The following is a 56,777-nucleotide window of genomic DNA, read 5'->3' as shown; positions in this document are numbered from 1 at the left end:
ATCCGGGTCTGGGGCCTGCCACTGGTGATCGTCGCCAGCGCGGTCGTGCTATATACGGTCGTCACCGCTCTGGTCTGGGTCTTTGGCCTGAGCGAAAACAATTTCCTGCTGACCAAACTGGGCGCGGATGGCGGCGATGCCCTCGCGGCCGCCGTGCAAAAGGCCACGAATGTCTTCATCACGCCCGATGGGTTCATGGGCCGCTTCATGGACATCATCATCAATCAGGTCTTTCCCTATGTGGTGCTCGGCGCGCTGTTCGGCGCATCCGCAGGCGGCACGTCCCTGATCAAGCTCGCCGTGCGGGTCACGCGCAACCTGCGGGGCGGCCCGGCGCATGCGGCCATCGTCTCATCCGCGATGTTTGGCACCATTACCGGGGGACCTGTCACAAACGTGCTCTCGACCGGTCGGCTTACCATTCCGATGATGAGGCGCAACGGGTTCTCCCCTCAATTTGCGGGCGGGGTTGAGGCCGCCGCGTCCTCAGGCGGGCAGATCATGCCGCCGGTCATGGGCATCGCGGCCTTCGTTCTGGTGGCGCTGACGGCTGTCCCCTACACCAAAGTGATCACAGCGGCTTTCATCCCGGCAATCGCATTCTTTGTTTCGATCTTCCTCGCGGTGATGTTCCAGGCCCGTCGGGAAAACGTTGCGCCCATGCGGGACATTCCAGACGACTTGATCATGGGGCGACAGGATTGGCGCAACCTTTGGATAATCTTCCTGCCGATCCTGACGATCCTGTTCCTGCTCTTGGGCAACAAAGACACCATCAGCCAAGGATGGATCGCCGCTTTGCTGCCGCAAGTGGTGGTGCAAACAATCGTCAATGCTGCTGGCGACGCTGTCTCTGCGGGATGGTGGGCTGTCGCGCTCTTGCTGCCGATGATGTTCATAGACCCAGAGACCCGGGCGAAACCAAGCAAGGTTCTAACAGCCCTCGGGGAGGGCGGAATTTTGATCTCGCGCCTCTTCCTGCTTCTCTTCGCCGTGTCCATCATTGCGGCCTTTCTGAACGAAAGCGGCCTGACAGGAGAGCTGACTCGCGCCGTGACATCCTGGCTGGCGCAAGTGACGTCGGTGAACCTGCTGGGGTTCCAGATTCCTATCACCGGCGGTGTTTATCTCATGCTGGCGCTGTTTTGCGCCATGCTTTGCGCGATCCTGCTTGGCATGGGGATGCCGACGGTCCCTGCCTATGTAAATGTTGCTTTGTTACTTGGTCCGCTGCTTGCGCAGCTAGGGGTAAGTTTCTTCACCGCAAACATGTTTGTCTTCTATTTTGCCGTCGCCTCCGCCATCACACCCCCGGTCGCTGTGGCCGCTTTTGCCGCTGCATCCATCACCCGGACAGAGCCGATGCGGACAGCCTTGTCGGCCGTTCGGGTCGGCATCGTGATGTTTACGATACCCTTTGTGTTTGCGTGGTATCCGGAACTGTTGCTCATCCCAGAGGCCGTCACGATCACGGACGAGAATGGGCGGCGCGCCCTGATGGACGGATATTCGGAAAACACCGATATCGGCGCACTCTCGTTATTGCTTTGCCGCCTGCTGGCCGCGCTTTATCTAATCGCTTCTGCACTGGCGCGGTTTGACCGAGCAGTTCTCAGGTCATGGGAAGTGATCCTACGCATTTTTGCGGCCATCCTCATTCTCTGGAAAGCACCTCTTGTGATTGCGGCTGGTGTGGCGCTATCCGTTCTGTTGATCTCAGCACATATTATTGGGACCTCAAAAGCTGTTAAGGGCGCGCGTAACAGCGCCTAGCTGACGTTCGTACAGATTGCAGCTTCCAGTTTTGCTCCGAAGCACCGATGCCTGTTCCTTAGTCTGGCCAGATGCCATGACATCGACTACTTTCAACCGCACCAAATCACACCCTCGAAGTTTGCTGTCGTTTGCCATGTTGAACAATGCGAGGAAGCGATGGTTTTCGACCAATTCAAGTCTAACTCGTATCGCCCAGATATGTTTCGGTCTCAAAGGGCGTTTCGGGCCGAAAATACGGCTCTTGTTCTAAGCTGGGCGAAGCGCGCAAATGGCTGGTAAGATTGGCGTTTCCCTGACTAATTCTCCTACCCGCCATGCCCTACCACAACGACAACCCAACGTTGACCATAGCAACATATCATATGATGCTGCACCTCACTTTGGGTCCGGATTCAGCCCTAACCGTCTAAGCTGCAACCCGATCAAATGGCGGAAGTCCAGTTTGTCGCAGATATTCCTATACCCCTGAACCATATTCCCGCTGCCCATGCTCCAAAGACGCGTATAAGCTGTCCCTATGAGCCAAGATCCAATCCTCAAACCGCTCGTGCGGCTGCAAACACCGAAGCCGCAGGTTTCCGCTGAACCTCAACCTAGCGAGCGCAAAGGCGTGCAGTCGGTTGAACGGGCGTTCGACATTTTGCGGATCGTCGAAGCCTCTGCCGGTCCGGTCGGCGTGGCCGAGATCGCGCAGGCCTTGGACAGCTCTCCCTCCAAGGTGCACCATTATCTGGTCTCGCTCGTGCGGTGTGGCGCGCTGCGTCAGACGGGGCGTGGGGCCTATGACCTTGGGGCGACGTCTTTGGGACTGGGCCTGTCAGCGCTGAGCCGTTTGGACACGGTGGACCGGACCTGTGAGGCGGCTGAGAAGCTGCGAGATGAGATCGGCGAGGCCGTTTTTGTCGCGGTTTGGGGCAATCGCGGGCCGACGATCATTCGCTATTTCGAAGGGTTTCGCCCCTTGACGGTTGAGGCGCGGGCCGGGCTGGTTTTGCCGATTGCCACCTCCGCCACCGGTCGCGTTTTTCTTGCCTGGGGGAAGGACACGCAAGTTTTGCCTCTTGTAGAAGACCATGATTTGGATCTGGACCTATTGCGTGATCGCACACGGACTAGCGGTGTCGGTCATGTGGACGGGGATTTGCTTCCGCGTATCGCTTCACTCTCTGCGCCGGTGTTTTCCCATGGAACGGATTTGTCGCTGGCAATGACCGTTCTTGGCTGGTCCGGCGATTTTGACAGTGCGCCGGGGGGCAAGATTGCGCTGGCTCTAAAGGCTGCTTGCGGGTCGTTGAGCCAAGAATTTGGCGCGCAAGTCTAGCGGACAGCGCCCGGCAAAAGCAGCGTCAGGATCGGGAAGGCGATCAGTAGGGCAAGGCGGATCACATCTGCGGCGATGAAGGGCACGACACCCTTCCAGATGGTTCGGATGTTCAACTCCGGCGCAATCCCTTTGATGACGAAAAGGTTCATGCCGACGGGCGGGGTGATGAGGCCAATCTCGGTCGCGGTGACGACAAGGATGCCAAAGAGAACTGGATCGATTCCCAATGACTGAACCAACGGGAAGACAATGGGGATGGTCACAAAGATCACCGACAGCCCGTCCATGATGAAGCCCAGCACCAGATAGATGCCCATGAGCATGATCAGCACCATAGTCGGGCTGAGGCCGGTGTCCGCCACAAAGCCGATGATCGTGTTGGGCAGATGCGTGCGTTCGATAAAGGCGTTGAAGGCGGCGGTGCCAACGATGATGATAAAGATCATGCCCGTGGTGCGCGCGGCCTCGTCCAGTGCCTTGGGCAGGAACCGGAGCGACCTTTGCCGCACGATGGCGGCGATCAGCCCGCCAAAAGCGCCCACGGCTGCCGCTTCGATGGTGGAAAACCAGCCACCATAGATGCCGCCCAAAACCAACCCGAACAGCAGGAAGACATCCCAAATTCGCAGCAATGCCAGTGTGCGTTCGCGCCAGCTTTTGCGCGCCTCGGGCGGGCCTGCCTGTGGGTCGCGCCAGACGGCATAGCGTGCGGCAAGCATATAAAGGGCGGTCCCCAGAAGGCCGGGGATCAGACCCGCCAAGAAAAGCTTACCGATGGAGGTGCCCGTCAACACGCCATAGATCATCAGGATGATCGACGGAGGGATCAGAATGCCCAGTGTTCCACCCGCCGCAATCGCGCCAGTGGCAAGGCTGTCTGCATAGCCCCGCGCGCGCATTTGCGGAAGGGCCACGCGGGTCATCGTCGCGGCGGTGGCAAGTGACGATCCACAGATCGCGCCGAACATCGCGCAGGCCCCGATTGTTGCTTGCGCTAAACCGCCGGGTTTGTGGCAGAGCAGGGCGTGGATGCCGTCATAGAGCTTGCGCGACAGGTCCGCATGGGTGACGAACACGCCCATCAGGATGAACAGAGGCACCACCGACAGCGTGTAGGGAAAGACGCTTTCCAATGCCGCCGCCGAGAAGATCAGCCCGGTCTTTTTGACACTGCCCAGCAGGATGCCGCCCACAATGCCAACGCTCGCCATGGCGATGGCCACGGGCACGCGGGCGAGGATCAGCATGATCAGGGCGACAAAGCCGCCAGCGCCCCAAAGTTCAATGGGCATCTGCGCGCTTTCCTGACACCATGGTTGCTCCGCATTGCCACAGGCGCAGCAGGCAGATCAGCCCCGACATGGCCAAGCCGCTGAGGATCAGCGCCCAGAACCCGACCATCGGAATGCCGATGTTCTGTGAAATATCCCGATAGCGCAGCGTGCGGTCCGCTTGCACCCAGCCATAGCGCAACAACAGCGCGAAAATGCCGATGGCGAGGATCAAGGCAAAGGCCCGCAAGGCCGCGTCCGCGCGGGGCGAGAGGCGTTCGTCATAAAGCTCAATGGCGACATTCGCATCCGTCCAGAACACGCGCGGCAGGGCGAGATAGGCGAAGCCCACGACGGCAAATTGCGTCACATCGACCAGGCCGATGAAACCCTTGGCAAAGACCCACCGCGAAATGATGTCCCCAATCGTCAAGAGCATGACGCCCAAGACCAGAAGGCCACCGACCCAGACGAGCGCCATTGTGACGGTATCGACGATTTTGTTGAGGCTCATGATGAAATGGTAGCGCTGGCAACTCAGGGCTGCCAGCGCTTTGGTTCAGGATTAATCAGCGGCGAGCGCGCGCGCGGCGGCGATCAGCTCGCGCCCGCACTCGGCGGCCAAGTCGGCTTCAAGTCGTGTCACGGTGCCTGCGGTCGCGTCAATCCACTCCTGACGCAGCGCCGCATCGGGGGAGATCACTTCGCCCCCCGCATCGGTGATCTGCGCAGGCCCGGCAGCGCCCCAAGCGGTCCACCAATCCGGGAATTTCGCGACCAAAGCATCGCCCGAGATGTCATCCACAACAGATTGCACATCGGCGGGCATGTCGTTGTAGCTGTCCTCGTTCATCACGAAATAGAAGGGCGTAGTATAAGCCCCGATCTCAATCGCATTGGTGGTCACTTCTGTGATGCGGAACTCTTTCAGGCCCGCCCAAGGCAGCACAACACCGTCAATCGCACCGGTTTGCATGTTCTCGTAGACCTGCCCCGGCGGCATACCGACCGGGATTGCGCCGAGGTCTTCCAACATTGCGGCGATGAACGGCGACGGCACGCGAATGCGCAGCCCGGCGAGGTCTTCGGGCTTTTCGACACGCTTGCCGTTGGTCGCGAGGACACCCGGATCATGGGCCATCAGGCCGAGCACCTTTACGCCCTCATGTTCCTTGGCCAGATGATCGGGGAACAGGCCCCAAAGCACCTTATTTGCCTCCTCGACACTGTCTGTGAGGAAAGGAAGCTCGACCACCTGCGTGCATGTAAAGCGACCGCGCGGAATGCCATGCAACCCGAAGGAAATATCCGACAGACCGTCCTGCGTTTGATCCCATTGCTTGGTGATCACGCCAAGCGAACTTCCCGCCGTTTGAATATCCACGGCCACCTGACCGCCGGACTTCTCTTCAAGCTCGCGGGCGAATGGCTCCAGAAAATCCACATGCAGGCCCAGAACGGGCGGCAGATAGTGCGACATGGTTAGGTTGATGTCCTGCGCTTGCGCCGGAACCGTCAAAGCGACGGATGCGCAAAGGCCCGCGATTGCAGTACGATACATCATGCATTCCTCCCTTATGCAATATTGTTGACCAACGTTAGCATAGTTGTATTTTGAGGCAATGAATTATTCCGCGCCTGCTTCGAGCTGCCCAACTGACGAGATCGATCTCTATTCCGATGGGGTCATTCGCGATCCATGGCCGCATTATGCGCGCTTGCGCGAGAAAGGCCCGGTGGTCTGGATGGCGGCGCATGGCAACTTTGCCTTCACGCAATACGACATCGTCCGGTCGGCATTGCGCAGGCCGGATATCTATGTGTCTAGCAAAGGCGTGGCGGCGGATGATTTTGGCTGTGCGCATTTGCAAGGGAACACTGTCGCCTCGGATGGCGCGCGCCACGACGCGTTGCGCGGAGCCATGCAACCGCCATTGACCCCAAATGCCGTGCAGACCTACCGCGCCCGGATCGAAGATGTAGCGGCAGACTTAGTCGATGCTGCTGTGGCCAAGGGGTCCATCGATGCTGTTGAAGACTTGGCCCAAGGGCTGCCTTTGGCCGTTGTTCGGGATCTTGTCGGGCTCCCCGATTTCGGGCGCGAAAACATGCTGAAATGGGCGGCGGCGGCGTTTGATGTGCTTGGTGTCCAGAACGCGCGCGGACAGGCGGCGTGCACAGCGATACAGGAGATGCGGGAGTTTATCGGTCGCGAGGCAACACCTGACAAACTCAAACCCGGCAGTTGGACACATCGGATCAGTGAAATGGCTCGCACCGGAGACATTGACCCAGACCTCGCACCCTTTGCCATACGGGACTATATGAACCCGAGCCTGGATACGACGATCTCAGCTATCGGTCATTTGATTTATTATCTGGCCTGTGATCCGACGGCATTTGCGAAGATCAAGGCAGACCCGGACCTCATCCCCAATGCGGTTCAAGAAGCGATACGCCTCGGGACGCCCATTCGATCTTTTACGCGGCACGTTGCAAGCGAGGTAACTGAGGCGGGTATCGTGCTCCCCCAAGGCGTGCGGGTCATGATGCTCTTTGCGTCAGCCAACCGCGACGAAACCGTGTTCGCGGACCCCGATACCTTCGACATCTCACGCAAAAACACACGTCGCCACTTGGGCTTCGGTGCCGGTGTCCACATGTGCGTCGGCATGCACCTCGCATTATTGGAAATCGAATGCCTCATCGCGCGATTGGCCAGCAAGGTGTCGCGACTTGAACTTCTTGATCATGAGGTTGTCTTGAATAACTCCATCTGCGCCCACGCAAGATTGCACGTTAGGCTGAGTTGAACTTACCCGCGTGAGAGGGGTCTGCCTTCTGCTTTGAGCCTCTTGTTCAGGATCTGGCGAACCTTGATACCCTCATAGAACTGTTCGATTGCCGCATTAGAGGTAATTCCTACTGACATGTCATCATTTGATACGTTGAACACTTCGTAGCCCAGCCCATCAGTTTTCAAGCAGCAATCGACCATGTGCCCCAAATCGCGAGCGTCGATATGGGCAAAGATTTTGCGGCGGCGGAGCGCAAGGTTTTCCATGAAATGCGGAAACATCTCCGCATATTCGTTCGGTTCAATTACGTTGTAGATCCGAAGTCCCAAATACCGAAACCTGTCCGAGCCAGAAAGGACCGGGTGGTCATCTCATTGTAAGTCGTCAAGACGTTTTTCCGAAAACACTCACCATAGGTACAAATCATAACGCGTGGGATAGCAGCAAAGTGCACGACTGCGTCATATGTCGGAATGCCAGTGCCCGTTTCCAATTGATGACTTTCGATGAACTGGGACATAGCCCCTATGACTTGGCCTGCATCGCAAAGGTCGACCAACAGTTCGGGACAATTTTAAACCCTAGAGCGTTCGGTCCACATTGACAGCGTGATGGCCTTGCTGTCGCAAATGCGAGATCGCCATTTGCCCGCCTTGCCACTGCCGCCTGCAAAGAATACTCGCATATCGCTTTCCAATGTCCACCACGTTGCTGCCAACTAGACTTGAGCCAAAGTCTGCCCGTTCAACAAGCCGATGCCATTCCATACTTTAGTTGGGCTAGTTGTTAGGTGACCACATCACTCGTGGGCGCTTCTTTGGCACCAGTCATAAATGCAACGGCGTCCGACATCGTGTAGTCTTTGGGATTTATCACGCACAGCCGTTTGCCAAGGCGGTGAATATGAATGCGATCCGCCACTTCAAAAACGTGCGGCATGTTGTGGCTGATCAGAATGATTGGAATGCCGCGTGATTTGACGTCTTGGATCAGTTCTAGGACTTTACGGGATTCCTTGACGCCTAGAGCCGCAGTAGGTTCGTCAAGGATAATCACTTTGGATCCAAAAGCCGCCGCTCGCGCAACGGCGACGCCTTGGCGCTGACCACCAGAGAGCGTTTCAACTGCTTGATTGATGTTTTGGATCGTCATCAGGCCAAGTTCTGTAAGTTTGTCGCGCGCCAAACGCTCCATCCTAGCGCGGTCAAGCTGGCGAAATACGGTGCCCATGAAGCCTGATTTGCGGATTTCGCGCCCCATGAACATATTGTCTGCGATTGATAGTGCGGGCGACATGGCAAGGGTTTGATAGACAGTTTCGATCCCTGCTTCCCGTGCTTGGATGGGGGATTTGAAGCTGATCTGCTGCCCTTCTAGATAGACCTGGCCTTCGTCCGGGGCGACGGCGCCGGAGATAGCTTTGATCAAGGATGATTTCCCGGCGCCATTGTCGCCTATGACCGCAAGAATTTCACCGGGCATCAGATCAAAATCGCAATGATCCAACGCAGTGACTTTGCCGTAACGTTTAACTAGCCCGCGGCCTTTAAGAATAGGTTCCATTAAGCGGCAACCTTTCTGATCCATTGATCCACTGCAACAGCTGCAATGATGAGGACACCGATCAGCAAATATGTCCATTGCGCGTCGGCCCCCATTAGGCGCAAGCCCAACGTGAAAACGCCGACGATCAACGCGCCGAAGAAGGTGCCAAGGATCGATCCCCTGCCGCCAAACAAGGATATTCCCCCGATTACGACCGCCGTGATGCTTTCGATGTTCAAAAGCTGGCCGGAGGTAGGGGAGACCGATCCTATGCGCCCGATTAGCGCCCATCCAGCAAGGCCGCAGATACAACCGGCGACGGCGTAAACAGAGATCAGCGTGGCTTTGACATTTACACCGGACAGCTCGGCCGCTTCCGGGTCATCTCCTACGGCGTAGACATGACGGCCCCACGCGGTATGGCGCAGCACGTAAGCGAGTATGATGACCAGCAGGACCATCAACAGAACGCCGACGGTGAAAACAGCCCCGCCGACTTTGAATTTCGCGCCCAAAAGCTGCAACAGAGGCGCGTTGTTGGCGATATCCTGACTGCGGATCGTCTCATTCGCGGAATAGAGGAAATTTGCGGCAAGAACGATTTGCCACATGCCAAGCGTGACAATGAAAGGCGGTAGCTTCATTGCGGCGACAAGCCAGCCGTTCAGATAGCCAATGGCAGTGCCCGCGATCAGCCCGCAGGCGACTGCGACTTCGACCGGCATACCGTAGCGAAATGTGAATTGGCCCATCACGACAGAGGAAATGACCGCGATCGCGCCAACGCTGAGATCAATACCGGCTGTCAGAATGACCAACGACTGCGCGGCAGCGACGATTCCAACGATTTGCACCTGCTGCAGAATTAGAGTGAGCGCGAATGGCGAGAAGAATTTCGAGCCAAGCAACAGGCCAAAAACCACAATGGACGCCAGCAACACAATCAGCGGAACCAGAGCCGGATTGATGTGAAGCCAGTGCTGCAACGTGCCGAAAAGGCCGCGATGCGGATCTTCGAATTTTGCCACGCCATCGTCCGTTGTTTCTGCGCTCGACATATTGCCCCCTTCAGTTCGTCAAAAAGGGGCGCGCAATGGCGCCCCTTATCGTCAGTCTAGGCTCGTTTGGCGGTTTTCGCCATTAGCCCCAGCAAAGCTCCGTGCCTTTGGTGGTGTCGATGCTTTCAACGCCTGCGGCAGGCTCATCAGTGACAAGCGCAACGCCGGTGTCAAAGAAGTCCTTGCCCGGTGTGTTTGCTGGCTTGGTTCCGTCCTTGGCCCAGGCTGCAATCGCTTCAACACCTTTGGACGCCATAAGCAGAGGATACTGCTGCGAAGTCGCGCCAATAATGCCGTCCTTAATGTTCGCAACGCCGGGGCAGCCGCCGTCAACAGACACGATCAACACGTCGTTCTCGCGACCGATTGACTTGAGCGCTTCATAGGCACCCGCTGCAGCCGGTTCGTTGATGGTATAGACGACATTGATTTCTGGATCTTTGGCCAGAAGGTTCTCCATTGCCTTGCGGCCACCTTCTTCATTCCCCGCCGTTACATCGTTGCCGACGATACGCGGATCGGTTTCATCGCCCCATTTGTTGGGATCACCCAGATCAATACCAAAGCCCTGCAAAAAGCCCTGATCGCGCAGAACGCCAACTGTTGGTTGTGACACAGCCAGATCAAGCATTGCGATCTTGGCGTTTGCTGCGTCATCGCCCAGCTTTGCAGCGGCCCATTTGCCGATCAACTCACCCGCAAGAAAGTTGTCGGTGGCGAATGTCATGTCTGCTGCATCGATGGGTGACAAAGGCGTATCAAGTGCAATCACGACAAGACCTGCGTCACGCGCTTGCTGAACAGAAGAGACGATAGAAGACGTGTCAGATGCCGTCAGCAATATGCCTTTTGCACCGTCAGCAATACAGGTCTCGATTGCTGCAACTTGAGTTTCATGATCGCCGTCGACTTTACCTGCAAAAGATTTAAGCGTCATGCCAAGCTCTGCCGCTTTGGCCTCAGCACCTTCTTTCATCTTCACAAAGAATGGGTTGGTGTCTGTTTTTGTGATCAAGCAGGCCGTGACAGCATGAGCATCAGCAAAGGCAGCTCCTGACATTGCCGACAGGGCAACCGCGGTTGAAGCGAATAGTTTTTTCATAATGTCCTCCCAGACGTTGATCCGAACATGCGGAGCGAACTCCCGCGAAACCTGCGGGATTGCCCTAAGGGAATACTGATTCTACCAAGCTCGTCAATAAATAAATAAACTTGATTTATTAATTTAAGATAGTAGCTTTATCGGGCCGATATTTGCGTATAAGCCCTGTTTTATGGATGGATCGAAGATCAGAGCGTTAAGTGGAGGTGTGAACCAGAGCGGTTTACGCAATCATAACGAGCGCCTGCTTCTGTCCATGCTGCAACGCAATGGACCTATGCCCGGCAGCGATCTGGCACGGATCGCAGGGCTGTCACCACAGACTGTGTCGGTCATCCTTCGTAAGCTGGAAAAGGACGGGTTGCTGGAAAAAGGCGCGCCGGTGCGCGGGAAAGTCGGAAAGCCATCTATTCCGATGAAGCTCTGCGCCGATGGTGTGTTCTCGCTTGGCATCAACATAGGGCGGCGCAGCGCGAAGATCATCCTAATGGATTTTCACGGAAAGATCCGCGCTGAAACCGCAACGACTTTTGACTACCCGTTGCCCGTCGAGTTGTTCGATTTTTTGCATTCAGGCACTGTTGAATTGACAGAGGTCTTGCCTGAAAAACTGCGCAAGCGAATATGTGGAGTCGGCGTTGCGGCGCCGTTTGAGTTGTGGAACTGGCACGAAATGGTTGGAGCTACTGCTGAAGAATTCGCGCTTTGGAAAGACATCAGTTTTCATAACGAATTCGCCGAATTCTCCAGCCTACCTGTTCACGTGGTCAATGATGCTACTGCAGCTTGTCGTGCCGAGCACGTTTACGGACGCGGCAAAGAATTCAGAGACTATGCGTATTTCTTCGTCGCCGCATTCGTCGGCGGGGGTATCGTGCTCAATCATTCTGTCTTTGAAGGACACCAAGGGAACGCGGGGGCACTTGGTTCGTTGCGCAGTGTCGGCCCCAATGGCGAGAGTAGGCAATTGATAGATATCGCTTCCATTCACTTGTTAGAAGCGCGTTTGTCAGAGGTTGGCTTGGATCCCAAAGGACTTTGGAGCAATGATGATTGGGGTCCTTACGAACGCTATGTTGAACCATGGATTAGGCAAACCGCCCAAGAACTTGCCAAAGCTGCCCTTTCGACCTGCGCGGTCATCGACTTTGAAGCGATCCTGATCGACGGCGGGTTGCCGCCGGAAGTGAAGCAAACTTTAGTTGAACGGACCCGTCGGTATATTGCCAATCAGGATACGAGGGGCCTGATCCCGCCTCAAATCGAAGCTGGGGAGATAGGTCGTAAAGCTCGAGAGATAGGAGCCGCATGTGGACCAATTTGGTCTCAATTCCTGCTAAAATCAAACGCTGGATTATCGGAAATATCAGGCTAAATACGCGCTTTCCTGTTGCTTCTCTAGTTCAGGTGCCGGACGCGACCAACCCACAACGTAATATGTGAATTGTCAGGTAGCGCTTTCAATCTCAGGCTATGAAGCCCACCGAACCTTGATTTTTCAACCGAAAGCATGGCCGCGTGAATTGGCAAAAAGAAAGCTAGTCCTGACCAGTCACAAAAACATAGGAAGCCTGAACGAGGTCCAATACAACCTCCAGCTCTCCGGCGTTAGTTGGAGTGAAGATCATGACAAAACCTTCCCAACCTGGTCTTTGGTTTGCCCAAGGGTGGCTGACCGCCCAGCCCGCCTCGACGGCTTGCCTCGCAAGGACCGGTGATAGAGACGCATGTAGACTACCGTCAGGGTGAATGTGGGCGAACTCTCGTCCGCCCACGATGACGTAAGGACGCGCCACGACAACATCGTCCTTGATCCAGAACCCCAAAGCGCCAGGCAGCGAGATCACGGTCTTGCGGATATCGACACCGGGGATCATCGCGACTTTGTCTAGAAGGGCTTCGGAGATTTCCGGCACTGGCTCAACTCCGATCTGCACATGCGGCACCCCATTAGTGGTTTCCGGAATGGGTGTCGTCCGCATCGGCAGTTCATTGGCTGCAAGTGCCGAAGGCACCGCCGCAAACACCAGTATTGCACTAAGAATGGTTGTTCGGATCGACATGGCACGCCTCCTTCGTCAGTGTCTACCCGTGATAGGCTTGGCTGACGGCAAAACTGTCTTCGAACCAATGCCACAAAATGACTTGGCCGTCGCGAACTTTGGCGCGAAGTGCAAAGGTGAACTCGCCGATCTCCTTGCCGGATTTCGTCGTCTCGCCATTCATCTTGCCGAAGACAGCAACGGTGTCACCTGAGGCGAACGCGTCGGTGTTCTCCCACATTGTGGTCTCGAAGTTCGACGAGAAGACCCCAAGAAAGGCCAAGATCGCTTCTTTGCCTTTGGAACCGCCCACCCAGGGCAAGGTCTTATCGCCTTCGTTGTGCCAGACCATGTCGTCGGCCATGAGCGCGCCCACAGTCTCCATATCTCCGCTACCCATTGCGCCCATAAAGCGCATGACGATGTCAATGCTGGCTTCGGAACTTTCGTCCGCCTTTGCTTGAACGCCAATGACCAGCGCCAGGGCCGATAGGCCTGTGGACTTCAAAACAGTTCTGCGTTCCATTGGTGATTTCCTTATGATTTGAGATGTCGCGGCCTTGGAGCGACGCCAATGTTTCAGTTCAACGACCGGAAAGTTGGCCCAATGCGCCCGCCCAGTCTTCGACGTGGTAGGAACGGGCAATCTTGCCGTCTTCCAGCTCGTGGATGTCGATGGTCATGATGTCGAAGCTGCGGCCTTCGCCATCGACACCGAACATTGGGCCGACAGGAGTTCCAGTGGCACGGCTACGGACGGTGACGAAATTGCCGTCCTGATGCATGACCTCAACGGCCCAATTCAGATCAGGGACAAGTTGACCAAACCCGCCGATCTGTCCGAGGAACCCTTCACGGGTTTTGTTTTCTCCCGAGTAGTCACCGACGCTCTCCCAATCATCGGTGATAGAGGCTTCGAACGCCGCAACGTGATCCTGAGACGTGGGGTTGCTGAGTAGGTCGTAGAAGCTCTGAACCGTGGCCGTGTCATCGGCCATGGCGGTGCCTGCAAGGGTCATGCTGGCGACAAGTGCAATTGGCATCAGTTTCATATCGATCTCCATCGTTTGGGTTTGTTTCTTCTTCGTAGGAGAGAGATATTGACGAAAGATTGTTTTGTGTATCTGCTAATGGCAGACAACACAGTTCGGCAAAACAGAACAATGATTGACCATCTGAGACACATGGCCATCTTCGCACGCGTCGTGGACCTTGGCTCATTTCGCGCGGCAGCAAAGGATATTCGATTGGCGCCGTCGCGGATCAGCGAGATCGTGACAGGGCTGGAGGATTTTGTCGGGACGACCTTGCTCAACCGCACAACCCGAAAAATCGCGCTTACAAACGAAGGACGTAGGTTCTATGCGCACGCGGTCGAAATGGTGCGCAGCGCTGAATCTGGCCTCGATGAGTTGAACGCTTTGACACTCGAACCCGCTGGTTCACTGCGAGTATCCGCCCCGGCCTTTATGTCTTCATCAAACATTGCCACCGCAATGGGAGACTTCACGCGGCACTATCCACATGTGGATTTGTCCGTCTCATTCACCGATCTACCGGTTGATCTGTTGGAGGCTGGATATGATTTGAATATAAGGGTTGGCTGGCTTGACGACAGTTCTATGATGTCACGCAAGCTCGGCGAAATAGAACGGGTGCTTGTCGCTGGTGTGGACTACGCGAAATCTCGACCCGATCCGAAGCACCCAGCAGATCTCGAAACTTGGGACTGGATCAGATACGCACAGCGTTCGAATGCGATGGAGTTTAAATCCCGTTCAGGACGCTCTGTGAAAGTGACGGGACGTTCTCGGCTTCAGGTCGACAGTATTGATGCATTGCTTCACTATGCGCGTCTCAACTTCGGCGTGACGGTTCTGCCTAGATATCTCGTCGACCGGGCGCTGAATGCCGGCGCGTTTTTGGAACTCCTAGAGGATTGGAGCCTTGCCCCATTGGGCATCTACGCAGTCTGGCCAGACCAGTCGCGAAGAGAAAACCTCACGGTTCACTTCGTTCGCTTCCTTGCTGAGCAACAGGTTCATTCCAAAACGCAGTAAGAAACACAACGAGACATACTCCCAGATGAGGTCACGGCCCAGAGCTGCCGTTGATGTTTTGCCGCTGCGCTTCAATGCGGCGTCCGGAAAGTTGACCTGAATCGGCTTAATGAAATCTGGCGAATGCTTGAAAAAGCGGAAAGGAGCATGCCTCTATGCAAAAAACTTCAGGTAGGCAACTTACCCTCAAAGGTCTGAACGTCGTCCCAGCCCAAATCGAACTTAGCAAGGTACTTCCTCAGGCGGTCAGAGTCGTTTCTGCTGGAGCGCTTTGCCCGTGATTGCGCGAAGAGACTGCGCCCCGCTGCGCTCAGATTTTCTGACTGCCGGCAGGCTCGAATGACAAAGGCCAGTTGGACAACGTCAAACGGGTCAAGCATTTCGGCGGCGTCGCCCATGACGGTTTTCAACAGGATGCTGTCTGGCTGCGCCTCTATAGCGGTCCAGTTCGAGCGCAAAGTTGAGATTTCATCACTCACCATCGCTTGCGTGATACGGCCTCGCGGTGCCAGCGTGCAAAGCCGTTGCACCGACCCGCTTAGGTCGCGGAAATTCGCGGGCCACAGCGTTGCTGGGTCCTTGGCAAAACGGATGTAGCTGGCGGCGGCGTCGGAATTGAACCCAAACTCCGCCCCAAGCTGGTGACTGGTACGCACAAGCTCGTGCATCAAATTAACATGAAAGTCTTCGGGACGTTCGCGCAGCGCAGGCAAACGAAAGCTCCACATATTGATCCGGGCCAAGAGGTCTGGTCTAAATCTTCCCTCCGCTACCAACGCGGTGAGATCCTGGTTCGAGCTGGCGATGACTTGAAAGCGGCTTGTGACCTCATGGTCAGACCCCAGCGGATAGTAGCGGCCCGTTTCGATGGCGTGCAAAATGACCGCCTGTTCGTCTAACCCCAATTGGTCCAGCTCATCGAGAAGCAAGATGCCACCATCAGCCTCTCGCAGAAGCCCCCCTCGTTCACTACCTACCTGTCCCGACAAAGACCGACGTTGCCCAAAGAGCATGGCCAGTGCATGGTCGCCTTTCAACGTTGCGCAATTGACATGCACCATGCGGCCTTTGACGCGGCGGCGCTGCAGCTTGAGATCATAAATGCGCTGCGCCAGTTCCGACTTGCCGGTGCCCGTCTCGCCGAGCAGCAGGATCGGCGCGTCGGAGGCCCCGGCCACCAGTTCGACCTTATCTATCATCGCGTTGAAGGCGGCGTTCTTGGTCTCGATGCCGCCTTTCAACAGGTCGCTGTTCTCGCGCGACATCAGATCGAACCGTTGTTGCAGCGCGTTGTAGCGGCTGAGGTCGAGGTCGATGATGTCCATGCTCGGCTGCGCGTCCTCACCACGTGGTGGGCCGGTTTGTAGCAAGCGGGCAGGGACATGGCGGCTTTCGGCCAGCAGGAACCAGCAGATTTGAGCGACATGGGTGCCGGTGGTCAAGTGGACGTGATACTGCTCGCGGTCCTCGTCGAAGCCGTAGTCGCGGGCGAAGTCGAACATCGCGCCGTAGACTTCTTGGAAATCCCACGGGTCAGCGAGGTTCATCTCGTTCAGCAGGACCTCGGTATCCGGGGACTTATGGCTGATCTCGCGCTGTACTTTCTCGGCCAACCGCAGGTAGCGCTTGTCGTAAAGCAGTTCCAACCGTTCAACTGGGAAGTCGTCATGGACCACAAGGCTGGGCGTAGGCTTCCACTTGCGCATTTTGCCCATATCCAGCTTGGTGCCGAGGAACCCAATGACAACGTTTTTCATCTTTAGCGATCCAAATAGATAAATTGCGATATATTTTGATCGTATATTAGGTGGGAGTTTTTAACAAACCTGTAAATTTCCATTTTAAATCATGGAGTTGTCAGGTTTTACAGTTTTCCTTTGGCTCGGATGCGTGATCAGCCAGATTGATCCTCGTTAAGAAGAAGGAAACAGAGAAATGGCGAACAAATCCGTGTTTGCATCGATGAAGGGCCGGTTGCTGCCGAAAGCAACCACGACGAACGCTGCGGCGGCGCCGGCCTATTCATACTCTGATGCGCATCGCCTCGCGCAGGTCGCCGTGACAGGCACCTTCGCCGGGCTTCACTACCAGACTGCCGAGGAGCAGCTGGAATACGTTCTTGATCTGGCCGAAAGCGTTGACCCGCTGACGCTGGCACAGACCGCGATCTATGCCCGTGAAAACGGGAACATGAAGGACATGCCGGCCGTGTTGCTGGCAGTTCTGGCGCGGCGCAACCCGGTGCTTGTCCGGGCAGCTTTTGGGCGGGTGATCGACAACGGCAAGATGCTGCGCACCTTCGTGCAAGTTATTCGCTCGGGGCAGACGGGGCGCAAGTCGCTTGGGTCAGCGCCCAAGGCCATGGTGCAAAACTGGCTGAACACCGCGTCCGACTGGGCGTTGCTGAATGCCAATATCGGCAATGACCCGTCTTTGGCGGATGTCATCAAGATGGTGCATCCGAAGGCCGAGACGACTGAGCGTGACGCACTGTTTGCGTGGATCGTGGGCCGCCCCTGTGAGAATGCGTTGCTGCCCAAAGCGGTGCAGGAATGGATGGTTTTTAACAAGACCGGCAAAGGGCCTTTGCCCGATGTGCCATTCCAGATGTTGACCCAGCTGAAGCTGACGCCGAAGCATTGGGCCCGTATTGCCAAGAACGGCAGCTGGCAGATGGTGCGCCAGAACCTCAACGCCTTCCAGCGCCACGGCGTGTTCGAGGTGTCCCGAGAGTTGAAGCGCATCGCAGCCCTGCTGCGGGACCCTGAGCGTATCGCAAAGGCGAAAGCCTTTCCGTATCAGCTGATGGTCGCACAGCAGCATCTGGCCGACGGCATGCCGCGCGAGATCGTGGATGCGTTGCATGACGCGATGGAAATCGCGGTGGGCAATGTGCCGATGTTTGACGGCTCCGTTGCTGTGGGCGTCGATGTGTCCGGCTCGATGCGGGCTCCGGTGACGGGTCACCGTGTCGGGGCCACATCGAAGGTGCGGTTCGTGGATGTGGCGGCGCTTGTCGGTGCCAGCTTCCTGCGTCGCAACCGCCACGCGACGGTTCTGCCGTTCGACTTCGTGGTCCGCGACACGCGGCTGGAGCCGCGCGACACGATCCTGACCAACGCCCGCCGGTTGGCGGAGTTGGCCGGGGGTGGCACGGATTGCTCCGCGCCACTGTCTTGGCTGAATGAACGTGGCCGCGCCCCCGATCTGGTGGTGCTGGTCTCCGACAACCAGTCCTGGGTCGACGCGCGGCGTGGCGGGAACGCGACCAACGTGATGGCGCAATGGGAGGTGCTCAAACGGCGCAACCCGAAGGCCAAACTGGTCTGCATCGACATCGCCCCATACGGGACGACGCAAGCCAAGGAACGCGAGGACGTGTTGAACGTCGGCGGGTTCTCCGACGCGGTCTTTGACCAGATCGCCAACTTTGCTGCCGGGACCCACGGGCCTCAGCACTGGGTGGGCGAGATCGAAATGATCGAGGTTTAAAACAACGGATCGGGCGGAATGCCTGTGGGACTACATCTTGAACATGTGACGCGTCTCGCAAAGTCACTTGTCCGCCCGATCCACTCAAGAAAAATGCTGGCGAATGCCGGTGGAACTACATCGTAACCCTAAGGTCGCGGGTTCGAGCCCCCCCCACGCAAGTGGGTAGCTCAGTTGGTAGAGCATAGGCATCATGTTTCACCAAACCCTTGTCGCCAGTTCATTGTTCGACCGTAGCTCAGTTGGTAGAGCGCCTGACTGTTAATCAGGATGTCGCAGGTTCGAGCCCTGCCGGTCGAGCCAGACAAAAAGACAATCCGGGGGAATGCCCGTGGGAGTACATCGCTATGGTACGATCCGCCCTGAAAGGGCCTCTCACGATCCACTTGTCCCCAGGACCCTAATTTGAAGAGTGAAGACAATGAAACTGAGTGACGACCAAACAAGGATGATTGCGGCCTTTGATGAAATCATGGTCGGCTTGAATCGTGGCAAACTCGACACTGGCGCATTGTCGCGGTTTCAAAATGAGCGAGCCTCAATCAGCCCAGTCACATTGATGCGGCTGGACGACCAATTTCGGAGGCATCGCGGAGCGGTCGGACACGCAACAAACCTGTTCAACTTGTTCCATAAGCCAGCATCTGCAGAAAGGTTGCTCGAAACGCATCCCGAATTCGCACAAGCTACGATTCACTCAACAAGCGGTTTCATACGCGAACACGCTGTACATCGTTTGCCATGTGCGGCTTTTGACGTTCTCGATCATGTCGCATTGATTTGTCGGTGTAACGATCATGTACCGCCAGTGCGTAAGGCCGCTTTGAAGCGGTGGGAAGCTGCTTGTAAGGCGGCTGAGCGGAAAACACTTGTTGCACTTCTACCGGTAGCGTTAGACCGCATTCAAGCCTGGCAGCGGGGCGGTCAAGTAGCACTAACCTATTTGGAGCGGCGTGATGACTACCCACTTCTGCTTGAAGCCATGTTTCTACAAGAGTCAGTCGGCCCCCTCGCTAGACGGTTGCGGTTTGCCTTGCGGGGCCCCGAATTGGACGCCTCACTGGGCAAGCTTTCCATGGCAGCGAAATCGCCATTCGTGAGGGCTATTGCAACAAAGGCCGTACTGGAAGGCATAACTCGACGGCAAATTGGCTGCACTTGGGAATGGGTCGACAAATCTATCTCGCTTAGACGCCGTTTACCAGAATTTGACGTCCGCAAGTTGGAAATCCCTGCCACCACCCGCCAAAAGGTGCTGAGAGCCGCAGCTCGAGACAAAAGCGTCGCCGTACGAAAATTGGCATTGGATTACCTGACGACGGTTGGACCCGAAGGTTACGATGCAGAACTAAACTTCCTACGCCGCGATGGTCGCTATCCGATCACATGGCGCATGGAGTACTTCGAGAGGAAATGGGGCGCAGGCCGCCCCGACCTCCCAAACTAAACCGAGAACAATTTGGGGGAATGCCCGTGGGAGTACATCGCTATGGTACGATCCGCCCTGAAAGGGCATCTCACGATCCACTTGTCCCCTGGAACCTAATTTGAAGAGTAAAGAAAATGACCGAAGACACTGAAACCGAGGCCGTGACCGGCCATCACCTGAAAGACTGGGGACACTCCCCTGGGCCTAACTTTGCGGACCTGCTTGCGCGGGCCAATGAGATGCGGGCGGAAGGCTACGGCCTTGTGCGCATCCAAAAGGAGCTGGAGCCGGAGATTGTCCCCGAGCCGCCCAAGATTGAGCTGCACCCTGCGGGCGCAATTGCCTTCCATGAAAACATCCAAGCCAACGGCGCGGATGAAGAAGACAATGTGGAAAAAGTGCGCGAAACCATGCGGGCCGTAATGCGAACCCCGACGGTGGTTGCAGGTGCAGTGATGCCAGATGCTTGCCCCGCAGGGCCGGTTGGCACCATCCCTGTGGGCGGCGTGGTTGCGACGAAGAACGCGATCCATCCGGGCATGCACTCGGCCGATATCTGTTGCTCTGTGATGATGACGGATATGGGCGAGGCGGACCCCAAGAAGGTTCTGGATGCAGGCCAAGCGGCCACGCATTTCGGCCCCGGTGGGCGTCCTCAAGGCAAGCGGTTCACAACGTCGCTGAAGCTGCTGGATGCGTTTCGGGAGAACAAGTTTCTGAGCAACCCCAAGGTCATGCGCATGGCGCAGGAGCATATGGGCACGCAAGGCGACGGGAACCATTTCATGTTCGTCGGCACCTCGCGCAAGACGGGGCGCACGGCGATGGTGACGCATCATGGCTCGCGTGGGCCGGGGGCGGTTCTGTATAAGCTGGGCATGGAGGTTGCGGAGAAATACCGCCGCAAACATTCGCCAAAAACGCTGAAACAGAACGCTTGGATTCCAGCGGATTCTGAGGATGGCGCGGCCTATTGGGAAGCGCTGCAGCTGATCCGCCAGTGGACCAAAGCCAACCACAATGGGCTGCATCAGGCCGCTGTGGAAGGCTCGGGTGCACAGCCGGGCGAGCGGTTTTGGAACGAGCACAACTTCGTCTTCAAGCGGGGCGATCTGTATTACCACGGCAAGGGGGCGACGCCCGCTTGGGGTGATTACGCGGCGGATGCTACCGGGCTGACGCTGATCCCGCTGAACATGTCGGAACCCGTTCTGGTGTTGCGCGGCAAGGATCGTGACCACGCGCTTGGGTTCAGCCCGCATGGCGCGGGGCGAAACTATTCACGTTCCGAGCATAAGCGGCGGATGGGCGGGATTACCCCTGACCAGCTGCTGAAAGCGGAAACCGAGGGGCTCGATATCCGCTTCCATGCGGGCGGTGTTGATGCGTCGGAGCTGCCGTCGAGCTACAAGAACGCGGTCGCCGTGGTCGAGCAAATCAAGACCTATGATCTGGCCGAGATCGAGGACTATATCGATCCCTATGGCTGCATCATGGCGGGCGACGTGCCGCCCTTCTGGAAAAACCGGAAGAAAAGAAAAGGGATGCGGGCAGCTTAACTGCTGCCCCATTCACACCCAGCGTGGCCATTTGATCACAACTTCAACTGAGGCCAAAAGCGCCTGTTGATGGAATCATTCATGACCCCTTAGACAGAGCGCTCATTCGGTCCCCAAAAAGGACCCCACCCGAACCCCAGAGATGAAAGGGACGTAACTTGCTTATTAACTGTCGCGCCCTTCCGGGGCTTATCAGCATCTAAGTCGCATTCCGGCTTCCATCTGATGGATTGGCCCGCGCCAGCACGCACGGGACCTCACTGCATACAATTTTCGGGTATTTAACTCATGGGCAATTCTGTCTTGGGTGGTGTTTCGTGTGCTGACCTCAGCGACGGCACCATCACTAAATTCTATACTTCCGCGGCCTGGATCGAAGGCCGCGCGGAAGATCAACTGAACCACGTCGCGTCGTGGGACGGGGTCCGCAAGATCGCGGCCTTTCCCGACCTGCATCCCGGCAAATACGGGCCGGTGGGTTGCGCTATTTTGGCCGACCGCATCTACCCGCAGCTGATCGGCAGCGACATTGGCTGTGGCATGGCGCTGTTTGCTCTAGACCTGCCTCAGCGCAAGCTGAAGTTGGAGAAAGCCGTGCGCCGTTTGCGCGCGTTGGGCGCGCCCTCTGTTCAGGACTATCGCGGCGATCTGGAACAGATCAGTCTGCCAGATGATCTGTTCGCGGATGCGCTGGGCACCATTGGCGGCGGCAACCATTTTTGCGAGCTGCAAACGCTGCAGGACGCAAAACCGGGTTCTGGATTGGAGGTGGGTGACTTGTACCTGCTAGTTCACTCTGGGTCGCGAGGCTTTGGTAACGAGGTGCTGAACGCCGCCTTGGCGGGTGAGTCTGACTATGTTGTTGGGCATGACCAAGCTACCACATGGGCAAAGCTGAACCGCCGACTGATCGCGGAGCGTGCCGCGCATGCGCTTCGCTGCGAGCCGCGGCTGATTGTGGATGTGCCACATAATATTCTGAGCAAAGAGGGTGGCGGCTGGTTGCACCGCAAAGGAGCTGCTGTGTCAGGTGCGCTGACGCCCTTGGCAGGGTCGCGCGCAACGCCAAGCTATGTGGTGCGTGGGCTGGGTCACCCGGATGCGCTCTGCTCGACAGCTCATGGGGCGGGTCGGCGCTATGATCGGTCATCCATGCATGGGCGTGTGCGGGCCAAACGATCCGACCTCGAGGCCATGGCGCGCACACCCTTTGGCGGGCGCGTCATTTGTGAAGATAAGGACCTGCTAATTGAGGAGGCCGCTCTGGCCTATAAGGACGCCGGCGCCGTGGTTGCGGACCTGCAAGCACTCGGCGCAGCGGACGTGGTGGCCAAACTGCACCCGCTGGTGACCTTCAAGAAAACCCGCGCTGAGGGCAGATCATGAGGGCTTGTCTTTTCATAACCAGCGGCCACGGCCCTGTGGAGTGCACTCAGGCGGTTGCCGGTGTCTTGCGCAAAATGGAGCAGGAGGCCATCGCGTATGATCTGCACATTGACTGCGCTGTTATGCCTGCCAAGCACGGAGTGAAATCTGCAGTACTGACCATCGAGGGGACCAAGGCGGCGCGTTTTGCGGCTGAGTGGCGTGGGACCATTCAATGGCGAGCCAACAGCCAGCTGCGGCGCAACTACAAGCGCTCTAATTGGTTCATTGGGGTCTTTGAAATTACGCCCGACACTGAGAAACTCATACATCTGGAGCCGTCTGACGTAACCTTTGAGACATTCCGTGCGGGCGGACCTGGCGGGCAGCACCAAAATACCACTGACAGCGCCGTAAGGGCCACTCACGTCCCCAGCGGGGCCACTGTCGTAGCCCGTGAGGAGCGTTCGCAACATCGCAACAAAGCGCTGGCGCTCTCTCGGCTGCACCGATTTTTGAGCGCCCGAGCCGCCGCCGAGGAAGCTGACCGCAAGTCGGCGCAGAACAACCTGCACTCCCAGCTGGAACGCGGCAATCCGGCGCGCTGCTTCAAGGGGCCAAAATTTGTTGAACAGAAGAGGTGGCGTAATGACTGAAGCATTTCACACATTCATAGCAGGCGCGGTTTCGAGCGACTTCTTTGCGGGCGGCCTGGCGCTTGGCGCGTTTGGCGTGGCCGCCGCCATGCTGCGGCTGCTTTTCTTCAACGTTTACGGCTTCGTACTGCGCCGCATCTGGGTCAGCCTGACGCTGGACAACCGATCCGACGCCTACCGCAATTTCTGCCTATGGATGGAGTCCAATGAGGTGCTTGCTCGGTCCAAGCATGTGCGCATGACGGACAATACATGGTCCTTTGGCACCAAGGGCTTTGCCCCTGCACCGGGCAGTCATTGGTTTTGGCGCGACGGCCAGCTATGCCGCTTTAGCCGCTCCATCGACGAGAAGGCCAAGGTCGGCGGCTCCTATGACACCCGGCTGATGGAGACGTTGCACATCACCGTACTGTTTGGGCGCGTGGCCACCATTCTCGGCTGGATCAATGAAGGCAAGAAGATCGCACGCAGCCGCGATCGAATTGGGCCTGGCCTGCACATCTACCGCTCAGACTATTGGGACGCGATGGGCGACGTGCCCGCACGGCGCATTAACACCGTACTGGTAGATGACGACCGGGTTGAGCGTGTCCTAGAGGACATGCGTTGGTTTTACGGCGCATCCGACTGGTATGCGCAACGCGGCGTGCCATGGCGGCGGGGCTACTTGTTCTACGGCCCGCCCGGAACCGGCAAATCCAGCCTGATCCGCGCCTTAGCATCTGAGCTATCGCTGGACATCGCCACGCTGGATGTCGGGCGGACCGAGCTGAACGATGAGGGCTTGCGGGAGGCGATGATAACGTCACCGGAACGATCCCTGCTGGCCATTGAAGATGTGGACGCCATTTTCAAGGGGCGTAAAAGCGAAGAGCAAACCACGGGTGTCAGCTTCTCGGGGTTGCTGAACGCGATCGACGGCGTGGCCGCACAAGAAGGGCGCGCCTTGATTATGACCACTAACCACCGCGAGCAGCTGGACCCCGCGTTGATCCGCCCTGGGCGGGCCGATTTGCACATGAAACTCGATCTGATCAACGGCAAAACCGCTGGGCGCTTATTCGATCGGTTCTTTCCAGATCATCCAAGTTTTAAGCAGGAGTTTGTTGCAGCAATCGGCCCGCGTCGCCTGAACCCTGCTGAAGTACAGGGGTGGTTGCTTCAAAACTCTCATTGTCCACGCCAGGCTACAGAGAAGGAAAGACAGCCTTGGAACAACCACGATGCTAAGGCGCTCCGCGTTTAACTGATCCATCTAACCGTGACATTCAGCTAAATTGTATTGAGAATGTTTCAAACAGCGTGGCACATAGCTAACGCATTTGTACGTTCGCGGCCCTTACCAGACATTGAGCCCTGTCACCGAATGCTGCGGCCGTAGTCCGCATTGTCGACATTCGCCGCAGCCGCAAAATCAGGTGGTAGGCGAACTCACAATTTCGGGACAAAACTGCTGTTAGTCGCGATTGGGCCAATGACTGCTCGTCGAGAATTGAGCAACTACGGTTTCAGAATAGCTGTGCCACAATCCGTGTCTCTGATTTCGGGCGATAAGTTCATCGGGACGGATGTCTTGCCCTGTTTCAGCGGTTTGCATCAGGCAAGAGCATCGCCCTCAAGTTCTGCTCAACTGCCGGAACGTCGTTCAGATTGAGCGCGGAATGCAGATCGACCAGATGACTTTGCATCAATTCTTCCGCGCGCGCGTCATCGTTGTCGCTGATGGCCTTGATCAGGGCATGATGCGCTTGGCTTTCACATAACGCGCTTTCGCGGCGCCAATACAAAGCGATGATCAGTGAAGATCGTGCAACCAAGACGTTGATCAAATCCGCGATGGTTTGCTGTTGGGCTATCCGCGCGATTTCGACGTGGAACCTACCGGATAGATATAAGGCACGTCCACGGTCACCGGCATCGATTGCGGCATGCTCTTGCGTGATGTGATCGGTCAGCAGCGCGACATCGCTTGCAGTGGCTTTTTGGGCGGCACTACGGGCTGTACGTGGCTCCAACAATTCGCGGGCCTCGAAGACTTCTTGTGCCTCGGTCAGACTGGGCTTTGCGACATAAGCCCCGCGGTTGCGTTTGATTTCGACGATGTGCTGATGCGCAAGCGACTGGAGCGCCGTGCGCACGATAGTGCGCGAGACGCCATAAATATCCGACAGGTCGTCTTCGCCCAACTTAGTGCCGGGTGCCAAACGGTGTTCGTGAATGGCTTGCGACAACGCATTGGAAACGGTGTCGGCATTGGCATGGCTAGAAGCGGCTTGCGGTGTGGTCAGCGTCATGACGGGTCTCCTGCACCATGAGATGCCAGAGCCAAGTTGGGGACACAAGTCAATCGAAATGACCACAATTTCATGCTTGATTGTATACAATATTGTGCGCAATTTTTCATCGGTGTGGGGCTGTTTCGCTTAAAAGCTATGCCTTCGCGGCAGATCGCCGGCGACTAAGGCTCAAAATGATTGTGTCATCTGCGTTTGGACGCGCTGCTAATCTCATCTGCAAGATGGGGGCGGTGTGAGCAATCAAGATCTCGAATTGGTGTCAGTAACCAAGCGCTACAGCGCGACAGTTGCTGTGGACGCCATAAACTACCGTTTCAAATCTGACGGCTACACCTGCCTTCTGGGCCCATCCGGCTGCGGGAAATCCTCGACCCTGCGCATGATTGCCGGCCATGAAAGTGTCAGCGACGGGTCAATTGTTCTGGATGGCCGCGATATTTCGGTTTTGCCGCCCGCGCAGCGCGGCACAGCGATGATGTTTCAGAATTACGCCTTGTTCCCCCATCTGAGTGTCCTCGACAACGTCGCCTTCAGCCTAAAAATGAAGGGCGTCGACACTGCCAAGCGACACGGCGAAGCGCGCGACATGCTCGCGCTGGTAGACCTGACGGATCTTGCGGACCGGTTACCTGATCAACTCTCTGGCGGCCAACAGCAGCGCGTGGCCTTGGCCCGCGCCCTTATCACTCGCCCGCAGGTTTTGCTGCTGGACGAACCGCTCTCTGCCCTTGACCCGTTCCTGCGCATCCGCATGCGGGGAGAGTTGCGCAAGCTGCAAAAAGAGCTGGGGATCAGCTTTATCCACGTCACGCATGGCCAAGATGAAGCGCTCGCCTTGGCGGACGACATTATTGTGATGAACAACGCGGTGATTGAACAAGCTGGCCCGGCCCGCGCGGTCTTCAACGCGCCGCAAACCCGGTTCGTGGCGCAGTTTATGGGTGGGCATAACGTCGTGGCCCTTCCAGACGGTCATTTTGCGATCCGCACTGATGCGGTTTCGGTCACCGCCCCCACCGAGGGCGCGGTCGAGGGCAATGTGACGGCTGTCGAATATCAAGGCACCCATGTGTCTGTGTCGGCAAAAATCACAGGCGACCAAGAGGTGCTGGCCCTGATCCCAGACACCACCTTCTTTGCAAACCCACACCACCCCGGCGACCGGATCGGTCTGCACTGGGACGCCAACAATCAACACAAACTGATCGCATGAACTGCGGCGCCTTCATTTCCAACCAAAAGACGACCGACAAGGAGACTGAACAATGACGAAATTCACCCATAGAAATGGCCTGAGTCGCCGGACTTTGCTGAAAGGGGCCGCATCAACGGCGATTGCAGCAGGGGCCACGACACTGGGCGCACCGATGGTCTGGGCACAAAACATCAAGGATGTGACGCTGCGCCAGTTCGGCACGGGCGTGTCCAACCTCAATGACGTCGCCAACAAGGTCAAAGAAGACCTGGGCTTCACGCTGGAGATGACCGCGCTTGATACCGACAGCGTCACTCAGCGTGCCGCCACGCAGCCCAACAGCTTTGACATTGCAGATATCGAGTATTTCATCTGCAAGAAGGTTTGGGCCGCGGGCAATTTGCAGGCGATGGACACCACAAAGATCGACAATTACGACAAGATTGCCGGCACCTTCCGCAGCGGTCTTTTGACACCTGAGAGCACCATCGCGCAGGGGACAGCCCCCCATACTGTTGGCTTTACATCCGGTCCAAACGGGACTGACTTTGTGCAGGAGGAATCCGGTTGGATGACCCTGATCCCAACGATTTATAATGCCGACACGCTGGGCATCCGCCCTGACCTGATCGGGCGTCCGGTTTCCAACTGGTCCGAGCTGTTGAATCCTGAATTCAAGGGCAAGGCCTCGATCCTCGATATCTCATCCATCGGGATCATGGACATGGCGATGGTTGTGGAATCCATGGGTGAATACACCTACCCAGACAAAGGCAACATGACCAAAGAAGAGATCGACCTAACCATCGGCATCTTCACCGAGGCCAAGAAAAACGGCCAGTTCCGCGCCTTCTGGAAGTCGTTTGATGAAAGCGTCAACCTGATGGCGTCGGGCGAGGTTGTGATCCAGTCGATGTGGTCACCCGCCATTACGGCGGTCAAATCCCAAGGCATTCCATGTGTCTACCAGCCGCTGGAAGAGGGCTATCGCTCGTGGGGCGGGGGCCTCGGGATCTCGGCAGCATTGTCAGGCATCGAATTGGAAGCCGCCTATGAATATATCAACTGGTATCTGTCTGGCTGGGTCGGCGGGTATCTGATGCGTCAGGGCTACTACTCTGCGGTTCCAGAGACCTCTAAGGCGTTCATGTCAGATGACGAATGGGGTTTTTGGTACGAGGGCAAGGCTGCCGCAGGCGACATCCTGTCCCCAACAGGTGACAAACTCGCCGGTGCCGGTGAGGTCCGCGACGGCGGGTCCTTCCTTGACCGGATGGGGTCTGTTGTGTGCTGGAACTCCGTCATGGATGAGAACCAGTACATGGTCCGCAAGTGGAACGAGTTTATCGCCGCTTAATGCCCAAAACCGGGTGCGCTGCCATGCGGCGCACCCATCCCAAATTTCAAGAAGACCCCATGAAGAAGCTTCGCAACAATCCAGCTATTTCCAGCCTACTAATGGTATCGCCATTGGCGGCGGTTTTGCTGATTTTTCTGGTGCTTCCTATTGTCCTGATCGTCGTCGTCAGCTTCTGGCGGGCCACGGAGTTCTCGATCATTCCGGCCTTTGAATTCGACAATTACGAATTCCTGTTCGGCTCCCCCGTGACCTACACGGTGTTCTTCAACACGTTCAAATACGCGCTGATCACATGGGCCTGCACATTGCTGATCGGCTTTACCGTTGCCTATTATCTGGCCTTTCACATCCGCAGCCTGACTTGGCAAATCGCGATGTTCCTGCTGTGCACGATCCCGTTTTGGACAAGCAACATCATCCGGATGATCTCCTGGATTCCATTTCTGGGCCGCAACGGGATCGCCAATTCGACGCTCATGTCATGGGGGGTGATTGACGAGCCGATTGAGTGGCTGCTGTTCTCAGACTTCGCCGTCATCCTCGCCTTCGTGCACCTCTACACGCTGTTCATGGTTGTTCCGATCTTCAACACGATGATGCGGATCGACAAATCTCTGATCGAGGCTGCGCGCGACGCTGGTGCCAACGGGGCGCAAATCTTGTGGAATGTGATCATCCCGCTGACCAAACCGGGGATCATGATTGGGACGATTTTTGTGGTCACATTGGTGATGGGGGATTTCATCACCGTCCGCTTCATGAGCGGCAGCCAATCGGCAAATGTGGGTCGCCTGATCTCAAACGACATCGCCTTGCTGCAATACCCCAGTGCCTCGGCCACGGCGATTGTTCTGCTGCTGACCGTGCTGATCACCATCGGCATTCTGTTGCGCTTCGTCGATATCCGGAAGGAGCTGTAGAATGGAACCGCGCCCACGTTCCTTCTACGTCCTCAGCGGATTTTTTGCGCTGTTCATCCTGTTTCTGTATGGGCCGACCATTACCATCGGCATTCTGTCGTTTCAGGGCGAAGGGGGCGGGCTGACCTTCCCAATGCGCGGCGTGTCGCTGTATTGGTTTTACGACCTGTTCGAACAACAAGCTGTGGGCGACATCTGGGGCAGCTTCCGGCGCAGCTTTGTGCTTGGCCTGATGGTCATGGTGGTCACAGTCGTGGTCTCGGTGATGGGTGGGCTGGCGTTTCGGCGCAAGTTTCCGGGATCAAACATCTTGTTCTATCTGATCATCACATCGCTGGTGATCCCCTCGATCCTGATCTCACTGGGTGTCGGCTTGCTGTTTTCGCAATCGGGGTTGAACGTGCATTGGTCCACCTCGGGGTTTGGATCACAGCTGACATGGACGCTCCCCTTTGGTCTGTTGATCATGTTCGCGGTCTTCAACCGGTTCGACAAAAGCTATGAGGAAGCCGCGCGCGATCTTGGGGCTACTCCTTGGCAAACCCTACGCCACGTTGTGCTGCCGATCATCGCGCCGTCGCTGATTGGCGTGGCACTTTTCGGCTTCACACTCAGCTATGACGAATTCGCCCGCACTCTGCTAACGGCGGGCAGTTACAACACGCTGCCGCTTGAGATTTATGGGATGACGACGAATGTGACGTCGCCGGTGCTTTATGCGTTGGGAACGCTAACGACGGTCTTCTCACTGATCATCATCGGAATTTTTCTTTGCATCGCCCTTTTCACGAACCGCCGCCGCGCACGACAAGCGTCAGACGCGGGCAAGGGTGATCTATGATCGTAATCATCAACCCCAATTCGACGGTTTCGATGACGGAGGCGATGGTTGAAACAGCGCTCAAAGCGGCCCCCGGTGTGAACATCGTTGGCTGGACATCCACCAAGGGTCCGCCCGCTATTCAGGGGGAACAAGACGGCGACGCCGCGATACCGCTACTTCTGCAGCTTGTGAAAAAGGCAGATGAGGAAGGGGCCAAAGCCGTTATCATCGGCTGTTTTGATGACACGGGCCTTGATGCTGCCCGTGCACTCGCGTCCTGTCCGGTCATTGGGATCGGACAAGCGGCCTACCACCTCGCGTCGCTCTATGGAGCGCGATTTTCGGTTGTCACAACGCTAGACGTGTCTGTGCCCATTCTGACCGCAAATATCAGCAATTACGGGCTTGAGCAGAACCTTGAACGTGTCAGGGCAAGCGGTGTGCCGGTTCTCGCCCTTGAAGATGATCGCGAAAATGCGACGCGCCAGGTGAAGATGGAAATCCGAGCGGCATTGGACGAAGACCACATCGATAGTGTTGTCTTAGGGTGCGCGGGTATGGTGCACATTGTCGACGATGCTGATGATCTACCTATAAAGCTGATCGACGGGGTACATGCAGCGGTGAAACTGGCGTCTGTGTTCTGATACTTGTCAACTGCGCACAGTTTTTCGGGAACTCAGAACCTCAAATTCGGACACTAGCCGCAACGCGGCAACTTGGTAAATTGGGCTCAGTCTAGACCTCGGATGCAACACGGCATCTTGTGATATGCTGCGTCGGTCAACGTCGGGTTGGCGTTGTGGAGGGCATGGCGGATCGGAGGATCAGTCATGGAAACACCAAATCTACCAGCCATTCGCGCACTTCGCCCCGCCTGGAACAAGGGTCGCATCGTTGGTAAGAAACGACCTTTAAAACCCAAACACGTTTGGGCAATCCGAGTTCGGCTTGAACTGGCCGAGAACCATCGAGACCTCGCGCTGTTCAACATGGCGAGTGATAGCAAGCTGCGCGGGTGTGATCTGGTGAAGATGAAAGTCGTCGACGTTATGGCGTCTGCTTAGATCAAGGAACGGGCATCGGTGTTACAAAGCAAGACACAGAAACCTGTGAGATTTGAGATATCCGAAGGCACACGCGCCTCGGTCGAAAAGTGGATGGAAGATGAGATCATGGTCGGCTCGGAGTACCTTTGGCCGGGTCGGTTTCACGAACGCCTGCACATCTCGACACGCCAGTATGCGCGGATAGTCCGCGATTGGATCACGTCGATCGGTCTAGAAGCGAGTGCATATGGTACGCATTCCATGAGGCGAACAAAGGTGACCCAGATCGACAAGAAGACTGGCAACTTACGGGCGGTTCAGCTTTTGCTTGGACACACCAAGATGGACAATACAGTGCAGTACTTGGGCGTCGAGCTTGAGGACGCTCTAGCAATCGCCGAGGCGATTGAAATCTAGTAACTTCGGGTCGCCCTCAAGGGGCTGCCCATTGCTGCCGTTCACATTGCCTCCGTCATACTGCGCTGCGGCCAGTTATTGCGGACTTTTGCTGCAACCGCAAAATCAAATGGTCGGTGAATTGCCACTTCGCGGGACGAAGCGGACTTGTGCCGGCGCAGCCATTGCCGGCGCAGCCATTGCTGGCGCAGAAAGGCTTCGCACGCGTAGCGTTACTCACTTGGCAGTGCTTCGTATCACGTGGAAGCAGTCGTTCAAGCAGGCCGACCTTGCTGATCAAAACTGACGTTTCGTTGCATTATATCCTGACGGTTCAAACGCGGGGCAAAGTTGACGTTCAAATTGTGACGTAAGAGGCCTGTTTGGTACCATTCACGACTGAAACGAAACGGAAATGGGTAGAGTAAGACCCATCGCAGCGGATGCATTCCGGTCAATCTGAGAGGTTGCGGCAGACGTTCCTTTTCTTGCAAGACCTTCCGAGTTGAGGTCTAAGCCGCATACATGGGCGTAATAAGGGATCGGCGTCACATCCCCGCCGATCAAAGAGTCTCAATGGCCGGATGGCTTTGAATGCTCACTGGAAAGGAACGCGATGCGGCTTGGGTTTCATCATGTGGCAGTGATCGTGAGTGATTATGCGGTCTCAAAGGCATTCTACTGTGATGTGCTGGGCCTTGACGTTCTGGCTGAAAACTACCGGGAGGAGCGCGACTCCTGGAAGCTGGACCTTGCTTTGGACGATGGTGGGCAAATTGAACTCTTTAGCTTTCCCACCCCCACTGCGGCCCAGCAGGCCGGAAGCCTGTGGGTTGAGGCATCTTGCCTTTCGCGTGTTTGATCTTGATGCTGCAATTACCAACCTTGAAGGGCATGGCGTCCAGGTTGAGCCGGTCCGAATCGATGAATTTACAGACAGGCGTTTTACGTTTTTCCAAGATCCCGATGGACTGCCGCTGGAACTCTACGAAGTTCCTTAATATCTGAAATTGCGTATTTTTTTGAGGTAGTAAATTTTTTATTTGCAATCACTGGAACGTTCCAATAATTATTTTGGAACGTTCCAATATTTTGACGCTTGGGGCGCTTGGAGGGTGACATGACCAAAGTTGTTCCAGTTGCGGATGCGGTGTCCCGAATCGAGGACGGGGCGATTGTGACGGTCTCCTCATCGTCGACTTTGGGCTGCCCCGACGCGGTTCTGGCCGCCATTGGCGCGCGGTTCGAGGCCGAAGGTCATCCAAGCAACATCACCTCGCTCCACCCGATTGCCGCGGGCGACGTCTATGGCGTCAAAGGCATGGATCATCTCGCCAAGGATGGGCTGCTGGCCCGCGTGTTGGCCGGGTCCTACCCATCCGGGCCGTCCAGCGCCCCGATGCCCGAGATCTGGAAGATGATCACCGAGGACCGCGTCGCCGCCTACAACGTGCCATCGGGCATCATGTTTGACATGCACCGCGAAGCAGCGGCGCACCGTCCGGGTGTTTTGACCGAAGTCGGGCTTGATACCTTCGTTGATCCCCAGCGTCAGGGCTGCGCGATGAACGACCGCGGGGCTGCGTCTTCTATCGTGGACCGGGTCCAGTTTGGCGGCAAAACATGGCTGCACTTTCCCAATGTCGTTCCAGACGTCGCCATCATCCGCGCGACCACGGCGGATGAACGCGGCAACCTGACCTATGAGCACGAGGGCGCCTATCTGGGCGGGTTGGAGCAGGCGATCTGCGTCCGCAACAATGGCGGGCTGGTGATCGCTCAGGTGAAACGGGTGACCGCAAATGGGTCCCTGCGTCCCCATGATGTGCGGGTGCCGGGCCATTTGGTCGATTGCATCGTGGTTGATGCAGACCAAAAGCAGACCACTGAAACGGCCTATGACCCGGCCATTTCCGGCGAGGTTATGCGCCCTTGGGACAGCTTTTCACTAGCTGAGCATGGCGTCGAAAAGGTGATCGCGCGCCGCGCGGCACAGGAATTGAAACGCGGTATGACCGCCAATCTCGGCTTTGGCATCAGCGCCATGGTGCCTCGGGTGTTGCTTGAGGAAGGCCATCCCGATGCCGTGACCTGGGCCATCGAACAAGGCGCCGTAGGCGGCGTGCCGCTGACCGGCTTCGCCTTTGGCTGCGCCTCGAACGCGGAGGCCTTCATGCCGTCGCCGCAGCAATTCATCTACTTCCAAGGCGCGGGCTTCGACGTGTCCTTCCTGTCCTTCCTTGAGATCGACGTAGAAGGCAACGTCAATGTCTCCAAACTGGGCAAGAAGCCCTATTTGACCGCCGGATGCGGCGGCTTCGTGGACATCACGGCGAAGGCCAAGAACATTGTATTCTCGGGCTGGTTTGAGGCCGGCGCGAAGATCAGCCTGACCGACGAGGCCATTAGCATCGACGCACCCGGCAAGTTCACCAAGATGGTGGACGCGGTTGAACATGTCACCTTCTCAGGCAAGCGCGCGGTTGAGCAGGGCCAGAACGTCACCTACATCACCGAGCGTTGCGTGATCAAGCTGACCGAAAGCGGCCTGATCGCCACAGAGATCATGCCAGGCATTGACCCGCGGGACCACATCATCGGCGCGTCTAAAGGGCGGGTCAAAGTGGCCGAAAACGCAAAGCTCATGCTCACGGAACTGCTGTCAAAATCCCCCATGGGGTTGGTCCTATGAGCGAGATGACCTGCACCTACGACGGCACCGCCGCTGTGCTGACCGTCGCCAATGAGGCCAAGCTAAACGCGCTTACGATGGGGATGCTGCATCAGCTTGAAGACCATCTCGTGGCCATCGAGCGGAACCCTGACATACGTGCGGTGATCCTCACCGGTGCTGGGGAAAAGGCGTTTTGTTGCGGGGCCGATATTGCCGAATGGGGACCGCTCAGCCCTGCCGATTTCGCCCGCTTCTGGGTCCGCGATGGGCACCGTGTGCTTGACCGGCTGGCGCGATTGTCCAAGCCTGTCATCGGTGCCCTCAACGGCCACACGTTTGGCGGCGGGTTGGAGCTTGCGGCCTGCTGCGACATCCGGGTGCTGGCACCACGCACCACGCTGGCTTTGCCCGAGGGCAAGGTCGGGATTGTGCCGGGTTGGTCCGGGACCCAGCGCCTGATGCGGTTGCTGCCTGAGCCCGTCGTGAAAGAAATGGCGCTGTGTGGGCGTCGGCTCTCAGCCGACCGTGCTCTGACGCTCGGGTTTGCCGCAGAGCTGTCAGAGGACCCGCTTGCCGCCGCCAAAGAGATTGCCGCTGCTTTGTCAGACATGTCCCCCCGCGCCGGAGAGCTGTCCAAAGCAATGATCCACGGCGCGGTCGGCGAAGACAGGGCCGCCGCAATCGAAGCCTTGGCAAGCGCGGCCGCTGCCGAAAGCGATGATCGCGCCGAAGGCGTCAGCGCCTTTCTTGAAAAACGCAGCCCAAAATTCACGGGACACTAGAATATGAACGATTTGACCATCAACACAGCGATTGAAACCGCGTTGCCAGTACCGTTCCAAGGCCGTCATCTGATCGACGGGGCATGGGTTGACGGGGCCGAAACATTCGAACGGGTATCGCCCTCCCACGATACCGTTGTGAGTGTTTCGGCCAAGGGCGATGAGGCAACAACTGAGGCCGCAATTGCGGCCGCGCGCCGCGCATTTGATTCAGGCAGTTGGAGCCGGGCCTCCGCCAAAACCCGCGCAACGGTGCTTTTGAAAGTGGCGGATCTGATTGAGGCCAATGTTGAGCGCATTGCCGTGCAGGAAACGCTGGAAAGCGGCAAGCCGATTTCCCAGTCCCGAGGCGAGGTGTCGGGGGCCGCTGATATGTGGCGCTACGCGGCATCACTGGCGCGCACATCCCATGGCGACAGCCACAACAGCCTTGGCGAAGACATGCTGGGCGTGGTCGTCAAAGACCCGATTGGCGTCGTGTCGATCATCACGCCGTGGAACTTCCCGTTCTGGATCCTGTCGCAAAAGCTGCCCTTTGCACTCGCCGCAGGATGCACTGTTGTCGTCAAACCGTCCGAGGTCACGCCGTCCTCGACGGTCATGATGGGCGAATTGTTGATCGAGGCAGGGCTTCCCGCCGGCGTGTGCAACATTGTGCTGGGCCACGGCCAGCCCGTGGGCAGCCTGATGGCGACCCACAAAGACGTGGATATGGTCACCTTCACCGGCTCAACCGCCGTGGGCAAAATGATCACCGAAGCCTCGGCCGGCACGCTGAAAAAGGTCGCGCTGGAACTCGGCGGCAAGAACCCGCAGGTCATCATGCCCGACGCCGATCTGGAACAAGCCACCGACGCGGTGACCTTCGGCGTCTATTTCAACGTCGGCCAATGCTGCAATTCGTCCAGCAGGATCATTGTGCATGAGGATATCGCGGAAGATTTTGTGGCCCGCGTCGTCGCCTTGTCACGCAAGGTGAAATTCGGCGATCCGATGGACCCCGACACCCAAGTCGGCGCGATTGTCACCGCTGAACACCAAAGCAAGATTGATGGTTACGTCCAGCAGGCCGTAGCCGCTGGTGCCAAACTTGAACTGGGCGGCGGTGCGCTGTTTGTCGCGGGGCTTGGCCCGCAATTTTATCAGCCGACGGTTATCAGCAACGTGACCCCCGATATGCCCATCGCCCGCGAGGAGGTGTTCGGCCCGGTCCTGACTGTGCTCACCTGTCGGACGCTGGAAGAGGCTATCACCCTGACCAATGACAGCGACTACGGCCTGTCCGCCGGGATCTGGAGCAATGACATCCACACCTGCCTTGAATACGCGCGCCGCGCGGAGGCGGGCACGGTTTGGACCAACACCTGGATGGACGGCTACCCGGAACTGGCTTTCGGCGGGGTCAAACAATCCGGGCAAGGCCGCGAGATCGGCCGCTACGGATATGATGAATTTCTTGAGGTGAAATCCCTGGTGATGCGCGTTGGACGCGATAGCCGGGCACCTTGGGTCCAAAGAGACGCCTAAGACAGCGTCAAACATCGACACGCAAAATGGGAGGATACCATGCGTTCTTTTCTAATAACCAAAACAGCGATTGCACTCGCGCTATCCGTGACAGCAGGGTCAGCTATTGCTGACGGCCACGGCGGTGTGGAGGTTCTGCACTGGTGGACATCCGGTGGCGAGGCCGCAGCGCTCAACGTGCTGAAGGGCGATCTGGAAGGCCAAGGTATCGGCTGGACTGACATGCCCGTCGCGGGCGGCGGTGGTGAGCAGGCGATGACCGTTCTGCGCGCCCGCGTCACCGCAGGCAACGCACCAACAGCCGTACAGGGCCTAGGCTTTGACATCATCGACTGGGCCAAGGAAGGCGCGCTCGCCAACCTCAATGACGTTGCCGCAGCCGAAGGTTGGGACAAGGTGGTCCCGGCGGCGTTGCAGCAATTCGCCAAGGTGGACGGCAAATGGGTGTCCGCGCCCGTCAACGTACATTCCACCAACTGGGTCTGGGCCAATAAGGCCGTTCTGGACGCCAACGGCATCGCAATCCCCGAAACATGGGAGGACTTCGCCGCAGCACTTGAAACACTGTCCGCAGCCGGTGTGACCCCGATCGCCCATGGCGGGCAGCCTTGGCAGGAGGCCACGGTGTTTGACGGTGTCGCCATGTCGGCGCTTGGGCCGGATGGGTATAAGGCGGCCTTCGTTGACCTCGACCCGGAAGCACTGGGCTCGGATGCGATGAAAGAAGCGTTCGACCGGATGGCCGTGATCCGCGACAACGTGGACGAGAATTTCTCGGGTCGTGACTGGAACCTGGCGACGGCCATGGTCATCAACGGCGAGGCCGGTTTTCAGATGATGGGCGACTGGGCCAAGGGCGAATTCCTGAACGCAGGCAAAGTCCCGGGCGAGGATTTCCTGTGCTTCCGTTTCCCCGGCACGCAGGAGCAGGTCACCTTCAACGCCGACCAATTCATGATGTTCAATCAAGGTGATGAGGTCTCAGCTGAACAGGCGGCCCTTGCAACAGCGATCCTGTCGCCATCCTTCCAGTCCGCGTTCAATGTGGTCAAAGGGTCGGTCCCGGCCCGCACGGATGTGTCGAACGCGGATTTCGACGCCTGTGGTCAGCAAGGCATGGCCGACCTGGCGGCAGCGGCGGATAGCGGAAATCTCTACGGGTCCATGGCACACGGCCACGCCAATGCGGCTGCGGTCAAGAACGCCATGTATGACGTGATCACAGCGCATTTCAACGGTGAGTATGACAGCGAAACCGCCGTGGAAGAGCTGGTGACTGCGGTGGAAATCGCCCAGTAAATCTGGTTGATCATGACCGACGGCAGGGCGATGACATTCGCCGCCCTGCCGTGCCCAACCTTCTCTATCACCCAGCCTAAAGGGGGCGCGTTATGGCACATGCTGTCGACGTGGATTTCAAAACGCGGCTTCAATCCTGGCTGCCAAAACTGGTGCTGTCACCGTCGCTGGCCATGGTTTTGGTCTTTGTCTACGGGTTCATCATCTTCTCGGTGTACCTGTCCTTTACCGACAGCCGGTTGCTGCCCTCCTATGAGTGGGTCGGCTGGGAAAACTATTCCAAGCTCTGGCGTCTGAGCCATTGGAAAATCTCCCTTATGAATATGGGGATTTTCGCAGCGCTTTATATCTCAATCTGCACGGTGCTTGGTCTGAGCCTCGCAATTTTCCTTGATCAGAAAGTCCGGGCAGAGGGCGTGATCCGCACCATTTACCTTTACCCGATGGCGCTGTCGTTCATCGTCACGGGTACTGCGTGGAAGTGGTTTCTGGATCCGGGCATCGGACTGGAAAACGTGCTCCAAACCTGGGGCTGGACTAGTTTTGAATTCGACTGGATCAAGAACCGGGATTTCGCCATCTACACGGTTGTTCTGGCTGCGGTCTGGCAGACGTCCGGCTTTGTGATGGCGATGTTCCTTGCGGGGTTACGTGGAATCGATAACGAGATCCTGAAAGCGGCCCAGATGGACGGCGCGTCCAATTGGAACCTCTACCGCCGGATCATCATCCCGCAACTGCGGCCCGCGTTTCTCTCCGCCTTCGTGATCCTCAGCCACTTGGCGATCAAGACCTTTGACCTTGTGATTGCGTTGACAGGCGGCGGCCCCGGGCGGGCGACAGAACTGCCCGCCACGTTCATGTATTCCTACACGTTCAGCCGCAATCAAATGGGCATCGGTGCCGCCTCTGCCACGATCATGCTGATGACCATCGCGGCAATCATGATCCCTTACCTTTACGCCGAACTGCGGGAGAAAAAGTAATGTCTGTCGCCACCCAAGATACAGCGATCCGCACAGGTCGCGTCACGCGCACGCTGATCTACCTTGTCCTGCTGCTGTTCGCGCTGTTCTACATGCTGCCGCTTTACGTGATGGTCATCAATTCGGTGAAACCGCTGGATGAGATCACAGGCGGCGGCATGATGAACCTGCCGCAAGCCTTCACGCTGGAACCCTGGGCCAAGGCATGGTCCTCCGCCCAGATCGGTGTCGATCCAACTGGTTTGCAGCCCTATTTCTGGAACTCGATCAAGATGGTCGTGCCTGCTGTTGTCATCTCGACCGTGTTGGGCGCGCTCAACGGATATGTGCTGACCAAATGGCGCTTTCGCGGTGACACGATCCTGTTTGGTCTGATGCTCTTTGCCTGCTTCATTCCATTCCAGATCGTGCTGATCCCGATGGCGCGGATGCTGGGCCTGATGGGCGTCGCAGGCACAACTTGGGGGCTGGTGCTGGTGCATGTGGTCTACGGGATCGGGTTCACGACGCTTTATTTCCGCAACTACTACGCCGTCTTCCCGACCGAGCTTATTCGCGCAGCACAGATCGATGGCGCAGGGTTCTTCCAGATCTTTTGGCGCATCCTTTTGCCATCATCGGGGCCTATCGCCGTGGTTTCGATCATCTGGCAATTCACCAACATCTGGAACGACTTCCTGTTTGGCGCGTCCTTTGCCGGGGCGGACAGCCAGCCAATGACGGTCGCCCTCAATAACCTTGTGCAATCATCAACCGGCGTGAAGGAATACAATGTCCATTTCGCGGGCGCGATCCTTGCCGCTCTTCCAACCCTGCTCGTCTACATCGTCGCGGGCCGCTATTTTGTGCGCGGTCTGATGGCGGGTTCTGTGAAAGGATAATCACATGGGCTTTCTCGACATCGACAATACCACCAAGTCCTACGGCGCGGTTGAGGTTCTGCATCAGGTCGACATCTCAGTAGAAGAAGGGGAGTTTCTGGTCCTCGTCGGGCCATCAGGCTGCGGCAAGTCCACCCTGTTGAACATGATCGCTGGGCTGGAGGAGATCAGCAGCGGAGAGATCCGCATCAAGGATCAGGTGATGAACGGGGTCCACCCGTCAAAGCGCAACATCGCGATGGTGTTCCAAAGCTACGCGCTTTACCCCAACATGACCGTGGGCCAGAACATCACATTTGGGCTTGAGATGCATGGTGTGCCGAAGCCAGAGCGTGAGACCGCTATGAAAGACGTGGCGGGCCTTTTGCAAATCGAACAATTGCTGGATCGCAAGCCCGGCGCGTTGTCCGGCGGCCAACGGCAAAGGGTGGCCATGGGCCGCGCTCTGGTGCGCGACCCGGATGTGTTCCTGTTTGATGAACCGCTGTCCAACCTGGATGCCAAGCTGCGTGTTGATATGCGGACCGAGATCAAGAAGCTGCACCAGAAACTAGGGACCACCATCGTTTACGTGACCCATGACCAGATCGAGGCGATGACGCTGTCGACTCGGATTGCGGTTATGTATGGCGGCTATGTTCAGCAGCTGGGCACCCCGCAAGAGATCTACGACAGCCCCGCCAATATTTTTGTGGCGACGTTCATGGGATCGCCTGCGATGAACGTGGTGCCCGCAAAGGTCGCGCTGGAAGATGGCAAACCGGTTGCCGTGGTCGCGCTGCATGACGGGACGAGCACCACATTGCCCTTCAGCCAAGACAATCTTGCCGCATGGGACGGGCGCGACATCATGTTGGGCATCCGGCCCGAGACGATCACCGATGAAGACGCGGCAGATCGCAAGTCCTCCAACATCGCACCGATGACCAACCGGATCACCGTGACAGAACCCGCAGGCTCCGACACTTTTGTGACGATGACCTTGGGCGGCAAAGACGTGATTGCGCGGATGCGCTCGGACGCGGATGTGCGCCCCGGCGCGGACTTCAGGTTCTCGGTGAACATGGAAAAAGCCGTGGCCTTCGATCCCGAAACAGAAATGCGTATCGTGCCCTGATGGACGCGGATGTCATCATCATCGGCTCTGGCATGGGCGGCGCGACGCTGGCCGCCGCCTTGGCCCCGACAGGGCGCAGGATCGTGATCCTTGAGCGGGGGAAGCATTTGCGCCCTTCACCCAAGGACCGCGATCCAGACGCAGTCTTTCGGGATGGTGCCTTTCGCCCTGATGAGCTCTGGCTGGACGGGGCCGATCAGCCGTTCAATCCGGGCAATTACTACAACGTCGGCGGCAACTCCAAATTTTACGGTGCTGCGCTGATCCGGTACCGCGAGGCGGATTTCGGGCCGGTCGCGCATAGTGACGGCACAACGCCCGGCTGGCCCATCACCTATTCTGAGCTTGAGGCCGACTACCAAGCCGCCGAAGACCTCTACCAAGTGCGCGGCACTGCGGCGGATGACCCGACGGAGCCTTATCATTCCGGGCCCTACCCCCATCCGCCCGTCCCCGATGAGCCGGATGTAGCAGAGCTGCGCCAACGTCTCACCCGCGTGGGCCTGCGCCCGTCGTCCATCCCTTTGGGTGTGGACCTTACAGCTTGGTTGTCCGGTGGGCAGACAACATGGGACGCCTATCCCAACACCGGTTCCGGCAAAATGGACGCCGAAACGGGCGGGCTTGCAGTCGCGCTGCGCCACAAGAACGTGACCTTGCGCACAGGTTGCCCGGTTGAGGCAATTGATGTGGACGAAACGGGTAGCGTCGCCGGTGTTCGTCTTTCGCAGGGAGAAACCATCACATCGCCCCTCGTCATCATCGCCGCAGGGGCTGTTCAAACGGCGGCTCTTTTGTTGCGCTCAGCGAATGAGACTTACCCGACGGGCCTTGCCAACCGGTCCGATCAGGTCGGCCGGAACTTCATGAACCACAATTGCTCCGCCGTCCTGGCGCTGCACCCGTTGCGAAAGAACCGCGGCGTCTATCAAAAGACCTTGATGCTGAACGATTTCTATCTGGCTACGGACGATCTACCCCCATTGGGGAACATCCAAATGCTGGGCAAAATCACCGGGGCCATCATGGCCGCAAACTCCTCGCTGCCCCGCTGGCTGGCCAATGTCATCGCCGCCCGCAGCTTTGACTTTTACGCCATGTCCGAAGACCTGCCGAACCCCGACAGCCGGGTCACGATCCATAACGGGCAAATCAAACTGGACTGGCAGCGGTCCAATTGGGCAGCCCATGAACAACTCGTAAAGATGCTCAAATCCAAGCTGCGGCAGGCGGGTTTCCCCATCGTGATCTCGAAACCCTTCGACCGGCGTACGCCCTCGCATCAATGCGGCACCGCGCGGATGGGGCAGGACCCGGCCAAAAGCGTGGTGGACAATCATTGCCGGTGCCATGATCACCCCAACCTCTTTATTGTCGATGCATCGGTCCTGCCGACATCGGCCGCGGTGAACCCCGCGCTAACAATCGCCGCCCTCGCCCTGCGTGCCGGGCGCCACATCACCGAGACGGAGCTTGCCGCCTGATGTCCCAAGGATACGACTTCATCATTATCGGCGGCGGGTCAGCCGGATCGGTCCTTGCCGCGCGCTTATCCGAAGACAAAAGCGCGCGAGTTTTATTGCTTGAGGCAGGCGGCAACGACCGCCACCCGTTTTTCCACCTGCCCGCGGGATTTGCCAAAATGACCAAAGGCATCGGGTCATGGGGCTGGTCGACCACACCGCAAAAGACGATGCAAAACAAGGTGTTCAACTACACGCAGGCCAAGGTCATCGGCGGCGGGTCTGCCATCAACGCCCAAATCTACACGCGCGGCGCGGCGCAGGATTACGACGAATGGCGGCAAATGGGCTGCGACGGGTGGAGCTATGAAGAAGTCCTGCCCTACTTCAAGAAATCCGAAGACAACGATACCTATGAAGGTCGCTATCACGGAAAAGGCGGCCCGATGGGCGTGTCACAGCCCGCCGCACCTCTGCCGATTTGTGATGCCTTCGTTGAGGCCGCCGGACGGCTGGGAATTCCTAAAAACACCGACATGAACGGGGATCGGCAAGACGGGGCAGGATACTATCAACTGACCCAAAAACACGCGCGGCGGTCATCGGCGGCAATGGCGTTTCTGGGGCAAGCGCGCGGGCGCCCGAACCTAGCCATTCAAATGAACGCGCAGGTCAAACGCATTCTGGTCGCACATGGCCGCGCCACGGGGGTTGAGATGGCCGATGGCACCAAGATCACCGCAGACCGCGAAGTGATCTTGTCATCGGGTGCCATAGGCTCCCCCCGATTGCTGCAACTCTCTGGCATCGGCCCGGCTGATCACCTGCAAAGCCTTGGCATCGACGTGGTCTATGACCAGCACAATGTCGGGGCAAACCTGCAAGACCATTTGGACCTCTATGCCATCTGCGAGGTCACCGGCCCGCACACCTATGACCGCTACGCCAAGCTGCACCTGTCAGCATTGGCCGGGCTGCAATACGTCTTCACCCGCAAAGGGCCTGTCGCCTCCAGCCTCTTTGAAACCGGCGGGTTCTGGTACGCGGATGAAAACGCCCGCTCCCCCGATATTCAAATGCACCTTGGGCTTGGCACCGGGATTGAGGCAGGGGTCGAGGCGATGCCCAATGGCGGCGTGACGCTGAATGCCTGTCACCTGCGCCCACGATCTCGCGGATCGGTACGATTGCAAAGCGCTGATCCAAAGGACATGCCGTTGATTGACCCCAACTACCTGTCTGACCCCTATGATCGCGAAATGTCGATCCGGGGTCTAAGACTGGTGCAGGACATTCTGTCCCAATCCGCACTCAGCAAATACATCCTGGCCGAACGGCTGCCGGGGCCGGATGTGAAGACGGACGAAGACTATTTCAACTTCATCTGCGTCCACTCCAAAACCTCGCACCATTGCGCGGGCACCTGCCGCATGGGCAGTGATGACGCCGCGGTTCTGGACCCGCGTCTGCGTTTCAATGGAATTGACGGTTTGCGCGTGGCCGATGCTTCGGTCATGCCGAATGTCAATTCGTCCAACACCAACGCCCCCTCCATCATGATCGGCGAAAAGGCCGCCGACATGATCAAACAAGATCAAGGAATGACACTATGATACGACATATCGTCCTAACCAAATTCGAACCCGAAACCTCCGAAGACACCATCACCGGCATTTATGACGGCCTGTCAGCGCTGTCTGAAAAGCTGCCGGGTGCGGGTGGGTTCACCGGCGGACGGTCCGAAAGCCCCGAACAGATCGAACGCGGCTATATGCATGGTTTTGTTATCGACTTCGACAGTTGGGACGCCTTGAAAACCTACGCCGACAACGAAGAGCATAAGGCGCTGGGCGGCCAGCTTGTCGCGAATGCGGTCGGCGGCATAGATGGCATTTTGGTTCTCGATCTGGACGTCTAGGGTGACCTGACCGTGATCAACCGAGGAACCAGCATGAAACAGCGTCCAACCATCCTAGATGTGGCCAAGCAAGCCGGGGTGTCAAAATCCACGGTCAGCCTTGTTTTGCAGGGCAGTTCCTCGGTGAAAGAAGAGACGCGCAAATCCGTGCGCAAGGCCATGGCCGATATCGGGTACGTCTATAACCGGTCCGCCGCGACACTGCGCTCATCCAGTTCCGGGTTGATCGGGCTCGTGATCAACGATCTGCGCAACCCGTTCTTCACCGAATTTGCAGCGCTCTTTCAGATGGAGCTGGCGAAAGCCGGTTTTGCGACCGTGCTGGCCAACAGCGATGAAGACCCCAAGCTGCAAAGCCAGATGATTTCATCGCTGGTGGAACACGGCGTGTCCGGCTTCATCATCTCCCCCAGCTACGGGGAAGAAGCCGAAACGCTCGCGGTCCTGGACGCCGCAAACACCCCAACGCTTCAGGTGTTCCGGACCCTTGAACGGGCCGAAGGGACCTATCCCTTTCTGGCGCCGGATTATCTGCGCGGCGGGCGCTTGGCGGTAGAACATCTAATCGCACAGGGATGCCAGAAAATCGCCTTCCTCGGTGGTCTGGAAGGCCGCCCGGTGACCCGCGAAAGGATGCAAGGCTACTTGTCTGTTTTAGGCGAACGCGGGCTGGAGCCTTTGATCCTGACAGGTCAGGCCACTCGCGCCTTTGGCAAGTCGTTGGCGGTCAGGTTGAAAGAAGAGTTTCCCGATGTCGACGGCGCGATTTGCTTTAACGACCTTGTCGCCTTGGGGGTTCTGTCGGCCTGCCCGGAACTGGGCATAAAGCCGGGGTCCGACCTGCGGGTTGTGGGCTTTGATGACATCGAAGACGGGCAGGACAGCTATCCGCCCCTCACCTCAATCAGCTGCGACATCCCGGGGTTCGCAGCCTCAACCGCCGATCAAATCGTGGCTTGGATTAAGGACGGCGTCGTGCCGCCCGCGACCGCGCGCAGCCCTGTGCGGCTTGTCGTGCGAGCCTCCAGCGGCGGGAAACAAAATGAACAGGAACTCTGAATGACCGTAGTAAATGTAGCCGTCCTTGGGGCATCGGGCTGGATGGGCAAGGTGCACACCATGGCTTATCAAACCTTCCCACACTTTTTGGGGGCGGAGGGCGGAACCGCCCGTGTTGCCGCCCTTGTCACGAGAAACCTGGCTGCAGAAAAGGAGCTCGCCTTTCGCGCCCCCGGTGCCAAAATCTTGGCGCGTTGGGAAGATGCGGTGAACGACCCCGATGTCGACCTGATCGATATCTGCCTGCCGGACAATCTGCATTACGAGGTCGCCAAGGCCGCTCTGCTGGCTGGCAAGCACGTCTATTGCGAAAAACCGCTGGCCGACACCGCGAGCCAAGCCCGTGAACTGGCCGACATTGCCCGAGAGAAAGGTGTCATCACCCGCGTCGGCCACGCCTTCCCGCGCAACCCGATCCACGACCGCGCGAAAGAGATCATCGAGGCTGACGAAATCGGTGAGATCAAACTGTTCAAGGCCTGCCAGCATATCGACATCTACGGCGACCCCTTGGCCCCTTACATGTGGCGCGCCGATGGGGACCTCGCGCCCACCGGGATCATTGGCGACACTGGCAGCCATGTGTTCAGCTTTATGGAGTTTCTGGTCGGGCGCGTGTCGTCCCTTATTGCCGACAGCTATATCACGACGCCAAAACGCCCCATCGTCGAGGGTTTGGGCTATGGCGACGATGCGCCCGCCGTAACCAAGGACACCAAATGGGGCGAGATCACCAATGCCGATGGAACCAACATCCTGTGTACCTTTGAAAATGGTGCCAAAGGGCTGATCGATTTCAGCCGCGTCGCGACGGGCCGCAAATTCATGCAGACCTATGAGGTTTATGGCACCAAAGGCAGCCTCGCCTACACCTTCGACGAGGTGAACCGCCTGCGCTTCTATTCAGGCGACGATCCCAGCGGACGTCGTGGTTTCCGTGAAATCGACGTGGGCCCGGAACACCCGACCTATGGGGCGTTCCTGCCGCTGCCGAATTTTGCGCTGGGCTACAATGAAAGCAAAATCATCGAAGTGGCCGAGGTCATTAAATCGATCACCACGTCCACGCCCATGTGGCCCACATTCGAGACGGGCCACCACATTTGCCAGATCGTTGACGCCTGCATGACGTCTTCGGACCAGCGCGCTTGGGTCAATATCTAACGCCAGCAAAGGAAGACGCCCGTGGCCCTCTCAGTCCCGCAACACATTCTGGACGATCTTACCGACGTGGCGATGCCGCGCCTTGGGGCTGAACCCGATGCCGCCGAAACGCTGACCATAAACGGCTTCGATATTCCCCTGCACCGCACCGGCGCGATTGTCGTGGGCAGCGGGGCCGCAGGCCTGCGCGCCGCTGTCGAGATGAACCGCAGGGGCGTGGACACGGCGATCCTGAGCCAAAGCGCGTGGGGCGGCACCTCCGCCTGTTCGGGATCCGACAAGCAAACCCTGCACACGGCGAATACCATGGATCAAGGCGACGACTTCCTTGATATGGCCGCAGCCATCGGCGCGGGCGGCGCGATGGACGAAGACACCGCCTATATCGAAGCGGTCGGGTCAATCCGCGCCATGGCGTCGCTGCAATACCTCGGACTGCCCTTGCCGCAAGACCACTTGGGCGGCACGCTGCGTTACCAGACCGACCACGATGAGGTCGGCCGCGCCACGTCCTGCGGGCCGCGCACCTCCCGCCTGATGGTCAAGGTTCTGGCCGAAGAAGCGCTCCGCCTTGGCATCCCGTTCTTCAATCAAACGACGGTTGTGAAGGTGCTGAAAGACGCAGGCCGCGTCTGCGGCGTGCTCGCAATCCGCTCTAAAGACAGCACCGACACCAACCCCTACGGCCTCACCATCTATGCCTGCTCTGCACTCGTTCTGGCCGCAGGCGGACCGGGCGAGCTTTACCGCGACAGCGTGTTCCCCAACGGCTGTTTCGGCACCCTTGGTCTCGCGCTTGAGGCGGGGCTGGAGCTCACCAATATCACCGAAAACCAATTCGGCATCGGCACCCGCCGCGAAGGGTTCCCGTGGAACCTGTCGGGGACGTACGTGCAGGTCATCCCGCATATCTATTCGGTCGATGCTGAGGGCACTGAGCACCATTTCCTCGCGGGCTACTACCGCACCACCCAAGAGATGGCCTCCAACATCTTTCGCAAAGGCTATCAATGGCCATTTCACGCAAGCCGGATGCTCGACTTCCAATCCAGCCTGATTGATCTGGCGATCTTCCGCGAAGGGCAAGTTGGGCGGCGGGTCTTTATGGATTTCAACCGCAACTCGCTGCCGATTGATCAGGACTTCAGCCTTGATCGGCTGGACGAAGACGTCGCGTCTTACCTGCAAAATGCCGGGGCAGATCACGCCTTGCCCATCGACCGGCTACGCCACATGAACCCGCTCGCGATCGAGCTTTACCAACGCTACAAGGTCGACATCACGACAGACCCGCTGGAGTTCGCGGTCAATCACCAGCACATGAATGGCGGGATCGCCGTCGACACATGGGGGCGCAGCAATGTGTCGGGCATCTACGCGGTCGGTGAGGCTGCGGGCACCCATGGCGCGACCCGGCCCGGTGGGTCCGCGCTCAATGCCGGGCAGGTGTTCGGCACGCGCGTGGCAGAACATATCGGTGCCAGTGGCGCACCCGTTTGGGCCAACGATACGACCCCGCCCGCAACAGATGCTGTCCAACATCTTCAAACCGTCCTCACCACCGCCAGCCCTCTCTCCGTCAAAGACGTCCGCTCCGACGTTCAGGCCCGGATGAGCGAGCACGCCGGCATCCTCTGCACTGCCTCCGATGTCGCAAAAGCCCTCGCCGAGGCCCGCACTTTGAACGCCCAAATCAAAAAACATGGCATCGCTGCATCCCGCCCGTCAGAGGCCGCGCGGACGGTGCAATGGCAGCAGATGGCCTTGGCGTCCGAGGCGGTGCTCTGCGCCCTCGACACCTATATCACACAAGGCGGCGGCAGCCGTGGCGCGCGGGCGATCTGTGACCCAAAAGGCGATGCCTTGCCCGACACCGTCAAAGGTCCCATAGCAGACGCCCGCTTCCGCGCGGAGCGCGCCGCAGACAAGGACCAGCAATTGATCGTCACCTATGACGGCGGCCAATTTGCCGTATCGTCCCGCGAAAATCGTAAACACGACGGCGCCCGGTCATTCTTTGAACGGGATTGGCCCGCATGGCTGACCGGCGACATCTTCCACTCAAAGGACAAGCCCCCAGAATGCTGACCTTCCCCTCAAACCGGGTCTTGGCCGTGGGCGAGGCCATGATCGAAATGGCCGTCATCGGCGAAGACACCTACCGCCGCGGCTTTGCGGGCGACACTTTCAACACGGCCTGGCATATGGCGCAGATCCCAAACGCCGCATTGGACGTCGGCTATGTCACGCGGGTTGGTGCGGATGCGATCTCTGACAGCTTCATAGACCTGCTTCAGCAGAAGGGGATCGAGACCGCCTACGTGGCCCACGACCCGGACCGCACCATGGGTCTTTACATGATCGACCTGGAAAAGGCCGAACGCAGTTTTAACTATTGGCGCGATGCATCCACCGCGCGGCATGTGGCTCAAGTCGAAATCTGGCTAGACCGCGCTTTATCGGGTGCCGGTCTGATCAATGTGTCGGGCATCACGCTGGGCATCTTGGGCGACGGGCGCCGGGAACGGCTCGCCCACGTGCTTCAGACCGCTCGCAACACGGGGGACCTACATCTCGTTCGATCCGAACGTCCGGACAAGGCTGTGGGCCTCACCGGACGCCACCCGTGCCGCCATGGCGCAGTTTTTCGCCATCACGGATATCGCGCTGCCCAGCTTTGACGATGAAGCTGGCCTGTCGGGGGACGCTTCGCCGGACCAAACGATTGATCGCATCGCCGCCCCTGGCGTGTCGCCGCAGCTGAATCCGGCCAATCGTTTCGGTTGTTTCGTCAGGGCTTTGTGACGTCGATGGCAAACCCTTTTGCTGTCGTTTTTTTCGGAGCGCTCTTTCCCCAATTCATCGACCCGACATCACCTGCGCTGCCCCAGCTTCTGATCTTAGGTGTCACTTACCTAGTCGTAGACGGAGCAATTTTGCTGGTCTGGGGATGGCTTGGGGTCCGAGCCGCAACGGCACTAAGGCGTTTTTCTTTTGGCTTGGTGAACAAGATTTGCGGCACACTTATGATCGGCGCAGCGGCGTTGCTAGCAAGCAAAGACTTTCAGCCTCAGCAATAGTAACTGGATCGCATTGCTGACATTCATGCGCCGTGCTGCATCCGGAAAAATGGGCACGTTGCCGACCTCGGAGCTGGCGCAGCATTGTGAACATCGAGCGAAATTTGACCGGCATGAGCGGCCCAAAGGAGACATCCAGCCGCGATCATTTCGCCGCGGAGCGGCATAACTAAACTGCGGTTCAACGCAGTCGTAAGAAGGGGCGGACACCGATATGTATCGTTCCACAATTACTTTTTTTGACCGCCAATAGGTTGCGACCGGAGCTTCAGTGAGAAATCATCCAAGGCCGTTTCGTCGGAAAGCTTTTTGACCCATTCGGGTGGTGCAGCGTCTTGCTTGGCTTTTTTGAGCCCCCGCCGCAGCACCCGCAATTGGGTCCGTGACTGCTGCGCTTGGGACTATCAGCGGAGCGCTCATTGGTTTCATGCGCATGGCGCGCGGTGCTGGAGATAGCCGCAAGGCGCGGAACAGTCAGCAAGATACGTGGCGCCTTGGTGCCGCAGGCCGGGCAATCGCAGGGATCGGCAAACTGGCTCATCGGCATCATCTCTTCAAACACGCCGCAATCGACACAGTTATATTCATAGACGGGCATTTCTGCTCCTCTTTCTTGGTGACAGGTGGATTAGGCGCCCGGCCCCAATTTTCCCCGATTGCTGCTTCGGCGGGAGAAACAGGGCCGGACTGAGCTAGTTCTACAAGTCTGGGGCCAATGGTATGTCAACAGAACCGTCGAGATAGGTACTTGGTCCGGTCGCATTGGGCATCATATCCCACTCAAAAATGTCATTAGGCAGCCAGAGCGTCGCACATGCATTTGGAATATCCACAACACCGGAAATATGTCCTTGCACCGGTGCTGTTCCCAAAATCGCGTAAGCCTGTGCTCCCGAGTAGCCGAATTTCTTGAGATACTCGATCGCATTCAAGCAGGCCTGACGATAGGCCACGTGGACATCGAGGTAATGCTGCTCCCCGCTTTCATCGACCGAAATGCCTTCGAAAATGAGGTAGTCATCGTATTTGGGCGTAATTGGTGATGGCTTGAAGATCGGATTGCGGATCGCGTATTTCGTCATCCCTTCCTTGATCAGCGTCACCTTGATGTGCAGCCAACCCGCCATCTCGATTGCGCCACAGAAGGTAATCTCCCCGTCGCCTTGGCTGAAATGCAGGTCGCCCATCGAAAGGCCGCCACCGTCGACATACACAGGGAAATAACAAACCGCACCGCGGCTCAGGTCTTTGATGTCGCAGTTTCCACCATGCTCGCGCGGAGGCACTGTGCGCGCTGCCTCGGCAGCAGCGGCGTCACGTTCTTCGCCCTTCATGGCGCCCATATGCGCGCTTTGCGTGTTGGGCAAGGCGGCCAGTGGTGGAACACGCTCAGGGTCGGTGTTCACCAACTTGGTCTCCCGCGTGTTCCACATATCGAGCATTTTGCGATCTGGTAGACATCCGATGAGGCCGGGATGAATAAGCCCTGCATATTTCACGCCGGGCACGTGGCGCGACTTGGTGAACATACCGTCGATGTCCCAAATGGATTTCTGTGCCTCAGGGAAATGCTCGGTCAGGAAGCCGCCGCCATTTTTCTTGGAAAAGAAGCCGTTAAAGCCCCAAAGCATGTCTTCCTTGGCACCGATATCAAGGATTTCGACAACCATCAGGTCACCGGGCTCCGCACCTTTCACCCCGATTGGGCCCGACAGGTAGTGCACCTGCTCCAACTCCACATCGCGCACGTCAGAGGCGTCATCATCGTTTTTGATCTGCCCGCCGGTCCAGTCGTAGGTCTCGATCTTGAAATCATCGCCCGGCTCAACCCAGACATTTATCGGGATATCGGGATGCCACCGGTTGTGAATGTTCTCGTTTGTGTGGGGGCTCTCGGATAAATCCACCGAGATCAATGTATCAGCCATAGCTGGCTCCTCCTTGAGTTGGTTATACGGATAGGAATTTTGTGACCTTGGCCTCGTCGACGCTGTCGCGCGGGCTGTCGTGAACGAAGCGGCCGTTCTCGATCACCATGACGCGGTCCGCCACGTCCAGCGCGAAGCTAAGCACCTGCTCTGAGACAATGATGCTCAAACCCTTTTGGTCGCGGATTTTGCGCAAGGTGCGAGCCATTTCCCGAATGATCGACGGCTGAATGCCTTCCGTCGGTTCATCGAGCAAAAGAACCTTCGGGTTAGATGCCAATGCGCGGGCAATGGCCAACTGTTGTTGTTGTCCGCCTGACAGGTTGCCGCCGCGCCGGTTCTTCATTTCCAACAGCACGGGGAACAGCTCATAGATATCATCAGGCACGGTTTTCTGCCCGGTGACCGTCAGGCCCGTCTCGACATTCTCTTTCACTGTCATTGCCGAGAAGATCATCCGGCCCTGCGGCACGTAGGCGATCCCGTTGGCGACGCGCTGGTGGGATTTGAGACCCGTCAAAGTGGTATCGCCCACCCGGACCTCTCCGCCGCGCTCAGGCATGATGCCCATGAGCGTTTTCATCAGCGTTGTTTTTCCCATACCGTTGCGGCCCATTATGGCGACAATCTCGCCGGGCTTCACATCAAGATCGAGGCCATGAAGCACCTCGCTTTCGCCATAAGAGGCACGCAGGGATTGAACATTCAGCATAGCGGCTCTCCTTAATGGCCCAGATAGACTTCGACGACTTTGGGATCGTTCTGCACCCGCTCCATTGAGCCTTCGCTGAGCGTTTTGCCCTGATGCAGCACGGTGACGCGGGTGGCGATGTCGGCTACGAAGCCCATGTCATGTTCAATCACGATGACGGAGCGGTCCTGGATGATGCGGTTCAGAAGCTCCGCCGTTTTCTTGCGTTCGGCCACCGACATGCCGGCGACCGGCTCGTCCAGCATCAACAATTCGGGGTCCTGGATCAGCAGCATCCCGATCTCCAACCATTGCTTTTGGCCATGGCTGAGGAAGGCCGCTTTCTCGTCGAGCAAATCCGCAAGGAAAATAGTCTCAGCAATCTCCTGAATCCGCGTTTGTACCGGGTCGTCTCTGCGGAAAATCAAGGCACCAAAGACGCTGTGGCCTTTCGGATAGCTCAGCTCCAGGTTTTCGGAGACTGTAAGGTCCTCATAGACACTGGGGGTTTGGAACTTTCGTCCAACGCCTGCATGCACGATCTGGTCCTCGCGCATGGACAGAAGTTCTTTGTTTTTGAACTTCACGCTGCCGCCTGTGGCTTTGGTGCGTCCACAGATCAGGTCCAGCACCGTGGTTTTGCCCGCGCCGTTGGGGCCTATGATGACATGGCAGGCGTTTTTCTCGACATAGAGGTTGAGGGCGTCGACTGCCTTGAACCCATCGAAGGAAACGGTGAGGTCCTCGACCTCAATTATCATTTGCTCGGACATAGGTTACTCCGCTGGTGCGCGTTCGGTGACGGGTTTTAGGGTGTCGCTCTCGGGGCGCTGGAACCGCTTCATCAGGCGCGGCTCGATCTTTTCTGACCACAGCCCGGCCAAGCCGTTCGGAAAGAACATCACCACCGCGATGAACAGCCCGCCCAGGCCAAGGAGCCAAAGCTCGGGGAAGGCCTCGGAGAACGAGGTTTTGGCCCAGTTGACCAGGAGCGCGCCATAAACGGCGCCAAGGATCGACAAACGCCCCCCGACAGCGCAAAAGATCACCATCTCAATCGACGGAACGATCCCCACGAGCGTCGGCGACATGAAGCCCACCTGCAGCGTGAACATAGCCCCGCCAATCCCTGCAAAGGCGGCACCGAGGCAGAAGATGAAGATCTTAAAGTTGGCCACGTTATAGCCGGAGAACCGGACGCGATCCTCCTGATCACGCATCGCAATCAGCAGTCGGCCAAGCTTGGACTTGCGCACATATTGCGCGATCAAAAGCACTGCGAACAGCAGCACACCGTTGACGAAGTAAAGCGTTGTCTTGGCCTCGTTGGTGCGAATGTCCCAGCCCAGCAAGGTCCGCAGGTCTGTGATCCCATTGACCCCGCCCGTGTAGCCCTGCTGCCCAATTATCAGGATCGTCAGGATCGCGGCGAAGGCCTGGGTAATGATAGCAAAGTAAACGCCGCCAACCCGCCGTGTGAACATCGCAAATCCGATGATGAAAGCGAAGACGACCGGCACCGCTACCACGGCCAGAAGCGCCAAAGGCAGGCTGTAGAAGGGCTGCCACCACACAGGCAGCTCGGTCAGCTGGTTCCAATCCATGAAATCAGGGATGCCCGGGGTGGACTGGATTGCGGTATTTTCCGGCGTCGAGGCTTCAAGCTTGAGAAACATCGCCATGCAGTAGCCACCGAGCCCGAAAAAGACGCCCTGGCCGAGGCTCAAGATGCCTCCTGCGCCCCAACACAGCGCCAGCCCGACTGCCACAAAAGCGTAGGTGAGGTATTTGCCAAAGAGGTTGAGACGGAAGCTATCGAGCATGGCCGGCAGCAGTAAGAAGATCACCGCGGCTAGGATCAGAAAGCCGATCAGCTCTTTGCGGGACATGAAAGAAGAACGTGTCATTTGAGCGGGTTCCCTTACTTACGCAATTTCATGGCAAACAGGCCTTGCGGGCGGATCATCAGGATGCCGACCACTACGAGCAGCGTCAGAACCTTCGCCATTGAGCCGGACAGGAAGAACTCCATGATTGATTGCGCCTGAGAGATTGAGAAGGCTGAGGCGATCGTGCCCAGAAGCGAGGCCGCTCCGCCGAAGACAACCACAAGGAATGTATCGACAATGTAAAGCTGACCTGCGGTCGGCCCGGTTGAGCCGATCATCGTGAAGGCAGAACCCGCAACCCCAGCGACCCCGCATCCGATGCCAAAGGTCAGCCGGTCGGTCCATTCGGTGTTGATACCAACAGCGCCCGCCATCACCCGGTTCTGGTTAATCGCGCGCACCTGCTTGCCCCAGTTTGAGCGGAACATCATGATATAGACGCCTACTGAGATGCCGATCGCCAGCACCATGACAAAGATTCCGTTGATGGGAATTTCGATCAGATCTGTGAGCGGTAGCGATCCCATCATCCAGTCGGGAATAGACACACCGACCTCTCGGGCGCCAAAGATGCTGCGGTACAGCTGCTGTAAAATGAGACTGAGGCCCCAGGTTGCGAGAAGCGTGTCGAGGGGGCGTTTGTAGAGATGCCGGATGATCGCCCATTCAACAAATAACCCCAACGCCCCTGAGGCGATGAAGGCAAAAAACATGGCAACAAAGAAGTAGATGCTGAAAAGTGCCGGCATGTAGTCAGCAAAAAAGTTCGAAAGGAGATAGGTCACATATGCGCCGAGGATCATGAACTCCCCATGGGCCATGTTTATGACGCCCATCTGTCCAAAAATAATTGCCAGACCAAGCGCCATCAGCACGAAGACGGAGAAAAGGATCAGGCCAGCAAAGCCTTGCATTGCGAAAATCGCGCCAAGTTCTGGCCATGAGTAATCGGCAAACATAACGGACGGCTCCTAACGGGCAAAAGGTAATGGATGTGAGATAGGACGACCCGACTTGGCACCGGGTCGTCCATCAGCAGGGACTTATTGGTAGCCTTCCGGGAACGGATCCGGCTCAACCAGCTCTGCGGTCTCGAACACAACCTCATATTGGCCATCCGCCTGCGCGCGTCCGACGCGGGTCTTGGACCACAAGTGGTGGTTTTCATGCACTTTGACGTAGCCCTCGGGCGCCGTGGTCATCTCGATGCCAGGTGACGCCTCGCGTACCTTGTCCACGTCAAAGCTACCGGCTTTTTCAACAGCCGCTTTCCACAGCCATGGACCGAGATATGCAGCCTGTGTCACATCGCCGATCACGATGTCATCGCCCCACATCTTCTTGAATTCTTCCACGAATTTGAGGTTGTTCTCATTTTCAAGCGACTGGAAGTACTTCATGCAGGCATATGCGCCTTCGATGTTCTCGCCGCCAATGCCGCGGATTTCGTCCTCGGTTACGGAAATAGTCAGAACGATGGGCTTTTCTGCCGCCGGATCAATCCCCGCCGCGATCAGCTGCTTGTAGAAGGCCACGTTCGAGCCGCCCACGACAATCGCGTAAATCACATCAGGCTTGCGCAGGCGGATCTTGTTGATGACCGAGTTAAACTGCGTATGGCCCAGCGGATAATATTCCTCGCCCACGACCTTACAGCCTTCCATGAAGTTCTCGATATGCTTGCGCGCGATTTTGTTGGACGTGCGCGGCCAGATGTAGTCGGAGCCCAGCAAGTAGAAGCTCTTCGCGCCCTTGGTCTGGTTGACCCAGTCAAGGCCCGCGATGATCTGCTGCGTGGCCTCTTGGCCGGTGTAAATGACGTTGGGGCTTTCTTCGAGGCCCTCATAAAAGGTCGGGTAATATAGGAAGCCGTTATGCTGCTCGAAGACAGGAAGGACGGCCTTGCGGCTGGCAGATGTCCAGCAGCCCATAACGGACGCGACCTTGTCATTGACCAGCAATTTGCGGGCTTTCTCGGCGAATGTCGGCCAATCCGACGCGCCGTCTTCTTGGATATATTCAATCTTGCGGCCAAGGATGCCGCCTTGTGCGTTGATTTGGTCAATCGCGAGTTTCTCAGCTTGAACAGAACCCGTCTCAGAAATCGCCATCGTACCCGTGACAGAATGTAGAATACCGATAGTCACTGTGTCATCGGTCACGGCCAAGCCGGTAGTGTTGATCTCAGCCGTTGGGAAATCAGCGGCTTTGAGGTTTTTGGGCAAGAACAAAGCCGCGCTGAGCGCTGTGCCCCCGGCTAGAACCTCACGCCGGCTTAACCCTGTGGATCTCTTCTTTGGTGTCTCGTCTGACATATCGCCTCCTTCGCAAAGCGCTTAAAGAATGGGCGATTCTGGCTCGCCCCCCACGAATGAGCATCCGGGCGATCACGGCGACGCTGTATACGTCAATTGACGTATATGCCTGCGCGTTTTGCGCAGTAGGGTTGTGGGCACGCTTAATGGGGGCATTTGGGGCGCAAGAACCGGCACGGTCCGAACTTGCGAAATGCGCTCGCATATAAGGACACCACAATGGTTAGGGCGCTCGGGGCAACGCGCGAGAAGCGGACTTATAACCGCTGGGTCGCCAATGAAACGATGGAGGACTTCGCCCTGCGCTTCACCGCGCGGCGCGCGCGCCGTTGGAGCTATGGCCGGGTGGCCAACACCGCCATCGGGTCAATCTCTTTCCTAGCGCTGGAAGCCATCGGCGCGGCGATCACGCTGACCTACGGGTTCGATATCGCGATTGTTGCCATTATGGTGGTGGGTGCTTTGCTTTTTCTGACGGGCTTGCCGA

53 protein-coding genes, 1 tRNA gene and 2 pseudogenes (2 of these 56 only partly in view) are annotated in these 56,777 nt (G+C 57.6%); 36 read left to right on the top strand and 20 right to left on the bottom strand.

From position 1 onward, the window contains the following. On the top strand, positions 1–1,773 hold the 3' portion of the coding sequence (locus ACZ1G7_RS09510; protein WP_472663572.1) for a TRAP transporter permease. The gene continues 534 nt to the left of window position 1, outside the view; 1,773 of the gene's 2,307 nt are visible here — the last part of the coding sequence; its start codon lies off the left edge, out of view; the stop codon is at positions 1,771–1,773. 27 nt (positions 1,774–1,800) lie between these two features. Here the strand turns inward: ACZ1G7_RS09510 and ACZ1G7_RS09505 are convergent. After that, positions 1,801–2,010, bottom strand: a pseudogene (locus tag ACZ1G7_RS09505) (integrase); the annotation flags it as partial. Positions 2,011–2,293: 283 nt separating this feature from the next. Here ACZ1G7_RS09505 and ACZ1G7_RS09500 point away from each other — a divergent pair. Beyond that, positions 2,294–3,097, top strand: a complete 804-nt coding sequence (locus tag ACZ1G7_RS09500; RefSeq protein ID WP_472663571.1) for an IclR family transcriptional regulator — start codon at positions 2,294–2,296, stop codon at positions 3,095–3,097. On the opposite strand, the gene ACZ1G7_RS09495 is transcribed toward ACZ1G7_RS09500, so the two are convergent. The 3 genes from ACZ1G7_RS09495 to ACZ1G7_RS09485 are packed head-to-tail and all read right to left on the bottom strand — an operon-like array spanning position 3,094 to position 5,935. After that, a complete protein-coding gene (locus tag ACZ1G7_RS09495; RefSeq protein ID WP_472663570.1) occupies positions 3,094–4,392 on the bottom strand; it encodes a TRAP transporter large permease in 1,299 nt (432 codons plus the stop codon). The genes ACZ1G7_RS09500 and ACZ1G7_RS09495 overlap by 4 nt on opposite strands. Then, positions 4,382–4,885 carry a TRAP transporter small permease gene (locus tag ACZ1G7_RS09490; RefSeq protein WP_472663569.1) on the bottom strand — a complete coding sequence of 168 codons (504 nt, stop codon included), beginning with the start codon at positions 4,883–4,885 and terminating at the stop codon, positions 4,382–4,384. Before ACZ1G7_RS09490 ends, ACZ1G7_RS09495 begins: the two co-directional genes overlap by 11 nt. A gap of 51 nt (positions 4,886–4,936) precedes the next feature. Then, positions 4,937–5,935 carry a TRAP transporter substrate-binding protein gene (locus tag ACZ1G7_RS09485; RefSeq protein ID WP_472663568.1) on the bottom strand — a complete coding sequence of 333 codons (999 nt, stop codon included), beginning with the start codon at positions 5,933–5,935 and terminating at the stop codon, positions 4,937–4,939. 58 nt (positions 5,936–5,993) lie between these two features. Between ACZ1G7_RS09485 and ACZ1G7_RS09480 the strand changes: the two genes are divergently transcribed. After that, complete coding sequence (locus ACZ1G7_RS09480; protein WP_472663567.1) at positions 5,994–7,184, top strand: cytochrome P450; 1,191 nt, start codon at positions 5,994–5,996, stop codon at positions 7,182–7,184. 2 nt (positions 7,185–7,186) lie between these two features. On the opposite strand, the gene ACZ1G7_RS09475 is transcribed toward ACZ1G7_RS09480, so the two are convergent. The 4 genes from ACZ1G7_RS09475 to ACZ1G7_RS09460 all read right to left on the bottom strand — a co-directional run bounded on the left by ACZ1G7_RS09475 (position 7,187) and on the right by ACZ1G7_RS09460 (position 10,874). After that, on the bottom strand, positions 7,187–7,498 hold the full coding sequence (locus ACZ1G7_RS09475; protein WP_472663566.1) for a hypothetical protein: 312 nt from the start codon (positions 7,496–7,498) through the stop codon (positions 7,187–7,189). A 457-nt stretch (positions 7,499–7,955) separates the two neighbouring features. After that, positions 7,956–8,732, bottom strand: a complete 777-nt coding sequence (locus ACZ1G7_RS09470; RefSeq protein WP_472663565.1) for an ATP-binding cassette domain-containing protein — start codon at positions 8,730–8,732, stop codon at positions 7,956–7,958. Further along, positions 8,732–9,772: an ABC transporter permease gene (locus ACZ1G7_RS09465; protein ID WP_472663564.1), complete on the bottom strand. Its 1,041-nt coding sequence runs from the start codon at positions 9,770–9,772 to the stop codon at positions 8,732–8,734. The genes ACZ1G7_RS09470 and ACZ1G7_RS09465 overlap by 1 nt, the downstream gene beginning before the upstream one ends. A gap of 82 nt (positions 9,773–9,854) precedes the next feature. Beyond that, positions 9,855–10,874 (bottom strand): substrate-binding domain-containing protein, encoded by a 1,020-nt coding sequence (locus tag ACZ1G7_RS09460; RefSeq protein WP_472663563.1) that lies wholly within the window; start codon positions 10,872–10,874, stop codon positions 9,855–9,857. A 172-nt stretch (positions 10,875–11,046) separates the two neighbouring features. Here ACZ1G7_RS09460 and ACZ1G7_RS09455 point away from each other — a divergent pair, with 172 nt between their 5' ends. Then, positions 11,047–12,249 (top strand): ROK family transcriptional regulator, encoded by a 1,203-nt coding sequence (locus ACZ1G7_RS09455; RefSeq protein ID WP_472663562.1) that lies wholly within the window; start codon positions 11,047–11,049, stop codon positions 12,247–12,249. A gap of 163 nt (positions 12,250–12,412) precedes the next feature. Here ACZ1G7_RS09455 and ACZ1G7_RS09450 read toward each other — a convergent pair whose 3' ends face one another. Genes ACZ1G7_RS09450 through ACZ1G7_RS09440 form a run of 3 tightly spaced genes read right to left on the bottom strand, consistent with a single transcriptional unit; the run spans position 12,413 to position 13,968 of the window. Beyond that, positions 12,413–12,937, bottom strand: a complete 525-nt coding sequence (locus ACZ1G7_RS09450) for a luciferase domain-containing protein (protein WP_472663561.1) — start codon at positions 12,935–12,937, stop codon at positions 12,413–12,415. Between the two features lie 22 nt (positions 12,938–12,959). Continuing rightward, positions 12,960–13,442: a nuclear transport factor 2 family protein gene (locus ACZ1G7_RS09445; RefSeq protein WP_472663560.1), complete on the bottom strand. Its 483-nt coding sequence runs from the start codon at positions 13,440–13,442 to the stop codon at positions 12,960–12,962. A 58-nt stretch (positions 13,443–13,500) separates the two neighbouring features. Further along, a complete protein-coding gene (locus ACZ1G7_RS09440) occupies positions 13,501–13,968 on the bottom strand; it encodes an ester cyclase (protein WP_472663559.1) in 468 nt (155 codons plus the stop codon). Positions 13,969–14,100: 132 nt separating this feature from the next. Between ACZ1G7_RS09440 and ACZ1G7_RS09435 the strand changes: the two genes are divergently transcribed. Next, on the top strand, positions 14,101–14,976 hold the full coding sequence (locus tag ACZ1G7_RS09435) for a LysR substrate-binding domain-containing protein (RefSeq protein ID WP_472663558.1): 876 nt from the start codon (positions 14,101–14,103) through the stop codon (positions 14,974–14,976). A 167-nt stretch (positions 14,977–15,143) separates the two neighbouring features. Here the strand turns inward: ACZ1G7_RS09435 and rtcR are convergent, their stop codons facing one another. Beyond that, on the bottom strand, positions 15,144–16,733 hold the full coding sequence (rtcR, locus tag ACZ1G7_RS09430; protein WP_472663557.1) for an RNA repair transcriptional activator RtcR: 1,590 nt from the start codon (positions 16,731–16,733) through the stop codon (positions 15,144–15,146). 178 nt (positions 16,734–16,911) lie between these two features. Between rtcR and ACZ1G7_RS09425 the strand changes: the two genes are divergently transcribed. The 7 genes from ACZ1G7_RS09425 to ACZ1G7_RS09395 all read left to right on the top strand — a co-directional run bounded on the left by ACZ1G7_RS09425 (position 16,912) and on the right by ACZ1G7_RS09395 (position 24,723). Further along, the gene (locus tag ACZ1G7_RS09425) at positions 16,912–18,468 is read left to right on the top strand and encodes a vWA domain-containing protein (RefSeq protein ID WP_472663556.1); all 1,557 of its coding nucleotides are present in this window, start codon (positions 16,912–16,914) and stop codon (positions 18,466–18,468) included. Positions 18,469–18,695: 227 nt separating this feature from the next. After that, positions 18,696–18,771 (top strand) — tRNA-Asn (locus ACZ1G7_RS09420). 118 nt (positions 18,772–18,889) lie between these two features. Continuing rightward, a complete protein-coding gene (locus tag ACZ1G7_RS09415) occupies positions 18,890–19,915 on the top strand; it encodes a hypothetical protein (protein WP_472663555.1) in 1,026 nt (341 codons plus the stop codon). Positions 19,916–20,031: 116 nt separating this feature from the next. Continuing rightward, complete coding sequence (locus ACZ1G7_RS09410; RefSeq protein ID WP_472663554.1) at positions 20,032–21,456, top strand: RtcB family protein; 1,425 nt, start codon at positions 20,032–20,034, stop codon at positions 21,454–21,456. 288 nt (positions 21,457–21,744) lie between these two features. Further along, a complete protein-coding gene (locus ACZ1G7_RS09405) occupies positions 21,745–22,842 on the top strand; it encodes an RNA ligase RtcB family protein (protein WP_472663553.1) in 1,098 nt (365 codons plus the stop codon). Positions 22,843–22,907: 65 nt separating this feature from the next. Next, the gene (prfH, locus tag ACZ1G7_RS09400; RefSeq protein ID WP_472663552.1) at positions 22,908–23,477 is read left to right on the top strand and encodes a peptide chain release factor H; all 570 of its coding nucleotides are present in this window, start codon (positions 22,908–22,910) and stop codon (positions 23,475–23,477) included. Next, positions 23,470–24,723, top strand: a complete 1,254-nt coding sequence (locus tag ACZ1G7_RS09395) for an AAA family ATPase (protein ID WP_472663551.1) — start codon at positions 23,470–23,472, stop codon at positions 24,721–24,723. The genes prfH and ACZ1G7_RS09395 overlap by 8 nt, the downstream gene beginning before the upstream one ends. A gap of 337 nt (positions 24,724–25,060) precedes the next feature. Here ACZ1G7_RS09395 and ACZ1G7_RS09390 read toward each other — a convergent pair whose 3' ends face one another. Then, the gene (locus ACZ1G7_RS09390) at positions 25,061–25,771 is read right to left on the bottom strand and encodes a GntR family transcriptional regulator (RefSeq protein ID WP_472663550.1); all 711 of its coding nucleotides are present in this window, start codon (positions 25,769–25,771) and stop codon (positions 25,061–25,063) included. A gap of 235 nt (positions 25,772–26,006) precedes the next feature. Here ACZ1G7_RS09390 and ACZ1G7_RS09385 point away from each other — a divergent pair, with 235 nt between their 5' ends. From ACZ1G7_RS09385 to ACZ1G7_RS09275, 23 genes and pseudogenes are all read left to right on the top strand, one after another. Next, entirely contained in the window at positions 26,007–26,987 is a 981-nt protein-coding gene (locus tag ACZ1G7_RS09385) for an ABC transporter ATP-binding protein (RefSeq protein ID WP_472663549.1), read from the top strand. Positions 26,988–27,039: 52 nt separating this feature from the next. After that, on the top strand, positions 27,040–28,326 hold the full coding sequence (locus ACZ1G7_RS09380) for an ABC transporter substrate-binding protein (RefSeq protein WP_472663548.1): 1,287 nt from the start codon (positions 27,040–27,042) through the stop codon (positions 28,324–28,326). A gap of 59 nt (positions 28,327–28,385) precedes the next feature. Then, positions 28,386–29,249: an ABC transporter permease gene (locus ACZ1G7_RS09375; RefSeq protein ID WP_472663547.1), complete on the top strand. Its 864-nt coding sequence runs from the start codon at positions 28,386–28,388 to the stop codon at positions 29,247–29,249. Between the two features lies 1 nt (position 29,250). Beyond that, complete coding sequence (locus ACZ1G7_RS09370) at positions 29,251–30,090, top strand: ABC transporter permease (protein WP_472663546.1); 840 nt, start codon at positions 29,251–29,253, stop codon at positions 30,088–30,090. After that, the gene (locus ACZ1G7_RS09365) at positions 30,087–30,719 is read left to right on the top strand and encodes an aspartate/glutamate racemase family protein (RefSeq protein WP_472663545.1); all 633 of its coding nucleotides are present in this window, start codon (positions 30,087–30,089) and stop codon (positions 30,717–30,719) included. Before ACZ1G7_RS09370 ends, ACZ1G7_RS09365 begins: the two co-directional genes overlap by 4 nt. 186 nt (positions 30,720–30,905) lie before the next feature. Beyond that, a pseudogene (locus tag ACZ1G7_RS09360) lies at positions 30,906–31,538 on the top strand (tyrosine-type recombinase/integrase). A 628-nt stretch (positions 31,539–32,166) separates the two neighbouring features. Then, positions 32,167–32,379 (top strand): VOC family protein, encoded by a 213-nt coding sequence (locus tag ACZ1G7_RS09355; RefSeq protein WP_472663544.1) that lies wholly within the window; start codon positions 32,167–32,169, stop codon positions 32,377–32,379. Then, positions 32,282–32,518, top strand: a complete 237-nt coding sequence (locus ACZ1G7_RS09350; protein ID WP_472663706.1) for a VOC family protein — start codon at positions 32,282–32,284, stop codon at positions 32,516–32,518. The genes ACZ1G7_RS09355 and ACZ1G7_RS09350 overlap by 98 nt, the downstream gene beginning before the upstream one ends. A 119-nt stretch (positions 32,519–32,637) precedes the next feature. Next, positions 32,638–34,209 carry an acyl CoA:acetate/3-ketoacid CoA transferase gene (locus ACZ1G7_RS09345; RefSeq protein WP_472663543.1) on the top strand — a complete coding sequence of 524 codons (1,572 nt, stop codon included), beginning with the start codon at positions 32,638–32,640 and terminating at the stop codon, positions 34,207–34,209. Next, positions 34,206–34,973, top strand: a complete 768-nt coding sequence (locus ACZ1G7_RS09340) for an enoyl-CoA hydratase/isomerase family protein (RefSeq protein ID WP_472663542.1) — start codon at positions 34,206–34,208, stop codon at positions 34,971–34,973. The genes ACZ1G7_RS09345 and ACZ1G7_RS09340 overlap by 4 nt, the downstream gene beginning before the upstream one ends. Before the next feature lie 3 nt (positions 34,974–34,976). Continuing rightward, positions 34,977–36,500, top strand: a complete 1,524-nt coding sequence (locus ACZ1G7_RS09335; protein WP_472663541.1) for an aldehyde dehydrogenase family protein — start codon at positions 34,977–34,979, stop codon at positions 36,498–36,500. A 39-nt stretch (positions 36,501–36,539) separates the two neighbouring features. Continuing rightward, positions 36,540–37,799, top strand: coding sequence for an ABC transporter substrate-binding protein (locus ACZ1G7_RS09330; RefSeq protein WP_472663540.1), 1,260 nt, complete (start codon positions 36,540–36,542; stop codon positions 37,797–37,799). 92 nt (positions 37,800–37,891) lie between these two features. Then, a complete protein-coding gene (locus tag ACZ1G7_RS09325; protein WP_472663539.1) occupies positions 37,892–38,785 on the top strand; it encodes a carbohydrate ABC transporter permease in 894 nt (297 codons plus the stop codon). Beyond that, on the top strand, positions 38,785–39,666 hold the full coding sequence (locus ACZ1G7_RS09320) for a carbohydrate ABC transporter permease (protein WP_472663538.1): 882 nt from the start codon (positions 38,785–38,787) through the stop codon (positions 39,664–39,666). The genes ACZ1G7_RS09325 and ACZ1G7_RS09320 overlap by 1 nt, the downstream gene beginning before the upstream one ends. A 4-nt stretch (positions 39,667–39,670) precedes the next feature. Further along, complete coding sequence (locus tag ACZ1G7_RS09315) at positions 39,671–40,783, top strand: ABC transporter ATP-binding protein (protein ID WP_472663537.1); 1,113 nt, start codon at positions 39,671–39,673, stop codon at positions 40,781–40,783. Next, the gene (locus ACZ1G7_RS09310) at positions 40,783–42,267 is read left to right on the top strand and encodes a GMC oxidoreductase (protein ID WP_472663536.1); all 1,485 of its coding nucleotides are present in this window, start codon (positions 40,783–40,785) and stop codon (positions 42,265–42,267) included. Before ACZ1G7_RS09315 ends, ACZ1G7_RS09310 begins: the two co-directional genes overlap by 1 nt. Further along, positions 42,267–43,859 (top strand): GMC family oxidoreductase, encoded by a 1,593-nt coding sequence (locus ACZ1G7_RS09305; RefSeq protein WP_472663535.1) that lies wholly within the window; start codon positions 42,267–42,269, stop codon positions 43,857–43,859. The genes ACZ1G7_RS09310 and ACZ1G7_RS09305 overlap by 1 nt, the downstream gene beginning before the upstream one ends. After that, positions 43,856–44,164, top strand: coding sequence for a Dabb family protein (locus ACZ1G7_RS09300; RefSeq protein ID WP_472663534.1), 309 nt, complete (start codon positions 43,856–43,858; stop codon positions 44,162–44,164). The genes ACZ1G7_RS09305 and ACZ1G7_RS09300 overlap by 4 nt, the downstream gene beginning before the upstream one ends. A gap of 33 nt (positions 44,165–44,197) precedes the next feature. Then, complete coding sequence (locus ACZ1G7_RS09295) at positions 44,198–45,223, top strand: LacI family DNA-binding transcriptional regulator (RefSeq protein ID WP_472663533.1); 1,026 nt, start codon at positions 44,198–44,200, stop codon at positions 45,221–45,223. Beyond that, positions 45,224–46,387, top strand: coding sequence for a Gfo/Idh/MocA family protein (locus ACZ1G7_RS09290; protein WP_472663532.1), 1,164 nt, complete (start codon positions 45,224–45,226; stop codon positions 46,385–46,387). A 21-nt stretch (positions 46,388–46,408) separates the two neighbouring features. Continuing rightward, positions 46,409–48,475, top strand: coding sequence for an FAD-binding protein (locus ACZ1G7_RS09285; protein WP_472663531.1), 2,067 nt, complete (start codon positions 46,409–46,411; stop codon positions 48,473–48,475). Beyond that, positions 48,469–49,068 carry a PfkB family carbohydrate kinase gene (locus tag ACZ1G7_RS09280; protein ID WP_472663530.1) on the top strand — a complete coding sequence of 200 codons (600 nt, stop codon included), beginning with the start codon at positions 48,469–48,471 and terminating at the stop codon, positions 49,066–49,068. The genes ACZ1G7_RS09285 and ACZ1G7_RS09280 overlap by 7 nt, the downstream gene beginning before the upstream one ends. A gap of 129 nt (positions 49,069–49,197) precedes the next feature. Next, on the top strand, positions 49,198–49,467 hold the full coding sequence (locus ACZ1G7_RS09275; protein WP_472663705.1) for a LysE family transporter: 270 nt from the start codon (positions 49,198–49,200) through the stop codon (positions 49,465–49,467). 268 nt (positions 49,468–49,735) lie between these two features. Here ACZ1G7_RS09275 and ACZ1G7_RS09270 read toward each other — a convergent pair whose 3' ends face one another. The 7 genes from ACZ1G7_RS09270 to urtA all read right to left on the bottom strand — a co-directional run bounded on the left by ACZ1G7_RS09270 (position 49,736) and on the right by urtA (position 56,290). Continuing rightward, positions 49,736–50,065 carry an FmdB family zinc ribbon protein gene (locus ACZ1G7_RS09270; RefSeq protein WP_472663529.1) on the bottom strand — a complete coding sequence of 110 codons (330 nt, stop codon included), beginning with the start codon at positions 50,063–50,065 and terminating at the stop codon, positions 49,736–49,738. A 100-nt stretch (positions 50,066–50,165) separates the two neighbouring features. Beyond that, positions 50,166–51,395 carry a formamidase gene (gene fmdA / locus ACZ1G7_RS09265; protein ID WP_472663528.1) on the bottom strand — a complete coding sequence of 410 codons (1,230 nt, stop codon included), beginning with the start codon at positions 51,393–51,395 and terminating at the stop codon, positions 50,166–50,168. 22 nt (positions 51,396–51,417) lie between these two features. Further along, on the bottom strand, positions 51,418–52,107 hold the full coding sequence (gene urtE / locus ACZ1G7_RS09260) for an urea ABC transporter ATP-binding subunit UrtE (protein ID WP_472663527.1): 690 nt from the start codon (positions 52,105–52,107) through the stop codon (positions 51,418–51,420). Positions 52,108–52,118: 11 nt separating this feature from the next. Next, a complete protein-coding gene (urtD, locus tag ACZ1G7_RS09255) occupies positions 52,119–52,859 on the bottom strand; it encodes an urea ABC transporter ATP-binding protein UrtD (RefSeq protein WP_472663526.1) in 741 nt (246 codons plus the stop codon). Between the two features lie 3 nt (positions 52,860–52,862). Then, the gene (gene urtC, locus ACZ1G7_RS09250) at positions 52,863–53,993 is read right to left on the bottom strand and encodes an urea ABC transporter permease subunit UrtC (RefSeq protein ID WP_472663525.1); all 1,131 of its coding nucleotides are present in this window, start codon (positions 53,991–53,993) and stop codon (positions 52,863–52,865) included. Between the two features lie 14 nt (positions 53,994–54,007). Continuing rightward, positions 54,008–54,934, bottom strand: coding sequence for an urea ABC transporter permease subunit UrtB (urtB, locus tag ACZ1G7_RS09245; protein ID WP_472663524.1), 927 nt, complete (start codon positions 54,932–54,934; stop codon positions 54,008–54,010). Positions 54,935–55,018: 84 nt separating this feature from the next. Then, positions 55,019–56,290 (bottom strand): urea ABC transporter substrate-binding protein, encoded by a 1,272-nt coding sequence (gene urtA, locus ACZ1G7_RS09240; RefSeq protein ID WP_299605266.1) that lies wholly within the window; start codon positions 56,288–56,290, stop codon positions 55,019–55,021. A gap of 219 nt (positions 56,291–56,509) precedes the next feature. Between urtA and ACZ1G7_RS09235 the strand changes: the two genes are divergently transcribed. Further along, a protein-coding gene (locus ACZ1G7_RS09235; protein ID WP_472663523.1) for a hybrid sensor histidine kinase/response regulator crosses the window boundary here: on the top strand, positions 56,510–56,777 show its 5' end (the start). It continues 3,062 nt past the right edge of the window; only the first 268 of its 3,330 coding nucleotides appear in the window; it begins with the start codon at positions 56,510–56,512; its stop codon lies beyond the right edge, outside the window.

It is taken from the genome of Litoreibacter sp. JB4-2, assembly GCF_055693445.1.
Note: the sequence above shows the minus strand (reverse complement) of the source record. Positions and strands in the feature narration are given on the sequence as shown.

What these genes read in the sequence shown, in the direction of transcription:
- ACZ1G7_RS09500 (WP_472663571.1), top strand. Translation starts at nt 2,294, where the DNA reads ATGAGCCAAGATCCAATCCTCAAACCGCTCGTGCGGCTGCAAACACCG.
- ACZ1G7_RS09495 (WP_472663570.1), bottom strand. Translation starts at nt 4,392, where the DNA reads ATGCCCATTGAACTTTGGGGCGCTGGCGGCTTTGTCGCCCTGATCATG.
- ACZ1G7_RS09490 (WP_472663569.1), bottom strand. Translation starts at nt 4,885, where the DNA reads ATGAGCCTCAACAAAATCGTCGATACCGTCACAATGGCGCTCGTCTGG.
- ACZ1G7_RS09485 (WP_472663568.1), bottom strand. Translation starts at nt 5,935, where the DNA reads ATGATGTATCGTACTGCAATCGCGGGCCTTTGCGCATCCGTCGCTTTG.
- ACZ1G7_RS09480 (WP_472663567.1), top strand. Translation starts at nt 5,994, where the DNA reads ATGAATTATTCCGCGCCTGCTTCGAGCTGCCCAACTGACGAGATCGAT.
- ACZ1G7_RS09470 (WP_472663565.1), bottom strand. Translation starts at nt 8,732, where the DNA reads ATGGAACCTATTCTTAAAGGCCGCGGGCTAGTTAAACGTTACGGCAAA.
- ACZ1G7_RS09465 (WP_472663564.1), bottom strand. Translation starts at nt 9,772, where the DNA reads ATGTCGAGCGCAGAAACAACGGACGATGGCGTGGCAAAATTCGAAGAT.
- ACZ1G7_RS09460 (WP_472663563.1), bottom strand. Translation starts at nt 10,874, where the DNA reads ATGAAAAAACTATTCGCTTCAACCGCGGTTGCCCTGTCGGCAATGTCA.
- ACZ1G7_RS09455 (WP_472663562.1), top strand. Translation starts at nt 11,047, where the DNA reads ATGGATGGATCGAAGATCAGAGCGTTAAGTGGAGGTGTGAACCAGAGC.
- ACZ1G7_RS09450 (WP_472663561.1), bottom strand. Translation starts at nt 12,937, where the DNA reads ATGTCGATCCGAACAACCATTCTTAGTGCAATACTGGTGTTTGCGGCG.
- ACZ1G7_RS09445 (WP_472663560.1), bottom strand. Translation starts at nt 13,442, where the DNA reads ATGGAACGCAGAACTGTTTTGAAGTCCACAGGCCTATCGGCCCTGGCG.
- ACZ1G7_RS09440 (WP_472663559.1), bottom strand. Translation starts at nt 13,968, where the DNA reads ATGAAACTGATGCCAATTGCACTTGTCGCCAGCATGACCCTTGCAGGC.
- ACZ1G7_RS09435 (WP_472663558.1), top strand. Translation starts at nt 14,101, where the DNA reads ATGGCCATCTTCGCACGCGTCGTGGACCTTGGCTCATTTCGCGCGGCA.
- rtcR (WP_472663557.1), bottom strand. Translation starts at nt 16,733, where the DNA reads ATGAAAAACGTTGTCATTGGGTTCCTCGGCACCAAGCTGGATATGGGC.
- ACZ1G7_RS09425 (WP_472663556.1), top strand. Translation starts at nt 16,912, where the DNA reads ATGGCGAACAAATCCGTGTTTGCATCGATGAAGGGCCGGTTGCTGCCG.
- ACZ1G7_RS09415 (WP_472663555.1), top strand. Translation starts at nt 18,890, where the DNA reads ATGAAACTGAGTGACGACCAAACAAGGATGATTGCGGCCTTTGATGAA.
- ACZ1G7_RS09410 (WP_472663554.1), top strand. Translation starts at nt 20,032, where the DNA reads ATGACCGAAGACACTGAAACCGAGGCCGTGACCGGCCATCACCTGAAA.
- ACZ1G7_RS09405 (WP_472663553.1), top strand. Translation starts at nt 21,745, where the DNA reads ATGGGCAATTCTGTCTTGGGTGGTGTTTCGTGTGCTGACCTCAGCGAC.
- ACZ1G7_RS09395 (WP_472663551.1), top strand. Translation starts at nt 23,470, where the DNA reads ATGACTGAAGCATTTCACACATTCATAGCAGGCGCGGTTTCGAGCGAC.
- ACZ1G7_RS09390 (WP_472663550.1), bottom strand. Translation starts at nt 25,771, where the DNA reads ATGACGCTGACCACACCGCAAGCCGCTTCTAGCCATGCCAATGCCGAC.
- ACZ1G7_RS09380 (WP_472663548.1), top strand. Translation starts at nt 27,040, where the DNA reads ATGACGAAATTCACCCATAGAAATGGCCTGAGTCGCCGGACTTTGCTG.
- ACZ1G7_RS09375 (WP_472663547.1), top strand. Translation starts at nt 28,386, where the DNA reads ATGAAGAAGCTTCGCAACAATCCAGCTATTTCCAGCCTACTAATGGTA.
- ACZ1G7_RS09370 (WP_472663546.1), top strand. Translation starts at nt 29,251, where the DNA reads ATGGAACCGCGCCCACGTTCCTTCTACGTCCTCAGCGGATTTTTTGCG.
- ACZ1G7_RS09365 (WP_472663545.1), top strand. Translation starts at nt 30,087, where the DNA reads ATGATCGTAATCATCAACCCCAATTCGACGGTTTCGATGACGGAGGCG.
- ACZ1G7_RS09350 (WP_472663706.1), top strand. Translation starts at nt 32,282, where the DNA reads ATGGTGGGCAAATTGAACTCTTTAGCTTTCCCACCCCCACTGCGGCCC.
- ACZ1G7_RS09345 (WP_472663543.1), top strand. Translation starts at nt 32,638, where the DNA reads ATGACCAAAGTTGTTCCAGTTGCGGATGCGGTGTCCCGAATCGAGGAC.
- ACZ1G7_RS09340 (WP_472663542.1), top strand. Translation starts at nt 34,206, where the DNA reads ATGAGCGAGATGACCTGCACCTACGACGGCACCGCCGCTGTGCTGACC.
- ACZ1G7_RS09335 (WP_472663541.1), top strand. Translation starts at nt 34,977, where the DNA reads ATGAACGATTTGACCATCAACACAGCGATTGAAACCGCGTTGCCAGTA.
- ACZ1G7_RS09330 (WP_472663540.1), top strand. Translation starts at nt 36,540, where the DNA reads ATGCGTTCTTTTCTAATAACCAAAACAGCGATTGCACTCGCGCTATCC.
- ACZ1G7_RS09325 (WP_472663539.1), top strand. Translation starts at nt 37,892, where the DNA reads ATGGCACATGCTGTCGACGTGGATTTCAAAACGCGGCTTCAATCCTGG.
- ACZ1G7_RS09320 (WP_472663538.1), top strand. Translation starts at nt 38,785, where the DNA reads ATGTCTGTCGCCACCCAAGATACAGCGATCCGCACAGGTCGCGTCACG.
- ACZ1G7_RS09315 (WP_472663537.1), top strand. Translation starts at nt 39,671, where the DNA reads ATGGGCTTTCTCGACATCGACAATACCACCAAGTCCTACGGCGCGGTT.
- ACZ1G7_RS09310 (WP_472663536.1), top strand. Translation starts at nt 40,783, where the DNA reads ATGGACGCGGATGTCATCATCATCGGCTCTGGCATGGGCGGCGCGACG.
- ACZ1G7_RS09305 (WP_472663535.1), top strand. Translation starts at nt 42,267, where the DNA reads ATGTCCCAAGGATACGACTTCATCATTATCGGCGGCGGGTCAGCCGGA.
- ACZ1G7_RS09300 (WP_472663534.1), top strand. Translation starts at nt 43,856, where the DNA reads ATGATACGACATATCGTCCTAACCAAATTCGAACCCGAAACCTCCGAA.
- ACZ1G7_RS09295 (WP_472663533.1), top strand. Translation starts at nt 44,198, where the DNA reads ATGAAACAGCGTCCAACCATCCTAGATGTGGCCAAGCAAGCCGGGGTG.
- ACZ1G7_RS09290 (WP_472663532.1), top strand. Translation starts at nt 45,224, where the DNA reads ATGACCGTAGTAAATGTAGCCGTCCTTGGGGCATCGGGCTGGATGGGC.
- ACZ1G7_RS09280 (WP_472663530.1), top strand. Translation starts at nt 48,469, where the DNA reads ATGCTGACCTTCCCCTCAAACCGGGTCTTGGCCGTGGGCGAGGCCATG.
- ACZ1G7_RS09275 (WP_472663705.1), top strand. Translation starts at nt 49,198, where the DNA reads ATGGCAAACCCTTTTGCTGTCGTTTTTTTCGGAGCGCTCTTTCCCCAA.
- ACZ1G7_RS09270 (WP_472663529.1), bottom strand. Translation starts at nt 50,065, where the DNA reads ATGCCCGTCTATGAATATAACTGTGTCGATTGCGGCGTGTTTGAAGAG.
- fmdA (WP_472663528.1), bottom strand. Translation starts at nt 51,395, where the DNA reads ATGGCTGATACATTGATCTCGGTGGATTTATCCGAGAGCCCCCACACA.
- urtE (WP_472663527.1), bottom strand. Translation starts at nt 52,107, where the DNA reads ATGCTGAATGTTCAATCCCTGCGTGCCTCTTATGGCGAAAGCGAGGTG.
- urtD (WP_472663526.1), bottom strand. Translation starts at nt 52,859, where the DNA reads ATGTCCGAGCAAATGATAATTGAGGTCGAGGACCTCACCGTTTCCTTC.
- urtC (WP_472663525.1), bottom strand. Translation starts at nt 53,993, where the DNA reads ATGACACGTTCTTCTTTCATGTCCCGCAAAGAGCTGATCGGCTTTCTG.
- urtB (WP_472663524.1), bottom strand. Translation starts at nt 54,934, where the DNA reads ATGTTTGCCGATTACTCATGGCCAGAACTTGGCGCGATTTTCGCAATG.
- urtA (WP_299605266.1), bottom strand. Translation starts at nt 56,290, where the DNA reads ATGTCAGACGAGACACCAAAGAAGAGATCCACAGGGTTAAGCCGGCGT.